General features: G+C 38.1%; 46 protein-coding genes (2 of these 46 only partly in view). 16 read left to right on the top strand and 30 right to left on the bottom strand.

What is annotated here, in order from left to right; genetic code table 11:
* The 14 genes from C3K47_RS06770 to C3K47_RS06835 all read right to left on the bottom strand — a co-directional run.
* Positions 1 to 887, bottom strand: the beginning of a protein-coding gene (locus tag C3K47_RS06770) for a glycoside hydrolase family 31 protein (protein WP_207765247.1). The gene continues 1,450 nt to the left of window position 1, outside the view; 887 of the gene's 2,337 nt are visible here — the first part of the coding sequence; its start codon is at positions 885 to 887; its stop codon lies beyond the left edge, outside the window.
* Between the two features lie 774 nt (positions 888 to 1,661).
* Entirely contained in the window at positions 1,662 to 3,605 is a 1,944-nt protein-coding gene (locus tag C3K47_RS06775) for a sialate O-acetylesterase (protein WP_103788366.1), read from the bottom strand.
* A 32-nt stretch (positions 3,606 to 3,637) separates the two neighbouring features.
* Complete coding sequence (locus C3K47_RS06780) at positions 3,638 to 6,007, bottom strand: glycosyl hydrolase family 95 catalytic domain-containing protein (protein ID WP_165784652.1); 2,370 nt, start codon at positions 6,005 to 6,007, stop codon at positions 3,638 to 3,640.
* A 173-nt stretch (positions 6,008 to 6,180) separates the two neighbouring features.
* On the bottom strand, positions 6,181 to 8,607 hold the full coding sequence (gene galB, locus C3K47_RS06785) for a beta-galactosidase GalB (protein ID WP_103788368.1): 2,427 nt from the start codon (positions 8,605 to 8,607) through the stop codon (positions 6,181 to 6,183).
* A 16-nt stretch (positions 8,608 to 8,623) separates the two neighbouring features.
* On the bottom strand, positions 8,624 to 10,375 hold the full coding sequence (locus tag C3K47_RS06790; protein ID WP_103788369.1) for an alpha-L-arabinofuranosidase: 1,752 nt from the start codon (positions 10,373 to 10,375) through the stop codon (positions 8,624 to 8,626).
* 60 nt (positions 10,376 to 10,435) lie between these two features.
* Positions 10,436 to 11,821 (bottom strand): hypothetical protein, encoded by a 1,386-nt coding sequence (locus C3K47_RS06795; RefSeq protein ID WP_103788370.1) that lies wholly within the window; start codon positions 11,819 to 11,821, stop codon positions 10,436 to 10,438.
* 98 nt (positions 11,822 to 11,919) lie between these two features.
* Positions 11,920 to 13,515, bottom strand: a complete 1,596-nt coding sequence (locus C3K47_RS06800; protein WP_103788371.1) for a RagB/SusD family nutrient uptake outer membrane protein — start codon at positions 13,513 to 13,515, stop codon at positions 11,920 to 11,922.
* Between the two features lie 17 nt (positions 13,516 to 13,532).
* Positions 13,533 to 16,631: a SusC/RagA family TonB-linked outer membrane protein gene (locus C3K47_RS06805; protein WP_103788372.1), complete on the bottom strand. Its 3,099-nt coding sequence runs from the start codon at positions 16,629 to 16,631 to the stop codon at positions 13,533 to 13,535.
* A 42-nt stretch (positions 16,632 to 16,673) separates the two neighbouring features.
* A complete protein-coding gene (locus C3K47_RS06810) occupies positions 16,674 to 19,538 on the bottom strand; it encodes a TIM-barrel domain-containing protein (RefSeq protein ID WP_103788373.1) in 2,865 nt (954 codons plus the stop codon).
* 419 nt (positions 19,539 to 19,957) lie between these two features.
* Positions 19,958 to 20,140, bottom strand: coding sequence for a hypothetical protein (locus C3K47_RS06815; protein WP_103788374.1), 183 nt, complete (start codon positions 20,138 to 20,140; stop codon positions 19,958 to 19,960).
* A 43-nt stretch (positions 20,141 to 20,183) separates the two neighbouring features.
* Positions 20,184 to 24,326, bottom strand: coding sequence for a hybrid sensor histidine kinase/response regulator transcription factor (locus tag C3K47_RS06820; RefSeq protein WP_103788375.1), 4,143 nt, complete (start codon positions 24,324 to 24,326; stop codon positions 20,184 to 20,186).
* A gap of 89 nt (positions 24,327 to 24,415) precedes the next feature.
* On the bottom strand, positions 24,416 to 26,179 hold the full coding sequence (locus C3K47_RS06825; RefSeq protein WP_103788376.1) for a sodium/sugar symporter: 1,764 nt from the start codon (positions 26,177 to 26,179) through the stop codon (positions 24,416 to 24,418).
* A gap of 166 nt (positions 26,180 to 26,345) precedes the next feature.
* Positions 26,346 to 27,677, bottom strand: a complete 1,332-nt coding sequence (xylA, locus tag C3K47_RS06830; protein WP_103788377.1) for a xylose isomerase — start codon at positions 27,675 to 27,677, stop codon at positions 26,346 to 26,348.
* Positions 27,665 to 29,173: a xylulokinase gene (locus C3K47_RS06835; protein ID WP_103788378.1), complete on the bottom strand. Its 1,509-nt coding sequence runs from the start codon at positions 29,171 to 29,173 to the stop codon at positions 27,665 to 27,667. The genes xylA and C3K47_RS06835 overlap by 13 nt, the downstream gene beginning before the upstream one ends.
* 255 nt (positions 29,174 to 29,428) lie before the next feature.
* Here C3K47_RS06835 and C3K47_RS06840 point away from each other — a divergent pair, with 255 nt between their 5' ends.
* Together C3K47_RS06840 and C3K47_RS06845 are read left to right on the top strand one after the other, a co-directional pair.
* On the top strand, positions 29,429 to 30,442 hold the full coding sequence (locus C3K47_RS06840) for a LacI family DNA-binding transcriptional regulator (RefSeq protein WP_103788379.1): 1,014 nt from the start codon (positions 29,429 to 29,431) through the stop codon (positions 30,440 to 30,442).
* A 57-nt stretch (positions 30,443 to 30,499) separates the two neighbouring features.
* On the top strand, positions 30,500 to 31,585 hold the full coding sequence (locus C3K47_RS06845; RefSeq protein ID WP_103788380.1) for a DUF2891 domain-containing protein: 1,086 nt from the start codon (positions 30,500 to 30,502) through the stop codon (positions 31,583 to 31,585).
* Between the two features lie 70 nt (positions 31,586 to 31,655).
* Here the strand turns inward: C3K47_RS06845 and C3K47_RS06850 are convergent, their stop codons facing one another.
* Both C3K47_RS06850 and folB read right to left on the bottom strand, forming a co-directional pair.
* A complete protein-coding gene (locus C3K47_RS06850) occupies positions 31,656 to 33,056 on the bottom strand; it encodes an FAD-binding oxidoreductase (RefSeq protein WP_103788381.1) in 1,401 nt (466 codons plus the stop codon).
* Positions 33,043 to 33,432: a dihydroneopterin aldolase gene (folB, locus tag C3K47_RS06855; RefSeq protein WP_103788382.1), complete on the bottom strand. Its 390-nt coding sequence runs from the start codon at positions 33,430 to 33,432 to the stop codon at positions 33,043 to 33,045. The genes C3K47_RS06850 and folB overlap by 14 nt, the downstream gene beginning before the upstream one ends.
* Positions 33,433 to 33,485: 53 nt before the next feature.
* On the opposite strand from folB, the gene C3K47_RS06860 reads away from it, so the two are divergent.
* Together C3K47_RS06860 and C3K47_RS06865 are read left to right on the top strand one after the other, a co-directional pair.
* Positions 33,486 to 34,703 carry an acyl-CoA dehydrogenase family protein gene (locus C3K47_RS06860; protein ID WP_103788383.1) on the top strand — a complete coding sequence of 406 codons (1,218 nt, stop codon included), beginning with the start codon at positions 33,486 to 33,488 and terminating at the stop codon, positions 34,701 to 34,703.
* Positions 34,704 to 34,748: 45 nt separating this feature from the next.
* On the top strand, positions 34,749 to 35,216 hold the full coding sequence (locus C3K47_RS06865; protein WP_103788384.1) for a GyrI-like domain-containing protein: 468 nt from the start codon (positions 34,749 to 34,751) through the stop codon (positions 35,214 to 35,216).
* Between the two features lie 53 nt (positions 35,217 to 35,269).
* Here C3K47_RS06865 and C3K47_RS06870 read toward each other — a convergent pair whose 3' ends face one another.
* Positions 35,270 to 35,728 (bottom strand): RDD family protein, encoded by a 459-nt coding sequence (locus tag C3K47_RS06870; protein ID WP_103788385.1) that lies wholly within the window; start codon positions 35,726 to 35,728, stop codon positions 35,270 to 35,272.
* Positions 35,729 to 35,821: 93 nt separating this feature from the next.
* The gene (locus C3K47_RS06875) at positions 35,822 to 36,445 is read right to left on the bottom strand and encodes a hypothetical protein (protein WP_103788386.1); all 624 of its coding nucleotides are present in this window, start codon (positions 36,443 to 36,445) and stop codon (positions 35,822 to 35,824) included.
* Between the two features lie 186 nt (positions 36,446 to 36,631).
* On the opposite strand from C3K47_RS06875, the gene C3K47_RS06880 reads away from it, so the two are divergent.
* The 3 genes from C3K47_RS06880 (at position 36,632) to C3K47_RS06890 (ending at position 40,162) form a co-directional block, all read left to right on the top strand.
* Positions 36,632 to 38,254 carry an ABC-F family ATP-binding cassette domain-containing protein gene (locus C3K47_RS06880; RefSeq protein ID WP_103788387.1) on the top strand — a complete coding sequence of 541 codons (1,623 nt, stop codon included), beginning with the start codon at positions 36,632 to 36,634 and terminating at the stop codon, positions 38,252 to 38,254.
* Positions 38,255 to 38,341: 87 nt separating this feature from the next.
* Positions 38,342 to 38,722, top strand: coding sequence for an SRPBCC domain-containing protein (locus C3K47_RS06885; protein ID WP_103788388.1), 381 nt, complete (start codon positions 38,342 to 38,344; stop codon positions 38,720 to 38,722).
* A 357-nt stretch (positions 38,723 to 39,079) separates the two neighbouring features.
* The gene (locus tag C3K47_RS06890; protein WP_103788389.1) at positions 39,080 to 40,162 is read left to right on the top strand and encodes a 3-oxoacyl-ACP synthase III family protein; all 1,083 of its coding nucleotides are present in this window, start codon (positions 39,080 to 39,082) and stop codon (positions 40,160 to 40,162) included.
* A 107-nt stretch (positions 40,163 to 40,269) separates the two neighbouring features.
* Here C3K47_RS06890 and purE read toward each other — a convergent pair whose 3' ends face one another.
* The 3 genes from purE to C3K47_RS06905 form a co-directional block, all read right to left on the bottom strand.
* Positions 40,270 to 40,806 carry a 5-(carboxyamino)imidazole ribonucleotide mutase gene (purE, locus tag C3K47_RS06895; protein WP_103788390.1) on the bottom strand — a complete coding sequence of 179 codons (537 nt, stop codon included), beginning with the start codon at positions 40,804 to 40,806 and terminating at the stop codon, positions 40,270 to 40,272.
* A 56-nt stretch (positions 40,807 to 40,862) separates the two neighbouring features.
* Positions 40,863 to 42,005, bottom strand: coding sequence for a 5-(carboxyamino)imidazole ribonucleotide synthase (locus tag C3K47_RS06900; RefSeq protein WP_103788391.1), 1,143 nt, complete (start codon positions 42,003 to 42,005; stop codon positions 40,863 to 40,865).
* 121 nt (positions 42,006 to 42,126) lie between these two features.
* Positions 42,127 to 42,684, bottom strand: a complete 558-nt coding sequence (locus tag C3K47_RS06905; RefSeq protein ID WP_103788392.1) for a YqgE/AlgH family protein — start codon at positions 42,682 to 42,684, stop codon at positions 42,127 to 42,129.
* A gap of 184 nt (positions 42,685 to 42,868) precedes the next feature.
* Between C3K47_RS06905 and pdxH the strand changes: the two genes are divergently transcribed.
* From pdxH to C3K47_RS06925, 4 genes are all read left to right on the top strand, one after another.
* The gene (gene pdxH / locus C3K47_RS06910; protein ID WP_103788393.1) at positions 42,869 to 43,525 is read left to right on the top strand and encodes a pyridoxamine 5'-phosphate oxidase; all 657 of its coding nucleotides are present in this window, start codon (positions 42,869 to 42,871) and stop codon (positions 43,523 to 43,525) included.
* A gap of 76 nt (positions 43,526 to 43,601) precedes the next feature.
* Positions 43,602 to 44,102, top strand: coding sequence for an NADH-quinone oxidoreductase subunit C (locus tag C3K47_RS06915; protein WP_103788394.1), 501 nt, complete (start codon positions 43,602 to 43,604; stop codon positions 44,100 to 44,102).
* 85 nt (positions 44,103 to 44,187) lie between these two features.
* A complete protein-coding gene (locus C3K47_RS06920) occupies positions 44,188 to 45,312 on the top strand; it encodes an NADH-quinone oxidoreductase subunit D (protein WP_243392508.1) in 1,125 nt (374 codons plus the stop codon).
* Between the two features lie 89 nt (positions 45,313 to 45,401).
* Complete coding sequence (locus C3K47_RS06925; protein ID WP_103788396.1) at positions 45,402 to 46,763, top strand: NAD-dependent succinate-semialdehyde dehydrogenase; 1,362 nt, start codon at positions 45,402 to 45,404, stop codon at positions 46,761 to 46,763.
* Positions 46,764 to 46,859: 96 nt separating this feature from the next.
* Here the strand turns inward: C3K47_RS06925 and C3K47_RS06930 are convergent, their stop codons facing one another.
* Together C3K47_RS06930 and C3K47_RS06935 are read right to left on the bottom strand one after the other, a co-directional pair.
* On the bottom strand, positions 46,860 to 47,954 hold the full coding sequence (locus tag C3K47_RS06930) for a S1C family serine protease (protein WP_103788397.1): 1,095 nt from the start codon (positions 47,952 to 47,954) through the stop codon (positions 46,860 to 46,862).
* Positions 47,938 to 48,531: an RNA polymerase sigma factor gene (locus tag C3K47_RS06935; RefSeq protein WP_103788398.1), complete on the bottom strand. Its 594-nt coding sequence runs from the start codon at positions 48,529 to 48,531 to the stop codon at positions 47,938 to 47,940. Before C3K47_RS06935 ends, C3K47_RS06930 begins: the two co-directional genes overlap by 17 nt.
* A 151-nt stretch (positions 48,532 to 48,682) precedes the next feature.
* On the opposite strand from C3K47_RS06935, the gene C3K47_RS06940 reads away from it, so the two are divergent.
* Together C3K47_RS06940 and C3K47_RS06945 are read left to right on the top strand one after the other, a co-directional pair.
* On the top strand, positions 48,683 to 48,886 hold the full coding sequence (locus tag C3K47_RS06940) for a PG1828 family lipoprotein (protein ID WP_103788399.1): 204 nt from the start codon (positions 48,683 to 48,685) through the stop codon (positions 48,884 to 48,886).
* A 351-nt stretch (positions 48,887 to 49,237) separates the two neighbouring features.
* Complete coding sequence (locus C3K47_RS06945) at positions 49,238 to 50,302, top strand: PA0069 family radical SAM protein (protein ID WP_103788400.1); 1,065 nt, start codon at positions 49,238 to 49,240, stop codon at positions 50,300 to 50,302.
* Between the two features lie 12 nt (positions 50,303 to 50,314).
* Here C3K47_RS06945 and C3K47_RS06950 read toward each other — a convergent pair whose 3' ends face one another.
* From C3K47_RS06950 to C3K47_RS06965, 4 genes are all read right to left on the bottom strand, one after another.
* Positions 50,315 to 50,761, bottom strand: a complete 447-nt coding sequence (locus C3K47_RS06950; protein WP_103788401.1) for a DinB family protein — start codon at positions 50,759 to 50,761, stop codon at positions 50,315 to 50,317.
* A 223-nt stretch (positions 50,762 to 50,984) separates the two neighbouring features.
* Positions 50,985 to 52,007 carry a DUF4240 domain-containing protein gene (locus tag C3K47_RS06955; protein ID WP_103788402.1) on the bottom strand — a complete coding sequence of 341 codons (1,023 nt, stop codon included), beginning with the start codon at positions 52,005 to 52,007 and terminating at the stop codon, positions 50,985 to 50,987.
* Between the two features lie 93 nt (positions 52,008 to 52,100).
* Positions 52,101 to 52,454 carry a hypothetical protein gene (locus C3K47_RS06960; RefSeq protein ID WP_103788403.1) on the bottom strand — a complete coding sequence of 118 codons (354 nt, stop codon included), beginning with the start codon at positions 52,452 to 52,454 and terminating at the stop codon, positions 52,101 to 52,103.
* A gap of 206 nt (positions 52,455 to 52,660) precedes the next feature.
* On the bottom strand, positions 52,661 to 53,401 hold the full coding sequence (locus C3K47_RS06965) for a hypothetical protein (protein WP_103788404.1): 741 nt from the start codon (positions 53,399 to 53,401) through the stop codon (positions 52,661 to 52,663).
* A 112-nt stretch (positions 53,402 to 53,513) separates the two neighbouring features.
* On the opposite strand from C3K47_RS06965, the gene C3K47_RS06970 reads away from it, so the two are divergent.
* Entirely contained in the window at positions 53,514 to 53,774 is a 261-nt protein-coding gene (locus tag C3K47_RS06970; protein ID WP_103788405.1) for a hypothetical protein, read from the top strand.
* Positions 53,775 to 53,783: 9 nt separating this feature from the next.
* On the top strand, positions 53,784 to 53,990 hold the full coding sequence (locus C3K47_RS06975; protein ID WP_103788406.1) for a hypothetical protein: 207 nt from the start codon (positions 53,784 to 53,786) through the stop codon (positions 53,988 to 53,990).
* A gap of 348 nt (positions 53,991 to 54,338) precedes the next feature.
* Here the strand turns inward: C3K47_RS06975 and C3K47_RS06980 are convergent, their stop codons facing one another.
* The 3 genes from C3K47_RS06980 to C3K47_RS06990 form a co-directional block, all read right to left on the bottom strand.
* On the bottom strand, positions 54,339 to 54,812 hold the full coding sequence (locus tag C3K47_RS06980) for a hypothetical protein (protein ID WP_103788407.1): 474 nt from the start codon (positions 54,810 to 54,812) through the stop codon (positions 54,339 to 54,341).
* A 37-nt stretch (positions 54,813 to 54,849) separates the two neighbouring features.
* Positions 54,850 to 55,440: an HD domain-containing protein gene (locus C3K47_RS06985; protein WP_103788408.1), complete on the bottom strand. Its 591-nt coding sequence runs from the start codon at positions 55,438 to 55,440 to the stop codon at positions 54,850 to 54,852.
* 75 nt (positions 55,441 to 55,515) lie between these two features.
* Positions 55,516 to 56,472 carry an ABC transporter substrate-binding protein gene (locus C3K47_RS06990; protein WP_103788409.1) on the bottom strand — a complete coding sequence of 319 codons (957 nt, stop codon included), beginning with the start codon at positions 56,470 to 56,472 and terminating at the stop codon, positions 55,516 to 55,518.
* A 168-nt stretch (positions 56,473 to 56,640) separates the two neighbouring features.
* Here C3K47_RS06990 and C3K47_RS06995 point away from each other — a divergent pair, with 168 nt between their 5' ends.
* On the top strand, positions 56,641 to 57,671 hold the 5' portion of the coding sequence (locus tag C3K47_RS06995; protein ID WP_103788410.1) for a methionine aminotransferase. 115 nt of this gene lie beyond the right edge of the window; only the first 1,031 of its 1,146 coding nucleotides appear in the window; the start codon lies at positions 56,641 to 56,643; the stop codon falls past the right edge of the window.

Raw genomic sequence — 57,671 nt, forward strand, 5'->3', positions numbered from 1 at the left:
GTGTATTCATCAAGAATATCTTTAGGAGCTCCTAAAAAGACAAACAGATCAAGTTCATCATCACCGATCATTAATGAATTAGCGCCATTGAAGTATTTACCAAAATCGCAGGTGATCGGAGAAGAAGTATGCATGAACATACCATAACCCCTATTACTCATAAAAAAAGGAATAGGCTTATACATGGTTTCATTTTGAACACCGTTGGCATCATCGGCCCAAAGCACTACTTTTTGGCCTCGTTTATTAAACTGAGTAAACGACTCTCCACAACCAAAGATCTTCTCATCAGGCCCTAGTGAAAATACCGCCGACATGCTTCTTGAATAATCACTGGCCCTCCGTACATAGGAGAAAGGAAGAACCGGGGTATATGAAGAATCGGCATTATCTACGTGATGCATGGTTTTGGTCAACAGCTTTCCTTTTGCATCCCTTATTTCCACTCGCCAAGGATGCTCCATAATAGTCACCGAACCATAATCGCTGGCATAGCGATGGCCGCCAGAAATTTTGCTGTAATTCCATGATCTGGTATCAACAGGAGCCTTACCATTAACCAACATTAACGACTCGGGATTTGGCTTTACCTGAAAGCCCGAACTTGCACGAACACGTATTGTTTTAGGCGATACAAATTGAATGGAGAACGGCAATGATGGAGAGGCTTCATATTCAGTTTCAGGGAACTCATTTGCTTTAACAGGTTTCAATACACCCAGCATATTATCAAAAGCCTGGCGGGATGAGTACACATAGCGTTTATAAACAACTCTTCCCGTTCCGGTAGCAGCATCAAACTGTGACAAACTATCAGCTAAATAATAGGTATTAGTAAAGCTTTTGAAGTCATCACTTATATCGACAGGAACATTTAAAAGTTTCATGTTCTGTATCTGCGCTTTTAACACCTGGGGAAAAAACCATAACATAGGTAGCATAAAGGCTATTACCCCCTTAGTAAAAAATCTATTCATAAACATAAATTCTTAATAGTATAAATTGGTTACTTCTAGTTATTACTAGCTTCGAATTTAAGCTTAGATTTAGCTAGAAATGGGACTGTGATGTTAACGATTAGGGTGAAAGATGTTAACCTGATCTTTAAAACAGGCTTTAAATAGCAAATAAGACGAGATCGCTAAAAGATATTTAGTTTTTAAGCCGAAAAAAGCGGATCAGACTCAAAAGTTGTAGAATTAAGGATAGCGGAGTAACACAGAGTTGCACAAGGTTCATTACTTCGTGTAACGCTGTACCATTCTGTGGTTTGTTTTTAACAATTCAGTAATTCAAGTTAAGAGCCGTAAAAAGTTGTTTTTTAAGGTTGATGTCAAAAAAAACCTGTTGGCGCATGAGAATCACCAACAGGAATACCGATTTAATTCAACCAACCTAAATGCATGCTCTATAATAAATCACATGGCTTCTACATGTTCATTAAATACCGATTCAAAGAGATAGATGCTAAGTATTTCTATTTTATTTTTTAGGGTCAATATGATAGAAAGACTGAATTAATGATGACCAAAAATAAATAGTTCCAAGGTATCGAAGGGGGCTAATATGTTTACAATTGGTGGTTAATATGTTAACTTTAAAAAACAAAAAAGCCCACCAAAAGCATTGGCGGGCAATTCAATTATATCCAATCAATTTTTTTATTCCTTCCAGTTATCGGTCCGGAAAGGTGAAGCAGGCAAACCTTCTTTATTGTATAAATTACAATCAGGGTTATCGGCCCAGCCATATCGAACGGCTACCGGAGCAATAACCTGCTCACAACTAACTTCAATTATATCACCTTTGATCACTGCTTTTGCCCAGTAAAATTTACGATCATTTCCGGCAATAATAAATCCCTTTAAATCGGCAGCGTTTTTAGCTATCAGGCCACTGCCAATTTCTCTGAATTTAATGCATATGGCATTTCCCTCAATAGTTACCGAATCGGCAACCGGACCTGAATAAACCACCTCCTTTTTGCCATACACTTTATTTTCTGCAGCTAGGGCAAGCCTTAATCCAACTTCCTGTTTATTTTTTGGGTGAATATCATCTGCTTCCCCAATATCAATAATGGTTGCCATTGCTGTATTTGGTGTGCCTAATGTTTTGGCCTGCGCATCTCTTAATTCGGCCCATTCGCTTTTAACCAATGGATTGGTAGTGCGTTTCATGTAATTAGCCAGCTGCACATACAAAAAAGGCAAATGCCCCTGCTTCCATCTGATGCGCCAATCGTTGATCATTAACGGAAACGTAGTTTCATACTGCGCAGCATTGGCAACGTTGGCTTCACCCTGGTACCAGATAAATCCTTTTATTCCGTAAGGAACAATAGGTTTGATCATGGCATTGTATAAATACGAAGGTGTATATTGATAACTTATCGTCTTCGGAATACCGGTTTCGATGCCTTTCATATAGGTCCATTCTCCGGCCAAGCTCACTTTGTCAGCACCATCACTTAAATACAAGCTATCTGCAGGATCATTCAGTCCTCCCCCGCCCCATAAGGCCGCCATGCGCAACACCACCACATTTTTTCCCTTTTTAACCAATTTAGCGGGAATGGTATACGTATGCGTTTTGGCAGCATTCCAAACATTTTTGCAAATTTCCTGTCCATTGAAATACAACGAATAGTTCATTTCAGGTTTGTGCAGATGAAGGTTTAAGCTCTTACCTTTGGCTAATTTGGTAAGGTCAACCGTTTTGCGGAACCATAATATCCCCTCATAAGGACCTTTGCCCCATGAGCGAACAGTAGCCGGCATATTTAACACCGGCCATTTCGAATCGTTAAAGCCGGGCTCGTTAACTTTCTTTTTTAATCCGTTGTAAGAGTTATAAATAATGTCCCAATAAACTTTTACTACCTCTTCATTCTTTTTAAAGATGCTTTCATCAATGTTTTCCTTATTATTCTTGGTTACAATTTTGGCCAATTCCGGAACCGTCATTAACATTTCCTCACTTGTCCAGGCTTCAACCGGAGTTCCTCCCCAGGTCGACTGGATAATACCAATTGTAACGTTTTCTTTTTGCTGAAGCTGACGACTAAACGAATAAGCTACTGCCGAAAAATCCGCTGCTGTACTCGAATCACATTGTTTCCATTTCGCTTCAGGAAGGATATCTGATTTTGGGTGCAAAGACACATCATGCGGAACAATTAAAAACCGAATAGTAGGATGAATGGCATTTTTTATCTCTGCCACAGCATCTTTCGATTCGCTGATCTTCATTTCCATGTTTGATTGCCCTGAAGCCACCCAAACATCACCCAACATAATATTGCTGAATTTTATGGTTTGTTTACTATCGCCAACTACCGACACTTGCATAATGTAAGGCCCACCGGCAGGCATTGATGGCAATGAAACATTCCACTCTCCATTTTCATTCGCTACAGCTTGGGTGTTGTTCCCGGCAAATTCAACCAATACTTTGGCATTGGGATCAGCCTTGCCCCAAATAGGAATATTTATATTTCGTTGCAACACCATGTTATCGCCAAAAACTCTTGGCACCCATAATTGAGCCTTTGCGCTGCAAACAACTAACAGAAAGCAACAGAATAAAAGTATTTTATTTCTCATTGAGTTAAATTGAATTTCGATTCTGAAATAAACTATTTCAACACTATAGCAATAGCCACTTCTTTTCCTGCAGGCAATTGCACTAAGCAGGTATTCGACTGATTATTTTGATTTTTAACCTGACAATTAGTAGAGGTAATGGAACTGAAGTTACCCGGCAGTTTTAAGGTGATCGTTTGATCAATTGCTGATTTTAAGATCACATTCACATTTTTACCGTCCCAACTGAGTTTTTTCACTTCTGTTTGGCCGCGTAGTAACACTCCTTCAATTTCACCTTTTGACCAATCGGGAGGTAAAACCGGCAGTAAAGACACTTTACCCGGTTCTGAATAAACCAGCATTTGCGAGATCAAATAAGGTAAACCACCACTGATATCGGTATTGAATAAAGCTCCGACATTATGGAAAGAACCCATGCCATTCGACCAATATTTACTCGACAGCCATTGAACGATCTCATTGGTTTTTTCAACCTCGCCAATATGAGCAGCTGAAAGTCCTAAAAGCACCAATCCGAAAGCCATCTCTCCCCCATCTTCGGCAATCCTGAACTTCATCTTTTCATCAATCGTTCTGCTAACAGCTTTAACCAATTCGGGGTTGTTCATAATGTCAGGATCTACCTGATCATACAAACTGTATAACTGAGAAGTATGCCGATGCTTATGATTTTCCTCAACACCATCCCAAAGCCATTCCCTGAACGAACCATCAGCGGCAACCTGGTAATCGGGCATTTTGCTTATTAATGATTCCCACAACTGTACTTTCTGGCGATCAGTATTTAATACTTTGGCTGCAGCAATACAGTTACGCAACAATTGCTTAGCGATCATTATGTCCATGGTTGCATTTAAAGTGGCTTGTGATTGATTGTTTCCCGGGTTATTCTCCGGTGAATAGGAAGGATTGAAAACGATCTTCCCGTCTTTACCCGTTGTTAAAAAATCTTCATAAAACAACGCAGCCTCTTTCATAAACGGGTAAGCGCGGTTTTTCAGAAAATTCTTATCACCTGTATACAACCAATATTCGTTAAAGAAATTGGCGGTCCAGCCGGCAGCGCCAGTCCAGAACGTAAGGCACCAGGTTTCACCGAAATCGGTATCCCAACCGGTGTTAGTGGCCTGCGCCGGAATATGGATGCCACGGCAATTATACAAGCAAGCAGCACTTTGCCTGTAATCGTTCATTAATCGCTCGTGGAAATCAAAAAATGAATTCATTAACTCAGGCATGTTACAAGGCAATAAACCCGAAACAGCAGTCGCTAAATTACCATCATTGGTAAAACCGCCTGTCCATGGAGCGGTCCAAGTTCCCGACCATAATCCTTGTAAATTAGGCGGATTGTAGCCTGTTGAGCTGATAATATTATATCTTCCTGCATCAAAGGCCTTTTCGATTATCGCCAGCGGAACTTTATGCTTTGCCTTCAGGATCAACTCCTCGGTATTCAAAAGACGATCACTCGCATCGCCGTTCAAATTAAGCTTCATCCTATTAAATAGTTCGCCATGCACTTTAGCATGCCTAGCCAAAAGATCATCGTAATTAACTGATTTATTGGACAGATACGCTTTTAAATCATTAGCCAGGCTTTTACTGTAATTATAAGAGGGGTTTATTTTGATAAGCAGCAACACTTCTTTAGCATTACTGATCACCAGTTTATTTTTTTCCACCTCGGAAGTTCCGCCATTAAGCACCAATCTGCCCACACCTTCATAACCTTCGAGGCCGCTTTTGTTCTTTACTTTAAAGTTGCTGCGATAGGTAAGCCATTGATCTTCCACTCCACCTTTCATCTCATCAACGCCTTCTTTCACAAACTGCCATTGCTGCCATTCAACAGGCAAATGCTCGAAATTGATCGAACAATTAATAAGCTCAGTTCCTTTAATGGAAATCACCACCACACTATCCACGCGGGAAACAAACAGCTTACGCTGAAAGCTTGCATGTTCACTTTGCCAGTCGACAATGGCTTCACCGGTTTCGAAATTAACCGAACGCTGATATTTTTTAATGTTTAATGGTTGCTGAACAATCCGTACATCAAAGGCCGGAATAAAAGGATCACGCGCATCGGTATAACCCTCTTTGGTACGCTGATCAACCGGAATAAGGCTGGCTTCGCGGTATTTCCCCTGCAGCATTAAACTGCGGATCTCATTTAATCTGCTGGCCTGGTCAATAGGTTGTTTAGATTGCTTTTGAGGCAGGTATAATTCAGAATGACTTAAAATAATGGTTTCGTCATAAGGCTGCCCCATTACCAAAGCGCCCATGGTTCCATTTCCACTCAATAAGGCATGTTCCCAATTGGCGGCAGGCTGCCAGCTGGTAATTCCACGCTTGGGTTTTGAAAACTCTGTAACAGCTTGAGAAAAAGCCATAACGCAGCTCCCAAAGGTCAAACTGCATACTACGGCGGTTTTCAGTATAATATGATGGAATTTATTCAGAGTCATTTTGAAGTTCAAATACAACATCAGTGCTGTTCATGTATCTCCCAAAAGCCCTGTTCATCAAATTGCAAACAAGACTTTTGGTTCTAGATACAGTGTTTTTAGTTTAATTCGATTTGTAAGCTTGTCGTAGGCAGACCGTCAGCAGTTGCAGTAAAGGTCACTTTGCCTGTTTTATTTTTAGCCTGAAGGATAGCCAAAGCCAAACCGTTAAAGACTTTGCGGTGATCAGCCTTGAATGATTCCATACTGGTTGGACTACCATTGTCAACGGCAGCAATAAATGCTTCACCATCAACTTTAAAAGTCAGTTCATTATCAGCATCGGGAACCATATTTCCATTTGCATCCACAATTTTAGCGGTAATGAATGAAAGATCCTCTCCATTGGCTTTGATCTTTGATCTATCAGCAGTAAGTATAATTTTAGCCGCTTTACCTGCAGTTGAAACTTCTTTGGTAAGCACCAATTTGCCATCTTTTCTTGAAATAGCTTTTAGTGTTCCGGCTTCAAAAGGCACGCGCCATACAACATGGAACTGATCGGTATCTTTTTTACGTACGCCCAGTGAGCGGCCATTTAACAGTAATTCAACCTCATCAGCATTATTGTAATAAGCCCAAACGTCAACAGTTTGCCCGGCTTTCCAGTTCCAATGCGGAAAAACATGTAACACAGGCTTATCTGTCCACTGACTCTGATACATGTAATACACGTCTTTAGGGAATCCGGCCAAATCAATAATTCCGAAATAAGAGCTGCGCGCCGGCCAAGGATAAGGAGTTGGTTCACCTAAATAGTCAAAACCAGTCCAAATGAACATTCCCGAAACATGATCATATTTGGTAAACACTTTCATGGTTTCTTCATGCGTTGAGCCCCAAGGGGTACGGCAGTTATCATAAGCCGAACAGCTAAGGTCGGCGTTACCAGTAAGTAAAGGCTTATCCCAGGCAGTTGGCCAAATACGCATGCTATCCGAAGGCATATCATAATGTCCTCGAGTTTGTAAAGCCGAAACCGTTTCTGAGGCAATTAACTTTTTACCGGGATACGTTTCATGGAACTTGTCGAATTTATCGTGGTTGTAGTTATAGCCAATTAAATCGAGGGCCCCCGACAGGATAAGATTATTTGAAGGATTGACCTCGTTATTTGCCGAAGTAATCGGGCGATCATCCAACTGACGAACAATGGAAGCCAGTTCCCGGGCTATTGCTCGTCCGCTTGTATCAGCGGCATCCTTGCTCCATTGCTCTGAAATTTCATTTCCAATGCTCCAAACAAATACACTAGGATGGTTACGGTCTCGTTTCACCTGATCTTTCAGATCCTGAACGTGCCATTTATCCCAGTCCAAACTGTAATCAAACTTGTTCTTTCCCTTTTTCCACATATCAAAAGCTTCATCCATAACAATGAAACCCATCTGATCACACAGATCAAGCAATTGAGGAGCCGGAGGATTATGCGAAGTACGAATACCATTGCAACCCATTTCTTTCAGCAGTTCGAGCTGGCGTTGAGTCGCTCTTACATTAAATGCCGATCCAAGTGCTCCTAAATCATGGTGATTACAAACACCTTTTATCTTTAATGGCTTTCCGTTTAATGTAAAGCCTTTGTCTTTGTCGAAATTAAAATAACGGATACCAAAATTGGAGGTATAAGCATCAAGCTCCGTTTTACCATCCACAATTTTGATCACGGCCTTGTACAGATTCGGATTTTTATCCGACCATAAGGCAGGCTTATCCACCTTAAAATTTTGCGTAAACTCAGTAGCCTGTGCCGAAAGGATAACCACCGATGATTGCTGAGCAACCACCTTTCCCTGTGCATTTACAAGGCTGGTTTTAAGGGTTACTTTTTTTCCCATGGCAAGTTTGTTGTTAATGGTGGTTTTCACCACTACTGAGGCATTGGCTTCAGTAACCTGGGGCGTAGTGATCTGTGAACCGTACTGATCTACAAATACATTACCCGTAGTGGTTAACCAAACGCTGCGGTAAATTCCCGAACCTGAGTACCAACGTGAGTTTGGCTGTTCGGAATTATCAACTTTTACACTTAATACATTGTCTTTGCCATAATTAAGGTAATCACTGATATCGTATCTGAAAGAGATATAACCATTTGGACGTTTGCCTAAATAATGGCCATTTATCCAAACCTCGCTGTTGCGATAAACACCATCAAAATCAATAAAAACAGTTTTTCCTTTGCTAGCAGCAGGAACCGTAAAGCTTTTGCGATACCATCCGGTACCACCGGGCAGAGCTCCTCCGCCCGGTGTTGCTGGATGGTCTTTGCTAAAACTGCCTTCAATGCTCCAATCGTGTGGCAGGTTAAGTTTTCGCCATGAACCATCATCAAAAGCCGTTTCATTGGCGTTTTTAACATGGCCTAAATGAAAGGTCCAATTTTGATTAATGGCTTCTGTTTTTCTTGAAATATGCTGTCCAACAGCAAACTGAACGCTGGCTGCGGTTAAAACAATACAACTTAAATATTTTAGCTTATGCATTATTGGGATTTTATGGCTATTTAGCCTTTTCCATAATCAGGTAAACGACTGAACGAGCAGGCAACTCAAGTTTAACCGATGAACTGGTTAATTTTGCCGACCGGGCTTTTAGTGTTGAATAGTTTAACGGTCCACCTCCTGGAGCCGATGGCCCTTGTCCGTTTACTAATACTTTTCGAGAAAAATCGCCTCCTTCTCCGCCTTGTAAAACATAGTAGTAATAACGTGCTCCCGGCTTAAAGTTTTTCAGCTCAACGGAAGCCATTTCGCTGCTGGTGCCTTTGTTTACCAATACAAGTCCGGCATCGCCACCATTGCTAAAGCTTGAGGCATACGTTAAAATATTCGAATTTGAACCACTCACTGATGAGCTGAACATGCGGTCGCCAAAGTATTTTTGGAAATAATACATGTAATAGAACGATGGACGAGGACTCCACTTGGTAACTCCGTCACCATCATCGCCCATACTGAATGAGCCCATATCGTTTCCATTATTATAACCATTGGCAATATCCCAGCGAGAGGCCATACCATAATTGTTTTTCACAAGCTCTCCTAAAACAATAGCTGCATGAAGACCATTAAGGTTAGAGATCATTTGCTTATTTCCTTCGGCACCAATGTTCCACTCGGTTAAGGCAATAGGCTTTTGAGGAACGCCGCCTTGTTGCATTGAAGCTTTCACCCTATCCATATTATCTTTAGAGATCTTTACGGCAGAATTTAAAATTTCATCAGCACCTGTATTTGCACCTAAAGGAGTATAATAATCGTGCACTATGTAATAGTCAGCATAGTCTCCAGCTGCCGCGAAGTATTCGGCATTCCAGGTTCTGTCAACAACATTCCATGAATTAGTGGCATCATATTGTACCAGCTGTGCACCAATTTTAATATTAGCACCTACTTCAGTTGCGGCTTTGCGCATAGAATCAGCAAAAACTTTAAAGTGCTTACCGTAAATGGTACCGTTGATAATTTCAGGTTGTCCATCTTTGTTTTTAGAAACATCGATCTTAAAACCAGCTTGCCAAGGACCACTACTTTCATTACCTATCTCCCAGAATTTGGTTTTGCCTTTATCGGCACGAACCCAGTCAGCAGCTAAATGAGCTGCAGCGCGATCGGGATGGTCACTTAAACCATAACGGGCATAAGAATAATTTACTGTTATAATAGCAGTACTACCTACCTGCGCTAACATATTGTAAAAGTTATTGACAGATAAGGTCCAACCATCATTATTATTACCATACCAATAACCAGCATCAACTGAATTATTCTCGTAAAGCAATTTATCCGGCGCATCGGCAGGTTTTGCACCTTGATTACGATTCCAGAAATAAATACTTGAAATATTACCTCCCGGGAAACGGATGATATTTGGCGATAGTTCTCTTAAATGACCTAAAAGTGTCGGCTCTGTCACCATTTGCCCTATATAAGGATTGGTATTATTTCCGAAGATATATTTAGACACCTTATTGGTCGACTGGCTGTAATCGGCAGTAATTGTTACTGATGATTTGGTTAATGGAGCCGTAATAAAATCATATTGAGGAGCCGTAAATTTACGAGGAGCCCAATCGTCCATAAAAAAACCGGAAGTTGCCGAGGCAGGCACCTCTGTAGGAGGTGTAATATTGTCATCGCCACCACCCGGAGTTGGATTATCGTTATCCGGAGAACCCTTACTGCACGAAGAAATCGCAGCTGCAACGAAAACTGTAACTAAGCATTGCTGAAGTATAGTTTTATAGCCCATAGTAGAATAAATAAAGAGGTTATCTCTTTAATGCTGAGATAACCTCTGTTATATTAAAAATTATTGCGTGATGTAATGGAATACAAGCCATTCATCTTTAGTTGAATCATAAGCTGTACCCAACCAGATACCTTTAGTAGCTTCTTCACCTTTAAAGGCTTTAATTACTTTAATGGTAGTTTGAGTTGGATTCATCCAATGGCCAGCATTCTGAATAAGCGTATTGCTTCCCAAATTAATCTCGTTCGTGCTTGCGTCTACAGAGAACGTACCAGAAGTAAGTGTACCGTTTTGGCTACGAGTATACTTTAACCCAGTTTTTTCAAATTTAATCCATGAATTGGTAGCAGCTGCAACCCAGCTATCGTTCCAACCCCAATCTCTTGAATCACCTTGACCAGCAGTCCATCCTTTACCTTTAGCAACCCAGTCAACAGGGTTACCGTTAACATCAAGACCCCAAGTGCGTGTTGAAGTTCCGGTTAACATATCCACTAGTTCATTACTGCTTAGTGCAGGATTAAAGCCTTCATCAAAGTCATCGCCAGCTGGTGGTGCAGGTGGAACCCAGTTGTCAGAGTATTCTTTACTAATGAAGTTATAAATCAATAAACAAGGGCCTTCGCATGAAGTACGTAATACCGCTAACTGCATGGTATTTTCTGTTAACGACATTACTCTTATTTTACCCCATTCACCTACACATCCATCGCGGAAAGTATCGTGTAGTGGAGTAGCACCTGTCATTGTTAATGTTTTCTTGTCTTTATCTAAATAATAAGTTCCCGACTCTTGTCCGCGACCAGAAAGCATTAAATGGTTAGTTTTCACAAAAGGACCGCCCTTTAAGCTAAAGGTCATTGTACCGTAATCGCCTGATGGAACTAACCAGCTTGGATCATTTTGAGGATTCCAGTTCCAGCAATCACTTCCTCCACAACCAAATGACTCTGTTTCTTTAGTGTAAGGCCATTCATTGTTTGTGCCGGCAAAGAAGAGCGGGCCAGCAAAATATTTCGCTGTAACATCAAGAACCCAACTTTTTTCATTACCAGGTCCACCTGAAAGGGCAATCCACAAAGGATCACTTACATAATTCAAATTATCGGCAGTTACTTTTACTGTAACGGGATCAGCTTCAACTATTCCTCCATCTGTAGCGAAGGATAAATTAACAGTATAATCTCCTTTGAAAGCATATCGAATAGTATCTCTATCCTTCATTGATTTACCAGTACCATAATCCCATTTTGCAATGGTACCAGGAGTTTTGTTAATTAAAATAACAGTATTACCTCCCGGATCGGCTACCAAATCCTGAACTACTTCAAATTTTATCTCTGATTTATCGAGCAATCTGCCCAATTCATATGTTTCCTTCTGGCAGGATGTAATGAATGATATCCCGATAAGGACAACCCAGATGAATTTTTTTAAATGTTTCATATCGAAAATTGTTAAGTATTGGCAATTACAATTTGTGTTATTACTCGTATTGCAATTGCCTTTAACGTTCGTTATTTATTTAATTATCGATTAACTGATTACCAACCAGCATTTTGTTTTAACACGCCATTTGAAAGTGTGATTTGCGTATTTGGAATTTGCTGCAAACCTTTTGTCGTGTTGAAATTAGCCGCAGAAATGGTTTTAGCAGTTGATACACCACCGTTCAACACAGTTGTAGTTTCGGCAATAGTTCCAGCTGCAACACTTACACCCTGACGAAGAAGATCCCAGTAACGTAAACCTTCACCTACGAATTCAAAGCGTCTTTCTTTCATAATATTATCCTGAGTTACACCCAATGAAGTGAAATTCGTTTTATACGCGCGTTTTCTTACATCATCGAAATATTTCTGGGCATTACCACTTCCTAACTCAGCAGCCATTAACAATACATCAGCATATCGAATTGAAACATAATCGGCAAACTGGCTGATCATAAAGCTTTTTTGACCAAACGGATCAGTTACAGAAACATTATTTTCATCTACCAATGGAATATATTTTTTCATGAAGTAACCTGTATACTCACGTTGATCAGCTTTTTTAGTCGCGTTGAAAGGAACTCCTTCACCTTCTATTGATAAAATTGAAGCGTTTCTGCGGGTATCCTTATCACTAAATGCCGACCACAGTTTAGGATTCACGGTTTCAGCACCCCAACCAGCACCATATGGAAAACTATTCACCCCACGTAATCCGGTCATTACTAACCAATGGTTACCATCAGTGTTTCCGTTATAATCACTTGTGTAGGTATACTTAATTGCAAATACTGTCTCACTATTGTCTTCACCTGCATAATTAGTACCTGCAACAGGCCATAAATTTTTAAAATCAGGAATTAGTGAGAAACCACCATTAGTAATCACATCTTCCACTGCTGCTAATGCATCTGCCTTAGATACAACTCCAGCTAAATCAGCTTTGCCATAATAACCTGTGTAATACAAAAATACACGACCCAATAAGGCTTCTGCAGCCCATTTAGTTGCACGACCACGTTCAGTTGCCGGTTGAGCAGCATAGTTTGTAGAAATTAAATTTTCCTTTGCAAACTTTAAATCTTCAGCGATTACTTTATAAACATCATCAGGGTTAGCCTGAGGAAGGTTCTCTGTAGTAGAACTAGTTAATAATGGAATGTTTCCCCATAATCTAACCATATCAAAGTACAGGTAAGCACGTAAAAAACGAGCTTCGGCTATATAAGTATTAATTAACTCCTGGTTAGTTCCCCACTCTTTTTCCTGGGTTCTGTTAATAAGGGTATTGCAACGATTGATTGCCGTATAATAAGCTGACCAGTTTGCTCCAAACAAGTCAACGTCTGATGGAGACCTTAGTTTATCCATCTCATCCATCATTTGATGGTTAAATCCATCAGCGTTACCGGTACCACCAAAGGCGTTGTCAGACATTACTTCTGAAGCAACAGGTAAACTTACCCCACCGGCCCATACAGTTTGTAAGCCATCATAACATCCTACCAATGCCGAATAAACGTTTTTAGTAGTAGAATAATAGTTTTCATCAGAAACCAAGGTAACTGATTCTGTATCTAAAAAATCATTTGTACACGCCCCAGCCGAAAGGAGTGAAAATGTGAGTATATATAATTTTATCTTTTTCATAACTTAAAAAACAATGTTTAGAATTTGATATTCGCACCAAACATAATGGTACGTGGGCGTGGATAGTAGCCTAAATCAATACCTGAAGCGAAGCTATCAGAGTACCCAATTTCAGGATCCATACCGTTATAAGAAGTAAAGGTGTACAGATTAAGTACTGAGAAGTAGAACCTTAATTTACTTAAATAACTGTTTTTAGTCAGGTGACTGAAATCGTAACCCAACGTTACATTGTTAATTTTTAAATAATCGCCTTTATGAACATAAAGATCAGAGAAGGTTGTCCAATTTCTATTGTCTTCTGTTAAGCGAGGCAATGAATTTGAAGAACCTTCACCATGCCAACGATCTAACATAGCAGCAGAGTAGTTTCCTTTAGAACTTGACTGATCTCTCCATGATTGTACTAAATCATTACCGGCAACACCTGATGCTTGTAATGAGAAATCAAATCCTTTGAAATCTGCACCAAGGGTAATACCAAAAGTAAAATCTGGATTTGGATTACCGATCATGGTTTTATCCTGGTCATTAATCTGTCCATCATTATTTCTGTCAACGTATTTAACATCACCCGCAACGGCATCAGGCTGAATTCTTTTACCATTATGCTGATAAGCAGTAGCTTCTTCGGCGGTTTGGAAAACACCATCAGTTTTCAAGCCCCAGAAATAACCCATTGCGTAACCATTTTGGGCGCGATAAAACTCACCTGAGTTGGCATATAATGAATTGGTACTACCGTGAACAATACCATCGGCAGTAGGAATTTGGCCCACCTCATTTTTATTGTAAGCACCATTAACACCAATTGAGTAACCAAATTGACCAGCGCGATCTTTGTAGGTTAAAGCCAATTCAACCCCTGAGTTTTTCACGTCACCACCGTTGATCATCATGGTGCTAAAACCAGTAGATGCGATCACTGGAGCAGCAATCAACCAATCTTTGGTTTTCTTAATATAGAAATCGGCGTTAATGGTTAACTTATTGTTTAAAACATTTGCATCGAAACCAATATTGGTTTGTTCAGAAGTTTCCCATTTTAAATTAGGATTACCTAATTGACTTGGAAACGAACCAGGTACAAGTTGACCCTCTTCAGAACCGAAAATATAGTTAGTATTTGCGAAGCTGATTGGAGATAAGTATAGATAAGGTGCAATGTTTTGGTTACCTACCTGACCCCAACTAGCTCTTAATTTAAAGAAGTTTAACCAAGAAGAGTTTTTCATGAAATCTTCATTAGAAGCTACCCAACCTGCAGAAACAGAAGGGAAAAAGCCCCAACGATGACCTTCGGCAAAACGAGAAGATCCGTCACCACGTAAAGTGGTATTAATCATATACTTTTCTTTATAGTTATAGGTTAAACGACCAAAATACGACATGCGTTTTTCAGGTGAATAGGCTGAACCACCAAAACCAATTGCAGAAGCATTGCTTCTATTAGTTGCATTTGTTAACCATGCATGGTTTAAATCATCGAAAATTAAGTCGCTATTACCAGCATTTAAACCAGAACCTGAAGATTGGAACGAAGAAGTTCCGGCCATTACTTCAAATGCATGATTATTATTTAATTTGAAATTATAGCTTAACTGGTTATCCCAGGTTAATGATTGACCTTTATTCATACTCTGAAACACCCTTGAGGCATTGTTGAATGAATAAATGGAAAGTTTATAAATAGGATTGAAAGAACGACCTTCAAAGCTTGCATAATCTAAGCCCACGCTTGTTCTGAAACGTAATCCTTTAATAGGCTCAGCTCCCAAATAGATATTACCTAACAAACGTTGGTTGTTATTTCTATTCTGATTATTGTAATACATCTGAGCGTAAGGATTCGCCTCTCCATTATTCCAGGTAGACAAACTATTGTCATAAAATTCACCATTCTCATCATACATTGGTACAAATGGACTGGTTGCAAAAGCTCCACGAAGCGTATTATTATATTGGCCACCTGTTCCAATACCATTATTGTTAACGTATGAAAAAGTTACGTTCTCTCCTAGGGTAATAATGTTTTTATAAAGTTTATGATCCGAATTAAGTCTGATACTATAGCGCTCATAGTTAGAAAGATCCTTTCCACCTACAATACCTTGTTGATTGGTATAAGCTAACGACGCAGAATAGCTTGAAAACTCACTACCACCATTCGCTCCAAATGAATAATTCGAAGTTGGTGCCTGATCTACAAACATCTCTCCTAACCAGTCTGTTCCGGCTCCCATTTGAGAAATATCGCCATTAGAAAAATAAGGAGCTTTGCCAGAATTGAATGCAGCTTCATTCATTAAAGTTGCATACTCAGAAGCATTTAACAATTGAGCTTTTTTTGCTAAACTTTGCTGACCGAAATAAGCATCAAAAGTAATTTGAGCTTTTTGTCCAACTTTACCGCTCTTAGTAGTAACCAAAACAACACCATTGGCTGATTGCGAACCATAAATAGCTGCAGAAGCGGCATCTTTCAATATATCAACCGATTCAATATCTGCTGGGTTTAAGTAAGAAATATCACCGGTTTGAACTCCATCCACCACATATAGAGGAGAAACGCTCCCAACTGTACCTTTACCACGAATAATTACACTTAATGGATCACCAGGTTGACCAGATACCGAAGTAATTTGAACACCGGCAGCCTGACCTTGTAAAGCCTGTAATGCATTGGTAGTACTTTGTTTATGTAAGTCATCACCTTTAACCTGCATATTAGCACCAGTTACTAACTTTTTCTTTTGTACACCGTAACCGATAACTACAACCTCTTCAAGAGATTTAGATTCATTGCTTAATTTAATATTATAGCTATTACTTGCGCCAATGGTTACACTGCGCTCATTATAACCTAAAAAGCTGATTAACAACACATCACCGTTTTTAGCTTCAATTGAGAAGTTACCCTCATTGTCAGTGGCTGTACCAGTAGTAGTGCCCTTAATTTTAACAATGGCACCCGGGATTGGCTGTAAGTCTTTTTCATCGATTACCTGCCCTTTAATTGTCCGGGCTGTTTGAGCAAACGACAGACTAGCGGAGAGTGCAAAAATCATAGTCCATATAAAGACTATCATTCCTTTTCTTGTAGTTGTTCTATTCATATTAATAATTGGTTTAAAAACTTAAAAATTGATTTTTTGCATTTATTGAGTAATTAAAATTGGTTTTCCCTCGTACGTAACTGTTTTATCTGCTTTTTGATTCAAATCGAACGCTTTAGCCTTGTTCTTGTTCATCCAAACAATTTTGAATGTTCTCTTAGCCAGCATACCATTAAAGCTGCCTTTACGCTCACCAATACTTAGCGTTCGGTTTTGTTCATTATACTTAAAGCTGATAGTTGAAAATGCTCCTTTTTCGTAGTTGTAATTAGAGCCCTCATCTTCATATAAATTAAACTTACCGTTGCTTCCTGTGTAAACGTACAGGGTTAGCTGCTCGGCAGGTTTTTCAGAAGTGTATTGTAATTCAGGGCCGAAAGGAATGATCGAACCTTCTTTAACATAAACCGGAATACGCTCATATGGCGCATCGGCTGTTAGCGTTTGTCCACCATTTGAATAAGCACCTGTGTAGAAATTATACCATCCAGACCCTTTAGGTAAATACACCGAACGATTGATTGCGTGATAATTATAAACAGGGTTAATTAAAAGTGAAGGGCCAAACATGTACTCATCTGCAATGTTGTTTACCGCCGGATCAGCAGCAAAATCCATTACCAAACCACGCATAATTGTATAATCATTGTGGTAAGCCTGACCAGCTAATGAATAGATATAAGGCATTAGGCGGTAGCGTAGTTTATTATAATACATCATGCTTTTGTAAGCTGCATGATTTTCTGGAGCAATGTTATAGATCTCGCGGAATGGGAATTGACCATGCACACGGAAAACAGGAACGAATGCCGCAAACTGATACCAACGGGTGTTTAATTCTCTCCATTCATCTAAATCGGCACCCTGAGCGTGCTCGTAACGGCGCTCAACTGAAAAACCTCCTGCGTCCATGCTCCAGTAAGGAATACCAGAAAGAGAGAAGTTGATACCTGCAGGGATCTGCGTTTTAAAATCTTCCCAACGCGAAGCAATATCTCCACTCCAAACAATGGTAGAGAAACGTTGCTGACCGGCATGCGCCGAGCGGGTTAGAATAATTACGCGATCATTCGGATTAACTTCACGCTGACCTTCATAAATACCCATTGCATTACCGAAAGGAAAAGCATTGAAATATTTCACACCTGAACCAATAGCTGTTGGGGTCATTACACTCTGACGAGCAGGAATATCTAAGTTCGAATGCACATCCGGTTCAGCTGCATCCATCCACCAACCATCAACACCTTTGCTATATAAATTCTTGTTCAATAAGTTCCAGAAGCCTTTTCTGGCATCAGGATTTAAGGCATCGTAAAAAGTAGAAGTGTATCCTTTTCCGATCCAGTCTCTGCGTTGATCGGCAATATTGCGTTTGTACAACCATCCATTTTCATTCATGTAGTTGTAATTGGCAACTCCCTCGTAAAACTTAGGCCATACCGAAATCATAAAGCGTGTATGGTATTTGTCGTGCAAGGTGCTGATCATTTCAGCTGGATTGCTGAAACGTGAAGCATCAAACTCATGGCTACCCCAGTCATCTTGTTTCCAGTATGACCAGTCGAGAACGATACCATCAATAGGAATTTTTCTGCTTCTGAATTCTTTAACTGTATTTAAGATCTCGTCCTGAGTTTTATAACGTTCGCGGCTTTGCCAAAAACCCATTGCCCATTTAGGCAAAATATTGGCTTTACCAGTAATAGTGCGGTAGCCGCTAATAACTTCATCAGCATTTTTACCGGAGATAAAGTAATAATCAATAGCATCACCTGCTTCAGATGCAAAGGCAAACGTATTTTTTTCGGCCTCAGGAACCGGACTTAACCAGTTAACTGCCAAATATGATTCAGTTCCATCAGGCAACCATTCAATTTTAATTGAATATTTTTTGCCTTTAACCATTTGTACATCAGCAAGGGACGATCCCGGATTCCAGGCCTGGCGCCATTTATCAGCTAATAATTTACCATCAACCCAGATCTTCATGTATCCGGCATACTTCACCTGGAACTGATGTAATCCGGTATAAGATGATTCGATCGAACCGGTCCATTGTACCAATCCATCGGCAAGATTATAACCTTGAGGAAACTTATGCTGATCTTTTAAGAAGGAATAATCGATCTCTGATTCGGCACGAACAATTGATTTAGTGCTGCCTGCATTGCTTTTAGAACCATAAGTAGCAGTAAGCCATCCAACGTTACCTTTATCATCATAAAGTTTTAAAGCTGATAGAGGCTGGAAATTGCGGGTATCTCCTACTGCAGTTAAAGAGTAGTTATCCCATAAAATACCGTAGTTTTTATTTGAGACTACAAAAGGTATAGCCACTTTGGTATTGTACTGATACAAGTCAACATGGCGGTTTTTGTAGTTCATTAAATCTTCCTGGTGCTGGCCTAAACCATAGTAAGCCTCATCTGCCCCAGATTCAAAAGCTTGTCTTAGCTGATAAGTGGCCTCACCGGTATAAGTAGCAGGTGTAAAGGTTTTACCACCTTCAGCAACCTCATTTAAAATTTGCTTGCCATTTTTATCGGTAAAAGAAACTACACCGGTAGTTGCCGATACTAAAGCATTCAGCTCAGCCGTTTTAACGGTAATTACATCCCCCGACTGAACAACACTCCAATTTGCAGTGGCTGCCGGTTGGGTAATGGCCATTAAACTTTTTTGTGTAGGTAATTCATTTTGAGGAGAGGCTATAACGTGAATGATCTTATCATTGATAACTTCCAGCTTAACCACTTTAGGTTTTAATACCGAAGTTTTTTGTACTGAAACCAATACTCCGTTTGATAGCTTTTGATAATTGCTGTTTTGAGCCCTTGCTTCTGTTAAACTACATACTGAAATAACAGACCCCACCAAAAAACAAGCAAGTAAACGTTGCGACATAATACATTAAATTGTAATTGACTTTACCTTGGGGGTGCAGCCAATTGATGATTAAATAAATTGGTTCAGAGGCTGAAAATAGATACTGATTAGTATTATGATGGGGGTAAAATGTTTCCTTTTAGGGGTAAAAATGTTAACCATTTAAAACATTCTTTACAACATAATTAATTGACCTATAAGTAGTTAATTAATTATAACCGTTTCTACATCGATATGGATTGAATATTTAAATGCCTAACTGAAAATATGTGAGCAAATTGAAGTAATTATTCCCTCAAACGGTAAAATTCAGTTGTAATGAAACCTATAAGAAATATGGATTAGTATTGATTAAATAATAGGATTTTGAAAATGGTTTATTAAGCTTTCAGTAATAAAAACGACACTCTAATCAATACAATTTCAAAAAAAAATTCTTAATAAGAAAACTGATGAACTCCAAGTTTTAAGGTAGAAAAGGAAAATTCCACAGAAAAGAAGCCCAAAAGCACCCAGGTATTAAGTAATAAATCATGAAATAAGCGAGGAATTAATTTGACAGGGTGATGATATTCAAGGAGGGCCGATCGTTCAAAAATAAAACCTTCGAAAAGCGTCATTTTTCGAAGGTTTAACTAAAATTATACGAGAACTAAAAAACTGTTATAAATGCGATTCTTCTTCAAATTTCTGTTTTTCGCTGGCATACGCAGATGGTATTATCCCAAACTCCGCTTTAAATATTTTGGTAAAGTACTTAGGATTGTTAAATCCAACTTCATAAGCAATTTCCGAAACCGTAAGCTGGCTTTTCTCTAACAATTGTGTGGCTCGGTTTAGTCGAATAGATTTGATAAACTCGATTGGGGTTTTTCCCGTAATGGTCAATATTTTTTTGTAAAGGGCTACCCTACTCATATTTACGCCGGCACTCAGCTCTTCCACCGAAAACTCGGAATTGCTGATATTATCCTCAACAACCTTTAATACATGCTGAATAAACTTTTCATCTAAAGAGCTTATCTGAATTTCAGAAGGCTTAACCTCAATTTGCTTTTGAAATGCTTTTTTCAGTGATTCTTGCTGCTGCAACAGGTTTTTAATTTTCGATAACAGCACCTCAAAATTGAAAGGTTTTGTCATATAATCGTTCGCACCGCTTTCCAAACCCTTAAGCAACTGATCTTCACCAATTAATGCAGTCAGTAAAATAATCGGGATGTGAGAGGTCCGTTTATCATGTTTAAGCTTGTTACATAACTCTATACCATTCATTTCGGGCATAGTTATATCACTAACAATTAAATGAGGGTGTTGTGATAGCGCCTTTTGCCAACCTTCCCTCCCGTTTGACGCTTCAATTATGTTAAAATGCTGTTTTAAGTTATCTTTTAAGTAGAACCTAAAATCTTCATTGTCTTCCACTAAAAGCAAGGTTGTTTTCTTGGTTCCTTTTTCAAATTTAATTTCAGCTTCTTCAGCCAGCTCCTCATCATCCTCTTCAGTTATTGACTTAACGGTTTGCAAATCAACTAATTTCAATGGCAAGTGGACTATAAAACAGCTGCCTTCGCCAGGTTCACTTTCAACTGAAATTGTTCCTTTATGAAGTTTTACAAATTCTTTGGTAATGGCAAGGCCAATTCCACTTCCTTGATTTACAATAGAACCAGGGACCTCATTTTGGAAAAACTGTTCGAAAATTTGCTCTTGCTTGTCGTGCTCAATACCAATTCCACTGTCCCTAACCAATATTTCCAAGGTTTTAATTGCCGAATTTTCATCCAATTCAATCAAATTTACCCGAACACTTATTTCACCACTTTCAGGCGTAAACTTAAAAGCGTTTGAAAGCAAGTTGAAGAGTATCCGTTCGAGTTTTTCATGATCACAATCGGTTACAAGTGACTGAATATCAGAACTAAACTTGAAATCAATATTCTTCTTTTCAGCCATATCTGTAAATGAGTACGATATTTCTTTGATCAGCTGAATAATGTTTCCGCGCTTTGGATAAAGTTTATGCTCCCTCACCTCCATCTTCCTAAAGTCGAGCAACTGATTAACCATGTTCAGCAAGCGCTTGGCGTTACGGTTTATAAGTTGAAGCTGTACGATCTGATCCTTATCATCAGTTTGCTTAAGCATTTTATCCAAAGGAGCTAAGATCAATGATAATGGAGTACGGAATTCATGACTTACGTTGGTGAAGAATTTAATTTTCATCATATCCAGCTCATGCATGCGCTGAGCCTGTTGACGTTCTTGCTCCAGGGTAAATTTTGACCGTAATTTTTCAATACTGCGTTTTCGGCTATAAAATAAAATACCCACAAAAACCAGGGAATATAAAATGTAGGCAAGTGGACTTTTCCAAAAAGGTGGTAATACCTTAACGTTTAGCGTGAGTTCCTTGCCGTTAACCACATTATCGTTTGAAATAACCCTTACTTTGAAAACATAATCACCGGCATCAAGGTTGGTATAAGTGGCTTTGCGGGTGTCTCCATCAACAATCAACCAATCTTTGTCAAATCCTTCAAGCTTATACTCATACCTGATCTTATCCGGATGTGTATAGTTCAATGCTGCAAATTCAAGCGAGAAAACGTTTTGATTATGATTGATAACGATCTCATCGGTTTCGTTAATGGCTTTTTTAAGTAAAACGCTACCGTTGTTTTTCTGACCAATTAAAACACTTTGATTAAAAACCTGTAAGTCAGTAAGTATTATAGGAGCCGTATTTTGAGTTGACTTGATGCTTGCCGGGTTGAAAAGATTAAACCCGTTTCCTCCTCCAAAGATCAATTCTCCTTTTGAAGTTTTTAATGCCGAACGTTCATTAAACGCTCTGCCCTGCAAACCATCCTGTTCGTCATACGATTTAATTTGAAACGACAGTTCCTTTTGTGGGTTAGTAGAAACAGTAATTTCAGCAATTCCATTTGGTGTGCTTACCCATACATGTTGGTTGTTATCTTCTAAAATGGCAACAATGGTATTTCCGGGTAAACCGTTTTTAATATCAAGGGTTGCCAGTTTATTTCTTTTATAGTCATAAACATTCAGTCCTTCACGCGTTGCTACCCACACCCTACCCGATGAATCCTTTAAAAAAGTAATTACATTATTGTTACTAAGGCTGTTCTGATTACGTTCTTCATAGCCATAATGAAAATATTTGCCGGTTTGTTTATCAAGCACATCAAAACCTTCGGAGGTTCCTATCCAAATATTTCCTTGCTTATCTTCAAGTAATGACGAAATATAATTGGAACGAACTGTATTAGGCACTTTCGGATTGAAATGTTTAAAGGTTTTTGTTTTACGATCTAATTGATCCAAACCTCCAGAAAGCGTACCTACCCATAAACGACCTTGTGAATCTTCCAATATATCCCAAACACGATCGTCGCTAAGGCTTGTCGGATCATTCGGATTGTGACGATAATGCGTAAACTTATTACCGTCATAACAATCTAAACCTCCGTAATAAGTTCCGATCCAAAGCTTTTGCTCATTATCAATGTGCATCCCAACAATTACGTCGTTACTTAGGCTGTTTGGATTATTTGCATTGTGCAAATACTGGGTAAAAGTTCCGGCTTTGCGATTGAAATAAAGAAGTCCTCCTCCGTTTGTCCCAATCCAGATATTACCTTTCGAGTCTTCCACAAAGCGATTTACATCTTCGTAAGGCAATGATCTATTATCAGCCTGATGCCGTTTGTACAACGGAAATTGAATGATGTTTTCGTGATAATAACTAATTCCTTTTTTAAAAGTTCCGGCCCAAATAATACCGGTGTTATCTTTAAAAATAGTAATAATGCTATTTTGGCTTATCGACTTGCTATCATCTTCATTATTAAGAAGGTAACGGATCTTAAAAGTTTTCTTATCAATTAAGTTAACGCCACCATGGTCGGTTGCAATCCAAATAATTCCAGAACCATCCTGAACTAATCCTAATACAATATTTGAGTTCAGCTTTATGTTTCCGGAATCTTTATTTATAGGTAGAAATTTTTTCGAAGCAAGATCGTAGTAAATCACTCCTGCTGGTGAAGTATTGTTAAATACCCAAAAATCATCCTGTTCATCAACGTATATTCTAAACTCAAATGCCTGGGCTAATGGTTTACTGTAAGGATAAACTCTTGAAACAACCTTATCAGTTTGCGGATTGAGGAGTTCTACTACGCCATTGGCATGAATGATCCATAGATCTCCACGTTTGTTCTCGGCAAAACCAGTGATTAAGCTTGCATCCGGAGAACTTAAGTTACTTCTGTTATTGAGATAATGAATCAGTTTTTTAGTCTGTTCATTGTATTTGTAAAGGCCCGATTGCTGGCTCAAGAACCAATAATTGCCCTTTTTATCTTTTTTAATTTCCTTAATCGCAATATCGTTAATGCCAATTGCGGCTAAAACAGGCTGAACATTGCGGTTAAATGTTTCGGTAAGCGGATCGTAGATATTGAAACCGGTACGGGTTTGAACCCAAAGCTTATTTCCCGGTCCTTCAAAAATATTAGAGATGTAATCGTCATTTAATGAAGTAGTGTCATTGAGATTATGCTTAAAAACTTTGAATTTATACCCATCGTAGCGGTTAAGGCCCGACATGGTTCCAAACCACATGAATCCTTTCGCATCTTTAAAAATGCAATTCACCTCATTATGAGACAGACCTTTATGAATATCTAAATGCAGGAACTGATATTGACCATCTTGTGCTAAAGCAACTGTTTTAGCCAGCAAGGTCAGTAAAACGAAAAGTATAAATCGGGGTCTCATATCACAAAATTCTAAATCCACAAAATGATTGCGGGGTTAAGCAATTATCAAAACAGTTAATCCGCTTAACCCCGTTATCATTTAATCGATTACCAATATATGGTATATAAAGCTACGAGAAGACCTACAATAATTAAGGCTCCTACTGCAAAACCAGGAGTGGTTTTAAACATACTTGTATCCACTTCAAGGCCTTTAGATTTTTTCACTTTAACAGTTGTATTTGCATCAGTGGTAACAACCTCTGCATCTTCTTCAAAATGATGAGTATCATCAACTAACTCAACTTCATCAGAAATAGCTTTTTTACCTTCAAGCAAACTGATAATAACCATAATTGCCACACAAATTGCAAATACAAAACCCATACGGTCAAGGAATGGAATTTCATAAACGCCCGAGCCATTATCTTTTGAGAAACCGCTTGAAGCAAGGAAAGATAAATCAGCGAAAGTTGGAAGGAATTTAAAGAATACTGATAGGATAAAACCTCCAATAGTTGCAAATAAAGCCGCATTAGAGGTAGTACGTTTCCAGAAGAAACCAAGGATAAACATGGCAAAAATTCCAGGTGACACAAATCCGGTATATTCCTGAATGTACTCGAATCCACCTTTTTTATCAATTCCTAAATGCGGAGCAATGATAATAGCTAAAAGCATTGCCGCCACTACCGTTATTTTACCAATATTAACCAGCTTCTTTTCATTAGCATTGGTATTGAATACTTTTTTATAGATATCCAACGTAAAAATAGTAGCGATACTGTTGGCCTTACCGGCTAATGAAGCAACAACTGCAGCTACCAAAGCAGCAAACGACAGACCTTTTAAACCAGCAGGTAATAAGTTTAATAATACAGGATAGGCCTTATCAGGATTTACCTCTCCACCTTGAAGCATCTCTGTTTGGAAAGCGCCTTCTTTATATAATAAGTAAGCAGCAATACCAGGTATCACCACTATAAGCGGCATTAACATCTTTAAGAAGGCGGCGAATAAGATACCCCCTCTGGCAGTTTTCAGATCGGCACCTAGTGCACGCTGGGTAATGTATTGATTACAACCCCAATAGTTTAGGTTCACAATCCACATACCACCAATTAACACAGTTAAGCCAGGCAAGCTCATATAATTAGGGTTACTCTTATCGAAAATCATATGGAAATGATCACCTGCTTTATTTGTTAGGTGACTGAAACCACTTAATACGCCTGAAGATCCGTAATGTTCAGATACCATATTCAAGGCTAAATAAGTAGTGGCCAATCCTCCCAAGATCAGGAAGAATACCTGAATAACATCGGTATAACCAATTACCTTCATTCCACCTAACGTAATTATAACAGCAAATGCAGCAAGGGCAAACATACAGATGTTTAAATCGATACCCGAAATGCTCGTGATTGCCAAAGCCCCCAAATACAAGATGGAAGTAAGGTTAACCACTACATACAGTAATAACCAAAACACGGCCATGATCATGCTCACCGTTGAATTATACCGCTTATTTAAAAACTGCGGCATGGTGTAGATCTTATTTTTAAGATATACCGGGATAAAGAAAACAGCCACAATTATTAATGTAGCTGCTGCCATCCACTCATAAGTAGCAATGGCTAGTCCCAGCTTAAAGCCTGAACCGCTCATACCGATAAATTGCTCGGCAGAAATGTTTGAAGCGATCAATGACGCACCGATTGCCCACCATGTTAATGAGCCTTCGGCTAAAAAGTAATCTTTTGAGGTTGCATTGGCTGATTTCTTCCTACGATATACCCAAAAGCCATAAACGGCGATAATCAGAAAGTAAACCAGGAAAACGATGTAATCCTTAGTCTCAAGTGTTTTCATAAAAAAATTACGTTTCGAGTTGAAAAATTTTAATTGGTCGTTTTAAATTCAATTGGCTATTTAACGGCAACCCTGCGGGCCTATATTCATAATACCGTTTTTTCAAACTATAATGAGAGCCGCAAAGTATTAAAGTTTTCGTTAATACCTTGCAGCCACAGAAAAATTAGATATAACGATTGATCAAGTTCTCGATATACTCTTGTTTACCGCTTCTTACTTCAGGCTCGCCATTGGCAACGGCAAAGTCTCTCAGGTCCTGAAGCGTTAATTTTCCTTGCTCAAACTCTTTACCTTTTCCACTGTCAAACGAAACGTAACGCTCTTTTCTTAATTTTAAGAAATCTGATTTTTGAAGAATATTATCTGCAATTACCAAAGCACGGGCAAAATTGTCGGCGCCACCAATGTGGGCATGAAACAGATCGGCTTGATCAGTTGAGTTTCTGCGGATCTTAGCATCAAAGTTGATACCGCCACCTTGTAAACCACCCGATTGTAAAATAACCAGCATTGCCTCAGCCAGTTCGTTTAAGTTATTTGGGAACTGATCGGTATCCCATCCGTTTTGATAGTCTCCACGGTTGGCATCAATTGAACCCAATAAACCTGCATCAGCAGAAACCTGAAGCTCGTGTTGGAAGGTATGACCAGCCAATGTAGCGTGGTTAACTTCAATATTTAATTTAAAATCATTTAACAGATCATATTGGCGCAAGAAACCGATAACAGTGGCTGCATCATAATCGTACTGGTGTTTTGAAGGCTCACATGGTTTAGGCTCAATAAAGAAAGTACCTTTAAATCCTTGCGAACGCGCATAATCACGGGCTGTTCTTAAAAAATTAGCCAAATGCTCCTGCTCACGTTTCATGTCAGTATTTAACAAACTCATATATCCTTCGCGGCCACCCCAGAATACATAGTTTTCGCCACCTAAAGCAATTGTTGAATCTAACGCTGCTTTAACCTGGGCTGCACCGTGCGTTAATACATGAAAATCAGGGTTGGTTGAAGCACCATTCATATAGCGACGGTGAGAGAACAAATTAGCGGTTCCCCACAACAGTTTTACGCCACTTGCTTTTTGCTTTTCTTTAGCATATTCGGTAATGGCATTTAGTCGTTTTTCGTTTTCAAGGATATTATTACCGAAGTCTACAAGGTCAACATCATGGAAACAGTAGTAAGGAAGATTTAATTTGGTGATCAGCTCAAAAGCTGCATCCATTTTATCTTTAGCACGATCAACAGCTTCAGCTTTCTCATTCCATGGAAAAATATGTGTTGCTTCGCCAAACGGATCTGCACCGCTACCGCAGAACGAATGCCAGTAAGCTACTGCAAATCGTAAATGCTCTTTCATGGTTTTACCTGCTACAACTTTATTTCCGTCGTACCAGCGATAGGCAAATGGATTGTCAGTTTGTGGACCTTCAAATTTGATCTGCCCTATTCCTTTAAAATATTCCTTGTTCCCTAAAACTACTTGTGACATAAAATTTCTTCTTGTAAAGTATTGTTAATCTGTTTATTCAAAAATCCTTTCCAGTCTTGGTAAGCTTCTTCATAAGTTGCTGACTGACTTGGCTCAACCGTTTTTACTGCTTTCATGCTGGCAAACGCATCAGCTGCCGAAGCAAAAACTTTAACACCTATACCGGCTCCTAATGCAGCGCCTACGCTTCCATCGTTTTTATATAATTCAACCGGAACATTCGTGGCGTTCACAAATGCCTCCGTAAATAATTCGCTTTGAAACATATTTGCCAAACCGGCCTTAATTACACTCGGATGCATGCCGTTTGAGCGCATAATGTCTAAACCGTACCTAAAGGCAAAGGCGATTCCTTCTTGTGCAGCCCTGAAAACATGAGCACGGGAATGCCTGTTCAAATCCATATTTTGCAAGTGAGCACCAATTAACCTGTTATTGAGTATACGTTCAGCACCGTTGCCAAATGGAAGGATGCGTAAACCATCACTACCCACAGCAACAGTCCTTGCTTCCTCATTCATTTCGTTATAATTGCTTACATTAAAAGTGTCTTTAACCCATCTGTTTAAAATTCCCGTTCCGTTAATACATAGCAATACACCTAAGCGAACTTTGTCTATGGAATAATTAACATGTGCAAATGGATTAACACGCGATTGAGGGTCGTAAGTAAGTTCATCACTCACTCCGTAAATAACGCCTGAAGTTCCGGCGGTAGCGGCAACTTCACCTGGGTTTAATACATTTAAGGATAAAGCATTGTTAGGCTGATCGCCTGCTTTGTACGTAACAGGAATACCTGCTGTTAAGGACAATTTTTGGGCAACATCAGTCTTTACAGTTCCGTAATTAGAAAAAACTGGTTGAATAGAAGGAATAAGATCTCTATTGAAGCCGAAATAGTTCATCACATCGCTTGAAACATCATTGGTCTCAAAATCCCAGAAAATACCTTCAGAAAGTGCAGAGAAGTTAGTATTGATTTCACCGGTAAACTTCATGGCAACAAAATCGCCAGGCAACATTACCTTATCAATTTGCTCGAAAACGGCTGGTTCGTTTTCTTTTACCCAAGCCAATTTAGCAGCTGTAAAATTTCCCGGAGAATTTAACAACCTTGCCAGGCAGCGATCCTGACCAATTGCATTAAAAGCCTTTTCCCCGATCTCTACGGCACGGCTATCACACCAGATAATAGAATTACGTAAAACGTTCTGCTGCTTATCAACAGCTACCAGGCCATGCATTTGATAAGCTATGCCTATGGCGCCAATATTTACCGGATTATATTTATTTGTTGCGTTTGCCCTTAATATGGCCTGCTGAATATGTTCCCACCATGTTTCGGGCGATTGTTCCGCCCAGCCCGGTTTTAAAGAGATCACCTGATTTTCTACATCAGGATATTGAGCAGAAGCCACACATTGCTGTGTTGCAGCATCAACAACCGATACCTTTATGGATGATGTTCCTAAATCAATTCCTAATAACAACATATTCTTTTAATAACAAGACGTTACAAGATTTTCTATTTTAAAATTGGTCGTTTTAAAAAACGTTTTAACTTTGTTCCAACGTTGGAATAAAAGTAAAAGTAAAGTTTTTAAAACCAAATTTTATTTGATTTTTTTCCAAACTAAAACTGCAAACAATTGAAATTAAGTTTGATATAAAACAAATAAAATTAAGATGGAAACGAAATCTGTTTTTGTCCCATCTTTACAAGGTGAAACCCACAAAAATTATTACCGTTGAAAAAAACCACCATTCATGATATAGCGCGCGAACTTAACATCACGTTTTCTACTGTTGCCAAAGCATTAAATGATCATCCGCGCATTGCCGCCTCCACCAAGGAAGCGGTTAAAGAAATGGCCATAAAGCTTAATTATCAGCAAAACAAACTGGCCTCTTCCCTTCGTTCGGGAAAAACCCGCATTGTAGGTGTTTTGGTACCCACACTCGACGTAAGCTTCTTTAGTTCTGTTGTGCATGGCATTGAAACGGTGATGAATTCCAATGGTTATAATATCCTATTGTATCAATCGAAGGAGCTATACGCGGATGAAATAAGGGGTATCGATACCTTTTTACAAACCCGCGTTGAAGGCATTATCTCTTCAATTGCATTACAAACCTCTGATTACAATCACTTTATCGATCTGAAAAAACGTAAAATTCCCTTACTACTTTTTGACCGTATTGTAGATGAGATCGGAGTACCTTATGTTAGAATTGATGACTACGGAGGTGGTTTTATGGCTACCGAACACTTAATAAAACAAGGCTGTAAACGTATTGTACACATTTCAACTGATCAGAATGTGACGATCTTTAAGGAGCGTTTGCAGGGTTACAAAGAAGCTTTAATAAAACATGGATTGCCGGTTGATGACAGCTTGATCTTTACCGGACATCTTTCTATTGAGTTAGGCAGAAATTGCATACAGCAATTAGTGAACGAGAATATTGAATTCGATGGTGTTTTTGCTTTTGAGGATTATACAGGTTTAGGTGTTTTAAAACAGTTAAAAGAGTTAAAGATCAATGTTCCGGAGCAAGTAAAAGTAATTGGGTTTGCAAATGAAGCCTTTGGGGCACATATTACGCCTTCATTAAGCACTGTTGACCAGCAAACGGTAAAAATGGGTGAGGAAGCAGCTCGTTTATTCCTGAAACTGATCAAAGAAAACAAGTATTATGAAAAAGAGCCGGAAAAGATCGTTTTAGACCCATTACTAATTCCAAGAACTTCATCTGAATAATGATGGTTTGAAATATTGATTTACCTTTGCCGGATTACTAATCAATATTTTTAGCTAATGCAAAGAATTCTAAACCTTATCATTTGCACATTCCTCTTGGTGCAATCACTTTTTGCTCAAAGTAATTCATCTCCATTACTTACTGCAGAAATGGCTAGTAAACTGGCTGCAATGCCATTGCATTGTATTCCAAATGAATGGCCCAATAAAACCAGCCATGTTTCTGATACTTCAAGCGATCATGTATTATTACCTCATGAACTTCACCCGGCATTTTATGGCTGCCTCGATTGGCATTCGAGTGTACATGGGCATTGGATGCTGGTAAAGCTGCTTAAAACCTATCCTGATCTGCCTAACAGAGCCAAAATCATTGAGGTATTGAATAACAGTTTTCAACCCGAAAAAATTAAAGGCGAAACTGAATACTTTTCCAAATATAAAACTTCGGCTTTTTACGAACGTACTTATGGCTGGGCATGGCTGTTAAAGTTGGATATGGAACTTTATACATGGAATGACCCTTTGGGAAAACAATGGTATGCAAGTTTGCAACCTTTAACGCAAAAGATAAAGAACCTGTGGACAACCTTTTTGCCCAAACAAACTTATCCAAACAGAACAGGAGTTCACCCAAATACAGCTTTTGGCTTAGTGTTCGCACTTGATTGGGCCAATACAATGCATCAAACCGAATTCACTGAGCTGATAAAAAAACGTAGCAAAGAATATTATTTCAACAACAAAAACACACCGGCATACCTGGAACCTGATGGAACGGATTTCCTTTCTCCTAGTCTCGAAATTGCAGATTTAATGAGAAGGGTATTGCCTAAAGCCGAATTTGTAAAATGGATAAACACCTTTTATTCCAAAGAAGGCATAAGCAATATTACCAAACAACCAGTGGTTAGTGACCGCACAGATTACCAGATCGTGCATTTAGACGGATTAAGTCTGAGCCGTGCCTGGTGCATGAAAGGAATTGCCAGTTCATTGCCTGCCGGTCATCCTTATAAAAAACTCTTTACCTCAACAGCTCAAAACTTTTTAAAAACAACTTTACCCCATGTTACTTCGGGTAATTATGGTGGCGACCATTGGTTAGCTTCCTTTGCGCTGTATGCACTTACTGAAGAATAAGAAATAAAAAGTCCTACCTGATAGCTGAGCATCCGGTAGGACTTTTTATCAATATGAATTAATTCAATACTTAATTAAAGATCTTCCCTGGATTTAAAATCCCTTTTGGATCAAAAACCTGTTTAATACTGCGCATCAGTTGCAAATGAACCTCGCTGAATTTGATGCTCATGTATGGCTTTTGTATTAAGCCGATACCGTGCTCTCCTGAAAGTGTACCACCCAGTTTCACCGTCAGCTGCATAATTTCTTTAATTCCCAATGGAAGTTGGTTTTCCCAAGCCTCTTCAGTCATTGATTCTTTAATAATATTCACATGCAGATTTCCATCGCCGGCATGGCCATAACAAACAGATTTAAAACCATATTTATTTCCTATTTCCTTAATTCCTTTTAAGAGTTTAGGGAGCTCAGCTCGTGGAACTACCGTATCCTCTTCTTTATACACCGAATTGGCTTTAACCGACAAAGGCATTTTCCTTCTGATTTTCCAAAGTTCCTCCTTCTCACTTGCCGATTCACCTAAAAGAATATCACTGCATCCATGCTTATACAACACCTCTCCTATTTTCTCGCAATCAGCCCTTAATGTCTCAAGATTATTGCCATCCACCTCCACCAGTAAATAGGCTTCAACATTATCTTTTAATTCGAATTTAATCTCCTCATACTTAAGCACCCATTCCATACCGGTACGCTCCATAAATTCTAATGCCGACGGAGTCATGCCTGCTCTAAAAACCGCCGATACCGCTTCACAGGCACTATCAGCTGATGGAAACGAAGCCAGCATTACTAAATTATGCGAAGGTTTAGGCACCAGTTTCAGCACCGCTTTAGTAATTACACCTAAGGTACCTTCACTGCCTATCATCAATTGTGTAAGATTATAGCCCGATGCATATTTTAAGGTATTGGCTCCTGTCCAGATCACTTCACCATTTGGTAAAACCACTTCAAGGTTTAAAATATAATCTCTTAACGTACCGTATTTAACCACTCTTGGGCCTCCCGAACCATGGGCAATATTTCCACCAATAAAGCATGAACCTTTGCTCGAAGGGTCAACCGGATACAATAAATTTCGTTTAGCAACTTCATCAATCAAAACCTCGGTAATAACGCCAGCCTCAACGTGTGCCTGCAAATTCCGCGCATCAATTTCGATGATCTTATTCATCTTCTCCATTGACAACGAAATACCCCCAAAAACAGGTAATGCACCGCCACTAAGGCCGGTTCCAGCTCCGCGTGGTGTGACTGCAATTGTATTATCGTAACAGAATTTCAATAGCGCTGATACCTCTTCAGTGGTTTCAGGTTTTACCACTACTTCAGGCAAAAAAGAAAGATCTTCGGTTTCATCATGCGAATAACGCTTTAACGTTTCTTCATCAGTAAATACATTTTGAGGCTTTACAATTGTTTTAAGTTGATGTATAGTTTCAATTGTAATTTTACTGAATTGCATGGTTAGGCTTTAAGTAAGTAATGGTAATGGAGGAGCTTTTAATTTTAGCTGCAAATGGAGGATTTAGCTTTTCAATTTTAACTTCAATACGTTGAATTTTAACAGAAATTAATGCAATGCGGTTAATTATCCGCTGCCCTACGTGCTCTAATAGCTTTGAAGCAGTTTTCATTTCTTCCTGAACAATTTCAAACAGCGTTTCGTAATTAAGTGTTGCACCTAAATCATCATTCACGGCAGCACTTGAAAAGTCGGTTTCAACTTTTACATCTACTAAAAATCTACCTCCTATAAGTTGTTCTTCGGGATAATAACCATGATGCGCAAAAACTTCTAAACCGTTAAGTGCAATACAATGAATCTTTTGAAAGGACATACTACAAAAATAGCTTCATTTTTCTATTTTTGATAGAACAATCAATATCTATTATGACGTTTATAACCGCAGATGATCAACAGAAACGTTCGTCAAAACAAGACTTGTACGAATCGCCAGATTACTATCTACTTGATGAATTATTAACTGAAGAACACAAGCTTGTTCGTAGTACTGTAAGAGATTACGTAAAAAAAGAGATCTCCCCAATAATAGAAGAATACGCTCAAAAAGCACAATTCCCCCGCCAGGTTGTAAAAAGCCTGGGAGATATTGGCGCTTTTGGCCCTACCATTCCGGTTGAATATGGTGGAGGCGGAATGGATTATATTTCCTACGGAATAATTATGCAGGAACTTGAACGCGGTGATTCAGGCATTCGCTCAACCGCTTCTGTTCAGGGTTCATTGGTTATGTTTCCAATTTATGCATATGGTTCGGAAGAACAACGACGTAAGTATTTACCTAAGCTCGGCTCGGGCGAATGGCTTGGTTGCTTTGGATTAACTGAACCCGATTTTGGGTCTAATCCATCAGGAATGATCACTAATATTAAAGATGCAGGCGATCATTATGTTTTAAACGGAGCAAAAATGTGGATATCCAATGCTCCATTTGCAGATTTGGCAGTTGTTTGGGCGAAAGACGAACAAGACATTATTAGAGGAATGGTTGTTGAGCGTGGAATGGAAGGTTTCAGCACGCCAGAAACACATAATAAATGGTCGTTGCGCGCTTCGGCTACCGGCGAACTCGTATTTGACAATGTTAAGGTCCCAAAAGAAAATGTTTTCCCAAATGTGCAAGGATTAAAAGGCCCTTTAGGTTGTTTAAATCAGGCTCGTTATGGCATTGCCTGGGGAGCTTTAGGTGCAGCTATGGATTGCTATGATACGGCTTTGCGCTATTCAAAAGAACGGGTTCAATTCGACAGGCCGATTGGAGGTTTTCAACTACAGCAAAAGAAACTGGCCGAGATGATCACCGAAATTACCAAAGGACAATTACTGGTTTGGCGTTTAGGTGTTCTCAAAAGTGAAAATCGTGCTACAGCGGCACAGATCTCAATGGCTAAACGTAACAGTGTTGAAACAGCGTTGAATATTGCACGTGAAGCCCGCCAAATGCTTGGAGGCATGGGTATTACCGGTGAATATCCAATTATGCGCCATATGATGAACCTTGAATCGGTAGTAACGTATGAAGGAACTCATGATATTCACCTGCTTATAACTGGTATGGATGTTACAGGCTTTAATGCCTTTAAATAGTTATTCTGAATAAATACTATTATTAATAAATCTTTAAAAACACGAATGAGCAGTCAGGCCGATTATATTTTAACCCATTTCTCAGAGTTTAATTTTGTGGGAAAATCAATCAAAACCTCTAATGAAACTGCCGAAGTTGATATAGGGAATTTGTGGGCTCAGTTTCAGCAGAAAAATTGGTTGGATGGAGTAAAAAATAAAGCAGATGATAAAATTATAGGCATATATTATGACTATGAGGGTGATTTTACAAAACCATATTCATTTGCCATTGGATGTAAAGTAAGCAGTAGAGATGATTCTCCGGAAGGATTAGTAGCATTGACGATTCCTTCCTCTAACTATGCGGAATTCCTTTCAAGGGGTAAAATGCCCGATTGCATAATTGACACTTGGGTTGATATTTGGAATTCGGACATTGAACGAAATTACACCTATGATTTTGAAGTTTATGACCTTCAATCATTTGATCCTGAGAATGCGCATGTAGAAATATTTATAGCGGTGAAGTAAAAACATTAAATAAAAAAGGAACCACTTGAGGTTCCTTTTTTTGTATCGTAATATTAAATATTCGGATTTTTCTTAACCACGTAGGTTTTAGAAATAGAATCATGCCAACCCATTGGTGTAAATAAAAATGAAATTGCTTCAAAAGGGATCAATCGACACAAGGTTCTAACTAAAACTTTAAGCACTTTTGGCTTATTTCCAAAGTCATCTACAACCTTGGTACCTGTTATTAATTTACCTATCGTTTGCCCTAAAACCGTTTCTAAAACGAAGTAATAACCAATTATAACAGCATAAATAACCAAATTTAGATTTGATTTTTTAAGTAGTTCAGCCAATTCCTCAGGTGTTGTTTTATCATTTATAGGAATGATTTTTCCTATAATAGCTACTAAGACAAAAACACATACTAGTAGATCTATTAAGTAATTGGCAAATCGTAATGATGTCGGTGCAATATGCAAATCACTTGCTGATCCCTGTTTTTTGTTTTCTTCTAAAATCTCAGACATTTCGTTGAATAGAATTGAATTTCACTGCAAGTTTAAGCAGCAGAATTCAAAGAACATATAATCCATGGCCATTTAGAAGTAATATTTTCACGATCAGCTAAATTTCCTGATTATCTTTTCCACTCGTTTACGTTTCGATTCTATATCAAAATCATTAATACGATGAGAAAGAACTTCAATAAACAGTTTCTTATTTGTTGAATTGATAACAGGAATTGCTCGTTCGGCATACATGGGCAATTGATTAGCGTGACTTTTTAGAAGTTGTTCCATTAGCAACGAAAATGCATCGTCCTCATTTTCTCTAATCGAGCAAAGCTTAATTAAAATATTTACCAGGTGATCTTTGGTAATAACAGAACCCGCATCGGCAACTTCAATTAACCGGGGTAATGAAACATAGATTAACTCCGCATTTGTAGGAACAATGGCTGCAAGCGCGGTCATAGCTCCCCATTGCATGCGATTGCTTTTACTATCTAACAATTGTATAAACTCGGCAGCGTATGCAGAAATAAGTTCAGCTTTATGCTCTCCAATTTCATAAAGCACTTTAATACAATCACTTTGAACATCCTTATTCTTATTTGAGAGTTTTGTTACCAGTTCTTCAATTGCCTGATGATCATTATTTTCAATTATCCGTAGAGCTAATTCCTGGTTGGGGAGTTCATCTCTCCTTTTTAATGCAGAAGCAAGTTGATTGAGTACTGTCATCGTTCAATTAAAAATTCATTCAAGTTAGTTCTTCTCCTCTTAATATGTACCTTCATTGAGCTATAAGTAACAATTACTTAAGTATTTCATTTTCAATAACTAACAATCAATCGCTATATTGTCAAATCTCAAAATAATTAAAAAATAATACTGGCTTTTCTCATTGAAAATTAAGACCTTTGCGCCATGATTGAAGTATCGAATTTATCGCTGAAATACGGAAAACGTGTTCTGTTTGAGGAAGTAAATGTTAAATTCTCGCATGGAAACTGCTATGGCGTAATTGGAGCCAACGGTGCGGGCAAATCAACTTTCATGAAAATCCTTTCGGGAGAGATTGACCCTACTACCGGAAAAGTGTTCATTACCCCTGGCGAACGTATGTCGGTTTTAAAGCAAAATCACTTTGAGTTTGATGAGTGCCAGGTGCTGCATACTGTAATGATGGGTAACAAAAAGCTGTGGGATATTATGCATGAGAAAGATGCTATTTATGCCAAAGCTGATTTTACTGAAGATGATGGAATGCGTGCCTCTGAATTGGAAGCTGAATTTGCCGAAATGGAAGGCTGGAATGCTGAAAGTGATGCAGGCTCGTTATTAGGTTCATTAGGTATTAAAGAAGAACTTCATTCTAAACTGATGAATGAGCTGAACGGTAACGAAAAAGTTCGTGTATTGTTAGCACAGGCATTATTTGGCAATCCGGATATTTTATTACTGGATGAGCCTACCAACGACCTGGATGTTGAAACCATTAGCTGGTTAGAAAACTTCCTGGCCGATTTCCAAAATACCGTTATTGTAATTTCCCACGACCGTCACTTCCTTGACGCTGTTTGTACACACGTTGCCGATATCGACTTTAGCAAGATTCAACTTTATACCGGTAACTACTCGTTCTGGTACGAGTCGAGCCAATTAGCGCTACGTCAGCGTTCTGATCAGAATAAGAAAGTTGAAGATAAACGTAAAGAATTGCAAGAGTTCATCGAGCGATTCAGCGCCAATGCTTCAAAATCTAAGCAAGCCACCAGCCGTAAGAAATTATTGGAGAAACTTACTATTGATGAGATCAAACCTTCAACCCGTAAGTATCCAGGTATTATTTTCAGACCCGAGCGTGAAGTTGGTGACCAAATTTTAAGCGTTGAACATCTTTCAGGCTCTCATGAAGGTCAGACCTTATTCTCTGATATTAGTTTCATGGTGAATAAAGGTGATAAAATTGCCATTTTATCTAAAGACAGTTTGGCTATTACCAATTTCTTTGAAGTGCTAATGGGTAATAAAAAAGCTGATTCAGGCGAATTTAAATGGGGTATTACAACCACTCAGGCTTACCTACCCCTGGATAACGCTGATGAATTCAAAAGCGACTACAATCTGATTGACTGGTTACGTCAATATTCAAAAGAAAAAGACGAAACCTATATCCGTGGATTTTTAGGTAAGATGTTATTCTCAGGTGAAGAAACCTTAAAAGGATGTAAGGTATTATCAGGTGGTGAGAAAGTGCGTTGTATGGTTTCTAAAATGATGTTGCAAAGCGCTAATGTTTTGGTCTTAGATGAACCCACCAACCACCTTGACCTTGAATCTATCACGGCCTTTAACAACTCTTTGAAAGATTTTAAAGGTAATGTATTGTTCCATTCGCATGACCACGAGTTTATGCAAACTGTGGCAAATCGCATTATCGAAATTACGCCAAACGGTGTAATTGATAAATTAATGACTTATGATGAATACCTTGAAAGTGCTGATGTAAAAGCATTACGAGAGGAATTATACGGCATAACAGCATAATAAAAATGATTGAATGAGAGAGGGATAGAATGAATTCAAATTCTGTCATTCTCTCATTCATTAATTCTATCATTCACTCATTAACAAATGAAGGATATAAAAAAATACTACCTCATTCACGCCAGCCCCGAGGACGTTTATTTAGCATTAACCAATCCGTTAACAATTGAATTATGGAGTGGACATCCGGCAGAAATGACCACGGAACCAGGTTCAGAGTTTTCGTTATGGGGAGGAGATATAGTTGGGAAAAATATTGAATTTGAAGAAAACAAAAAAGTAGTTCAACAATGGTATTTTGGCGACCAGCCGGAAGAATCGATTGTTACTATGAAACTACATCCGGATAAGCACGGAACGTCAGTAGAATTACGACATACTAATATTCCGGATACCGAAGTTGAGGATATGCTCTATGGCTGGAACAATTATTACTTTGGAGCTATTGAGGATTATTTCGACGAATAAAACAAACGAGATTCTATAAAACTAAAACAGGAAACCTGATACAGGTTTCCTGTTTTAGTTTTATGCATTTTTTTCTTGGGCATCGTTTTATTTAAGGTTTGAAGTTTTCCTGTATTCTTTTTTAAAAACCTCTTAAAATCTCTTATAACAACGAATTAAATATTTTATATCCATTTCTTATATAATTTAAAAAAAACTTTTAACCTTTGGGCATCATGATTTAATTGCGTTAACGTGTACTTCATGGGGCTTCAATAGCTACATTGCAAAAATGTATAATACTTGAATTAGAAAAGGTTTTTGAACCAAAAACTATTTTAGTATAAAATTTTAACCTGCCAATTTAAAAACTTAAAAATGCAAGTACCACAAACCGTTATAACAGGAACGGGCTCATATGTTCCGTCGATCATAAAAACCAATAGGGATTTTGCAGTTCACGACTTTTATGATGAAAAGCATCATATTATAAATCAGGCACCTGAGGTTATTGCTGACAAGTTTCAACAAATTACAGGTATCTCAGAACGTCGATATGCTGACTGTGAGCTTAACTCCTCAGACCTGGCTATTATTGCGGCAAAGGAAGCAATTGAAGACGCAGGTATAGATATTGAAACCATTGATCAAATTATTGTTGCCCATAATGTGGGTAATGTGGTTAAACATACTATACAAACTGATCTTATCCCTTCAATAGCTAGCAGGGTAAAACATGGTTTAGGTATAAAAAATCCATTCTGCGTTCCTTACGACCTGTTATTTGGTTGTCCAGGTTGGCTACAGGGAGTTATTCAGGCCGATGCATTTATAAAAGCTGGTGTTGCAAAAAAATGCCTGGTTATTGGCACTGAAACCCTTAGCAGGGTTATTGATCTTTATGACCGCGACAGCATGATTTTTTCCGATGGAGCCGGAGCTTGTATTGTTGAAGCCACTGAAAACAATGAAACAAAAAAAGGCATATTGGCTAGCAGTGTAATAAGTCATTGTGAGGAGGAAATTGACTTTCTTTTTATGGGAAAAAGTAACTTCCCAGGTAGCGACCCCCGTGTTCGGTATATTAAAATGAAAGGCCGAAAGGTTTTTGAATATGCCATGAAACATGTTCCATCAGCAATGAAAAACTGTTTGGATAAAAGTGGTGTAGATATAAAAGATGTGAAAAAGATCTTCCTGCATCAGGCTAACGAAAAAATGGATGAAGGATTTACCAAGGAACTGTTTAAATTATATGGTATTAAAGAAATCCCTGAGCATATTATGCCGATGAGCATCCATAAACTTGGAAATAGTTCCGTAGCCACAATCCCAACCCTTTATGACCTTGTTCGGAAAGGCAAATTAGGTGAAGAGCACGAAGTAAATGAAGGTGATGTGATTTTATTCGCGTCGGTTGGTGCCGGAATGAATATAAATGCGGTATGTTATAAAGCTTAGGTTAGTAAGCTCACCTGATATTAAAGTATAAAAAAGCGTCTGTCCCAAAATGTTTGGCAGACGCTTTTTTTCTACTTACAATTAGAAATTCGTAACCCGAAATAATCTTATGGATGCACGCTTAATTTATGCTCCAACACTTTTTTATATCCTAATCGATCAATCTTATCAACGTTGGTTAACACTTTGTCACGTAATTCCTCTTTATAAGCCTTCAACTTAACTGCTACAGCCTGATCAAAAGCGCCAACAATATTAGCTGCCAATATACCGGCATTTGCTGCGCCATTTAAGGCTACAGTTGCAACTGGAATTCCTGCTGGCATCTGCAAAATTGACAATACTGAGTCCCAGCCATCAATTGAATTACTTGATTTCACCGGAACACCAATTACTGGTAAAGTTGTTATTGAAGCAACCATTCCCGGTAGGTGAGCTGCGCCCCCTGCTCCGGCTATTATCACTTTTAAACCTCTTTCGGCAGCTTGCTCTGCGTATTCGATCATACGATGTGGTGTACGGTGCGCCGAAACAATGGTTAGTTCAAAAGGAATTTCAAATTTTTCTAATAGTTCAGCGGCAGCTGACATTACTTTTAAATCAGAGTCGCTGCCCATTATTATTCCAACAAGTGGATTGCTCATAGCTTTGTTTTAATAGAAGTTTGAATAAATAACGCAGAAAACTGCCTACCTATTCTTTATGCTTGAATTTTAAATGTGTCTTTTACAATCTTGGCTTTCTCAAAAGCGGTATCCAAATTATGGTCGATAATGGTTACATGACCCATTTTACGAAAAGGTTTGGTGAATTTCTTTCCGTACAAATGCAGGTAAACTCCATCGAGTTTGGAGATCTCATTAATACCAATGTATTTAGCTTCTCCAACAAAATCATCTTCACCTAACAGGTTAACCATTACTGCCGGCTGACGCAATTCTGTAGAACCTAAAGGAAGGTTAAGTATTGCTCTTAAATGTTGTTCATATTGCGAAGTAATACAAGCCTCAATGGTGTGGTGACCACTGTTATGCGGACGCGGTGCCAATTCATTTACCAACACTTCCCCTGTTTTAGTAACAAACATTTCAACTGCCAGTAAACCTACTATCTTCAGCTTTTCAACAACATCAGTTGCAATTTCTTTAGCCTTGGCCTCAATCTGTTCGTCTATTTTAGCTGGAGTAAATAACAGTTCAACAAGGTTTGCTTTCGGGTCAAACTCCATTTCAACAACATCAAAGGTTCTAATTTCTCCGGTTGCATTGCGGGCAACCAAAACGGCAATCTCTTTGTCAAAATCGATTAGATCTTCTAAGATGCTTGGCTCATTGAATGATTTAGGAAGATCTTCAATTGAATTTATTTTGAAAACCCCTCTTCCATCATAACCTGCTTTACGAAGTTTTTGAACCGCAGGGAATTTCTCCTGATAATATTTAAGTTCTTCCCTATTTTGAATCTTTAAATAAGGAGAGGTAGGAATGTTATGTTGTTTGTAAAAGTCTTTTTGTAGCCCTTTATCCTGAATAAGCTCAATGATATGTGGCTGCGGGTACACTGTTACCCCTTCCGCCTCCAAACGCTTCAGCGCTTCAACATTAACATTTTCAATTTCTATTGTTATTAAATCGAGATGTCGACCGAAGTTATAAACGGTATTATAATCATTAAAACTGCCTAAGTGGAAATTCTTACAGAAAAAACTACAAGGTGAAGCCGGATCCGGATCTAAAATCGAAACATCAACACCGTAGTTCATAGCCGGTTGAAGTAACATTTTTCCTAATTGGCCTCCGCCTAATATTCCTAGCTTAAAATTTGATGAATTAAATGTCTTCACTCATTTTGGTTTAATTCTGCAAAAATAGGAATACAATTTTAGAAGTACGATTTTAGATGGAGTATTTTAACCCTTTGGTTAAAAAAACAATAGAATGTAAACTGGAGTAGTAAAATTTTTATCAATTAAAACGAGGATTTTCAGGAAAATTAACAATCATGGCAAATTTATCACCTAAGCTTTTCACAGCATGAGCCCACAAAACACGGTCATTATCGCCAAAAATAAATTCTTTGGATGACTCAGCCACCAGCCATGCGTTTTCACTCAACTCATCCTGTAACTGGGTTTCTCCCCAGCCCGAGTAACCGATAAAGAAACGTATTTCATTTTGTTCAACTTTCCCGGCCTGGATCATAATTTTCAGCAGCTCAAAATTGCCTCCCCAAAAAACACCGTTCCCAACAGCAACACTTCCATCCAATTCCTCAATAGTATGAATATAGTGTAAACTGTCGTTTCCCACAGGCCCGCCAATATAAACCGGAAAACCCGAGTCATCCACCTCATCAATTAAATTATCCAACGTAAGTTCGGTCTTTTGATTCAATACAAACCCAACGCTTCCCCTTTCGTTATGTTCAGTAAGAAAGACTACAGATCTTTTAAAATTCGGATCGGCCATAAAAGGTTCGGAAATCAATAACCTTCCGGCATCAGGTTTTATATCGTTTAACATAAGCGTTCAATTTTTAATTTAAAAGATTGCTTAGATTCAATGCATCACCTCCCTGTTCATTACATTTCGATACAGAAGCTACATTTAAAATACAAAAAATCCTGAAAATTTCTGAATATAAAACGCAGGTATATTTCATGATTATCGTCATTGTTATCAACCAACGAATACCTAATTTTGTTGTATGAACCTCGAAAAAACTACCTTAGAGAATTTGCGTCAGGAATATAGTGCAAAAACTCTTTCAGAAGAACAGGTTAACCAAAACCCATTTGCCCAATTTGATAGTTGGTTTAATGAAGCCATGAATTCCGGCATCCTGGAACCTAATGCATTAACCTTATCAACTGCAACTCCGGATGGAAAGCCCTCAGCAAGAGTGGTTTTATTAAAAGATTTTTCTGAAAATGGATTTACCTTTTACACCAATTACGAAAGTCGTAAAGGTCAGGAAATGGCAGAAAACCCTAATGCCTGTCTCTCATTTTTTTGGCTGGAACTTCAACGACAGGTAATTATTGAAGGGAAAATAGAAAAGGTATCTGAAGAAGAGTCAACCCGTTATTTCCAATCGCGACCAAAGGGTAGTCAATTAGGCGCTTGGACATCTGATCAAAGCCAAGTTATAGCTAACCGTGGCGTTTTGGAAAACAAGCTTACCGAACTGGAAAAGCAATATGAGAATCAAAATGTAATACCTAAACCCGAACATTGGGGCGGTTATTTGTTAAAACCTACCAGCATTGAGTTTTGGCAAGGCAGAGCCAGTCGTTTACATGATCGGATTCAGTACATTTTGCAAAGCGATAATACCTGGAAAATACAGCGATTGGCACCTTAATCAATTCATGATCTTCAAATTGAGTAAAACCCATTAACCCTATGGTTAAAGAGTAAATTATTCTATTTTTGAGGATATGGATTTTAACGACCTTAAAAGGCTTCTTATTGAAAAATTCGGAGAAGAGATTATCGTTTCTGAACAGCAAGAAGGTTTGCAACCCTCACTCACAATACAATCCGAGCGTATTGCTGAGGTGTGCCTCGAATTAAGAGATAATGAAAAAACCTATTTTGATTTTTTGTCCTGTCTTTCGGGCGTTGATTATGGTATTGAGCAGCAAAAGATAGGCGTAGTTTATCATCTTGCGTCAATTCCTTACAAAAAACAGCTTACGCTAAAAGTGGAACGGGAATTCGATAGAAATTCACCAACCTTACCCTCCTTCCCTACGGTTTCTAATGTATGGCGAACGGCCGACTGGCATGAACGCGAAGCCTATGACCTTTTAGGAATCGACTTTGAAGGCCATCCTGATTTACGAAGAATCTTATTACCTGACGATTGGGAAGGATATCCTTTGAGAAAAGATTATAAAACTGCTACCGAATACAAGGGAATAAAGATCGATTATTAGATCAATCTTAACTTTTAATTTCTTTAAGTTGACAACTGCACTTCAAAAATACTACGATAAAATAAACAATCTGAAATCAGAAGAAATGATTCTGAACATGGGGCCTCAGCATCCGTCAACGCATGGGGTTCTGCGATTGGAATTAATTACAGATGGAGAGATTATTGTTGAAGTAATACCACATTTGGGATACCTGCATCGCTGTTTCGAAAAACACTGCGAATCATTAACCTACCCACAGATAATTCCTTACACCGACCGTATGGATTATATGGCATCGATGAATAATAATCATGCTTTTGTAATGGGTGTTGAACGAATGTTAGGTATCGATAAAGACATTCCAAGGCGCGTAGAGTACATCAGGGTTTTGGTTTGCGAACTGAATAGAATTGCATCGCATTTAATTGCCATTGGCACCTATGGAATCGATATTGGCGCATTCACCCCTTTCATGTGGTGTTTCCGTGATCGCGAACATATTATGAACATGCTGGAATGGGCTTCCGGGGCGCGGATGCTATACAATTATCTATGGGTTGGTGGTTTATTTTATGATTTACCCGTAGGCTTTGAAGAGCGTTGTAAAGAGTTTATCGACTACTTTAAACCGAAAATGGTTGAGCTGAACGAGCTGCTAACTCACAATAAAATATTTATAGACAGAACCGCAAATGTTGGCATTTTACCCCTTGATGTAGCCATCAGTTATGGCGTTTCAGGTCCAATGTTACGTGCATCCGGTTTGAAATATGACTTGCGAAGAGTGGACGAATATTCAGTTTATCCTGAGATAGAATTTGATATTCCAGTCGGCAAAGGTGAAATGGGTAGTATTGGCGATTGCTGGGACCGTTATAAAGTTAGAGTCGATGAAGTGGAACAATCGGTTAAGATCATTGAACAATGCTTAGAAAGGCTTACCAAAGAGCTTAAACGTGATAAAGAGTTTGATCCAAGAGCTAAGCTGCCTCGTAAATGCACACCAAAAGCACAAGATTTTTATGTAAGAGCCGAAAATCCTAAAGGTGAACTAGGCTTTTATTTTATGGCTGATGGAAAAAGAGAAATTCCATTTAGGGTAAAATCACGTGGGCCGAGCTTTAATAACCTTTCAGTACTACCGGAGATCTCTAAAGGCTGTATGATTGCTGACTTAATTGCCATTTTAGGCTCTATAGATATCGTATTAGGCGAAGTTGACCGATAAATTTAGATTTTAGAATGATGATTTTGATCCCACAAATTGGTCTAAATTTAATATCATAAGGCGCAAATCAAACCTCAAACTAAATTTCTATGCAGTCGATAAATCCATTGAACGGTGAGGTAATTCAAAACTATACCAACCATACTTTTGAGGAGGTTAGCTATAAGATTAATGCTGCTGATACTGCATTTCAACACTGGAAAACCACGAACTTTGAAAGCAGATCGAATTTATTAATAAAACTCGCAGAAGTCCTTAGAAAAAGAAAACAAGAATTAGCCTATTTAATGGCTAATGAAATGGGTAAACCTTTACAACAAGGAACGGCAGAAATTGAAAAATGTGCCTCATGTTGCCAGTATTATGCCAAAAACGGACCCGATTTCTTAAAAGATCAATTGATCCAAACAGAAGCTCAAAAAACCTATGTAAGCTTTCAGCCTATTGGAGTTGTACTGGCTATAATGCCCTGGAACTTCCCATTTTGGCAAGTCTTTCGCTTTTTATGCCCGGCATTACTGGCCGGGAACACGGCTGTACTAAAACATGCTTCCAATGTTCCAGGCTGCGCTTTGGCAATTGAAGAAATTGTTAGGGAAGCCGGCTATCCAAAAGATGTTTTTTATACACTGTTGATAGATGCGAAAGAAGTTGAAAAAGTAATTGAATTGCCTCAAATAAGTGCTGTCACCTTAACCGGAAGTACCGAAGCAGGCAAGAAAGTAGCTGCAAAAGCCGGAGGTTTGATTAAAAAGACCGTTTTAGAATTAGGAGGCAGTGACGCTTACTTAATTTTAAAGGATGCCGATTTAAAGCAAGCTGCCGAAATTTGTGTTACAAGCCGATTAATCAACAGCGGGCAAAGTTGTATTGCCGCTAAACGCTTCATTGTGGTAAAAGAAGTGGCTGATGAGTTCATCCGTCATTTTAAATCATTCATGGAAAGTAAAAAAGTCGGAGATCCCTTAAATGAAGGAATTAATATCGGGCCTCTCGCAAGACTCGATCTTCGGGACCAATTACATCAGCAAGTGGAGAAAGCAATTAGTAATGGAGCTAAATGTATTTTAGGTGGACAAATTCCTGCACTTGAAGGGGCTTTTTACCCTCCTACTATTTTAACAGAAATAAGTGCTGATAATCCAGCTTATTACGAAGAGTTCTTCGGACCAGTTGCTCAAATTTATGTAGCAAACGATGAAAGCGAAGCCATTAAAATTGCCAACAGCACTTCATTTGGATTAGGCGGAGCTGTCTTTTCAAACGATTTGAAACGGGCTGAATCTATTGCGGCAAATGATTTACAAGCTGGCTCTTGCTTTGTTAATGCCTTCGTAAAATCAGACCCACGTTTGCCTTTTGGTGGAATCAAAGAATCGGGGTATGGTAGAGAACTGGGATTATTTGGTATTCATGAATTCGTAAATATTAAAACAGTTTACATTGCTTAAAAGAGATTATTCAAAAGCTATAAAATGAAAAACGACCAAATCAATTATGATTTGGTCGTTTTTATATCTTCTAAAATCGTAATTCTAAGATCTTAATTAATTATACACTTTAACCATGAACACGTAATCCTGTAACTTTTTAATTTGCTGGGTACGTGGTAACCCTGAAAGTGTATTTTTCTTATTAACCGTAATCTTATCCTTAAGTGAATCCTGAGGGATCGAATTGATAAATTTCAGGATACTTTGCGATCGTACAGCAAAAGTTGCTCCCTCAGTAAGTGTTTGTTTGCCACTAATAACTCCAACCACATTACCTTTGCTATCTACAACCGGACCGCCGCTATTACCCGGATTAGCCGGTATAGAAACCTGATAAGCAATGGTATCTCCACCGAAACCGGTAGCCGAACTCAAGTAACCTTTACCATACACCATTTCATCACGCGGGAACCCAAGTGTAAACACTTCTTCCCCTAAATCAGATTTAGATTTTTTAAAGGTATAAGGTAATGACCCGAAAGATTTAAAGGTTGGATCATCAATTTTAAGAACCGCTAAATCGAAAACAGGATCGCTATAAACAGTTTTCACTTTAAATGCATCACCTTTTTCGTTTTGGATATAAATTGAATCAGCCCCGTTAATAACGTGATAATTAGTAATTAAAAAACCATCGCTGCTTAACACAAAACTCGTTCCTCCAAATGTACCTGGAGCAGAAGGCATTTTAGAATGAGATTTAGTGCTATTGATATTACGAATCAATGCATTTTGAGAACGCTTGATCGATTCCATATCACGACGTAAAGCGCTGTAAGTCGAATTTTGCTTACCCGGATTGGTAACGAATAATGTTCCAAATATCGTTAAAATAGCAACAGAAGCTGCCACAGCAATATTCGATGTATATTTTCTGAACAGCTGAATTACTTTAGCTTCTTTAGGCTTAACTTCTGAAGAGATTTGCTCAATATTTAGTTCAGCATGGAATTCATTCAATTGGGCTTTTAATGTTCTGCGATTTGCCACAGCCCTAAGCTTACCCATAAATTGTTCCTGCTCCACCACTTTATGGTCTAAGTCAGCATCCGCTTCACGTAACGAATCGAAATGCTTGCGCTCAGCCTCCGTCATCTCCCCTTTCAGGTAGCGTTCAATTTCGTTCGATAAGTTAAGATCTCCGTACATAAACTTCCTCTGTTTTACTATTAGATTGAAAAAAAATCTTTTTCAATCGCATTAAACACTTATACTTTTGGTTTTTGGCGTTTTCGGCATTCGTGTAACCAAATTTTTCAGCTATGTCCTGCATTGATTGATTATGGAGATAATAATCTTCAATAATCGTTTTACAAGGTTCGCCAAGCTTAGAAAGTGCACCCTCCATTAAATTAAGTTGGGCATCTTTCTCTTCGTGGCGTTCGAGATCTTCCTCAATTGGGAGAAACTCTTGAAAATCGGTCACACTACCTGCGCTGCGGCTCATCAGTTTTAAACGTTTAAGCCATAAACGCCTGCACACTGAGTAAATAAATGTTTTGAGTTTACTATTAAGCTCAAAAGAACCAGCTTTAATTTTATCATATAAAACGATGATCGCTTCCTGATAAATATCTTTTGCATCATCTTCATCGCCATTATTATTTAATACAAACTGTAAAATTGAAGGAAAATGCTGTTTGTAAAGTTGCCGCAATGCGTCTTCTGAATCATTCAGTATCCCTGCAATTAGTTCACTATCCGATGAATATGAATCCTTTATCACTCTGTGCTATGGTTAATACGTTTAATTGGAAATGGTAACCCAATATTAGGAAAAAAAATATTTTAAAAAATTATTCATTTCGATGGGTTACCTTTTAAATATAGGGGTATTAAGAGCAAATTGAATCTTAAAAATTTTAAACTAAAACAAAATGAAAAAAGTATTTGCTTTAATGTTAGCTGCTGGTGTATTTGCAGTTGTTGCTTGTGGTGAAGGTAAAAAAGCTGAAGGTTCTGCTGATTCTTCAGTTGTTGATTCAGCTGCTGCTGTAGTTGATTCAGCTGCTGCTAAAGTTGATTCAGCTGCTGCTGTAGTTGATTCAGCTGCTGCTAAAGTTGATTCATTGAAAAAGTAATTAATTCTTACTTAATTAGATTGGCCGTCTCGTTTTTAACAGGACGGCCTTTTTATTTGCTATCCACCCTGCCTAATACTTCCTGTTTTATTGGGACAATCTAAAATCTCTTGTGAAAACCATTCAATATTGCTATTCACATCGTTAGCCCCGCTTTCCATTCCAAGTCCTTTCCCGATAAATCGGGATGCGGGCTTTCCATTTCAATCGGGTTTAGTGCGGCCAGGCCTGCTGCACGCCAAGTAAGAAATTTCAAAAACACTCTTGTATTTGCAGGGAAATATGTAGCCCTGAATTTGCCATCTTTCGATGGATATTCTTTTTTACTAATTTTTTTAGTATTTTTATTGAATGGAATCAGAATATTTTAAAGGAAGAGGTGCTCAGCTAAACACTAAAAACCCTTACTTAAAGCTCGAATACGTTACTGAACACATTGAAGGACTTGACGAACCTTTGTTGGAGAATTCGGCTACGCAGTTATTCAAAGAATCTGCTAAAAAAATTGTCAACAAAGTGGAAAGCCCGGATTTGCCTTTAATGTATTCACTTAATCCTTATCAGGGTTGTGAGCATGGCTGTATTTATTGCTATGCCCGCAATGCCCATCAATATTGGGGATTTAGTGCGGGACTGGATTTTGAGCGAAAAATAATTGTAAAGCACAATGCAGCAGCATTGCTCGAAAAGAATTTTCAGCATAAAAACTGGGAGGCCAACCCTATTCTGCTTTCAGGAAATACGGATTGTTATCAACCGATTGAACGAAAACTAAAAATCACCCAATCGCTTTTAAAGGTCTTTTTAAAATACCGAAACCCGGTTAGCATTATTACCAAAAACAATTTGATCTTACGTGATTTAGATTTGCTCGAAGAACTCAATGCATTAGACCTTGTTCATGTAAATATTTCGATCACTTCATTAAATGAATCATTACGCCAAACATTAGAACCTCGAACAGTCACAGCCAAAGGAAGATTACAGGTAATTGAAAAACTGGCGGAGAAAAATATTCCTGTTAGAGTTATGGCTGCCCCAATCATTCCGGGCTTAAACAGTGAAGAACTGCCGGAAATTATTAAAGCAGCAGCTGACGCAGGTGCAAGTGATGCGGGCTTTACCATTGTCAGGCTAAATGGCGCTATTGGCGACTTGTTTACCGATTGGATCACTAAAAACTACCCTGACCGAGCCGACAAAGTGTTAAATCAAATAAAAGAATGTCATGGAGGAAGTTTGAATGATAGCCGATTTGGAGTTAGGATGGCCGGTGAGGGAAAAATTGCCGAATCAATAAAAAAACTCTTCAGCCTGTCAGTAAAGAAATATATGGGTGGCCGAACGATGCGTCCGTATAATACCACCCATTTTATCAATAACTATAATCGGGATGAACAACTGTCTTTATTTTAAAAGAACTATTTCCTAATCATAATCCACCAGTTGATGTAAGTGATGTTCTAAATGAGTTACATAGTCGGTGCAAAAGAATTCCAATGAAAATACCTGTTCATTAGCTGTTTGACATTCTCGTTTTAGATCATCTTCAGAAAGAAAGTTCATTAAAAACGCCAGATGCTTATTATAGTTGACCCAAAACTGAATTAATTGCTTTGGATCCATTTCATTGTAATGACTCAGTTCATTCCATTTGTTTTGATCGTAAAAGATCGTTGGAACATCTTCATATCTCGCCCTGATAAAACGATGATGATTATTGGCCGCACTATCTATTAAATGCCCTAAAAGTTCTTTCTTACTCCATTTTGCCGGGTTAGATTTAATTGCAAAATCTTCAGCAGAAATTTTCTGCAGTAAGCCGGGAATAATATCACATAAATAAAGTAAACGGCCTATAGATTGTGTAATCATTTTCTGTTTAAATTTATTCTATTAATAATCGGCTATCATTGGCAATATCAGTTCTCTTATCGAAATGAAACTCCACATATTTGGTATCATCCTTCTCCCCTTTTACAGCTACTTTAATTTATTTCAATGTTTAAATAATGTACTTAGTTGGTATTAGCTCCTTCCTACAAGCGTGTTTCAATATGGAAAGTCTAATACTTAATACACCAGTAATTAAAATCTCTTATTTTTTATAAGCTTTCCATAGTTTAGGATATCTTTTGGGTAATTGCTCCTCACTCCAATCTTCTCCCGAAACTGCATAATTTCCAAAATTATAATCAATGATTTCGGTGGCAAAATCTCGGGGAGAAACTTTATCGCTATTGCTACCGAACTTCTTATCGAAAGCCTTATCCGCTACTGAAAGAAGAAGCTCTCCGTTTTCATTTGGATTTATACGTTCATAAAGAAAATTAGGATTATGAACAGCATTTTCAAATGTGGCTCTTCCATATAAAATCAGTTTACATCGGAAATACAAAAATGAATCATCTGAAACATTTCCCTCAACAATTTTTTGAACGGCCATTACATTGAAATTATAAGCTTTTATTAACAACTCGCGTAAGGTGCATTCAAAACCAATGATCTCCTTTTCGTCCCTTTCAATTAATTTTTGAATTAAAATATCAATTTGTGTTGATAGGTCCTTTTGACTCTCAATCCGTGATTTTTCAATTAACCCCCAAAACACTGAATTATCCATTCGTTCTTCTTGTGAGAAGTTTTTTGGTTCTTCACTTTTATTCATTAGATGACTAAAGTTCAATTCAGGAACTTCATATTTAGTTTCCCATTCTTTATCACTTAATAATAAATGAATATCTTCATAAAACCTTTCTAACTCAAAGTTGGGTATGTTTAACCCCTTTATTTCTGGGAATGTTTTTTGAAATGCAAAGTCAAAAAGGCCAATTATTTCCTCTTCCCTTAAATCAGCAACATCATTATAATTAAGCTTTATTGTAAATTCGAAATACTTCTTTGATCTATTGAATTTCGAATAAATAATTCTTCCGGTCTCTATCAATTGCTCCGGATCAAATTCTGGCCCCATACAGTTTACACCTACAATAAAAGACTCTAATCCTTTCCCATAATCCTTATTTTTAAGATTATGTTCCAAATAATCTGACACTGAGGTAATAACATCTAATCGTTTCATTACATCAAATGAAACTTCCCTTACAATTCCAAAATTCATATTGCTTTTATTTATAACCTTTATTACCAAATGGTATTCTCGTTAAGCTAAGACTTTCAAGAACAAACGTCGAACACCAAAGACAATTAGAATTTATTTTTTTAATGTATCAATAGTTACTAAACTTTCTTGGGGATTACAATCCCAAGTATAGGTATAACGTAAACTATCAGTTGTTAACACAAATCTTAAATCATTACTATCCTTTGAAATAAAATCACCAATATTTGCATGATTAATAAAAAAAAAGATACCATAGTATTGAAATTTCTGAACCTTCCCTGTACTGTCTATACCCTCTAACCAACTACTATGATTGTAATTATATTTTTTTGTTATTCGAAAATGGACATTAACCGGTTTGTAAAATTCTTCTTGTTCTTTACAATCGGCTTGGAAACACCCTGTTAAAAACAGCAATAGCGGAGAAAAAAGTAAATATTTCATAATTAATGGGTTTGGGTTGATGGTCCGTTATGAACGGCAACAGCGTTATTTTTTTAATGTGTCAATATATAATGAACCAAGGCCACATTCCTAATAATAAGTATAACTCAAGCTATCCGTAGTTAATACAAATTTCAAATCATTACTATCCTTGGCAAAATAATCACCAACTCGTGCATAATTATCAATCCAAAAGATTTAATCTTCTACCAAGGTAAGTCAATATAAGTACGAACCATGACAGGCTTATTCTTTATTATTGCAGGTTTCCAATCATTTTTAACTTTATTAATTATTAAAAGAGACAAGGAGTCCCTAATAGGATCCAATTTTTGGTACAACCTGATATTAGAAAGGGAGCCCTTTTTATTATAATCCACCACCAGTATTATATGCCTATATTGATGAATTAGCCTTAGTTTTCGTTGATAATCTTTTATCGATGTATCAATGTAATTATCAAACGCATCCTTTCCTTTCCAATATTCAGGCATATCGTCAGCAAACCAGTACAGGTCTTTCTCAATCTGTCCTGGTTTCAAGCGTTCAACCCGATATTTTGTTATCGAATCCAATTCATGATAAAAGTCTTTTCCAAAACGTTTAAAAATTACTGAATCACTCAAATGCTTAGAATAACCATTCCATTTTTCAACATATGGAGCGCTAATTAAACGATAATTTTCAAACAAGATATTCATGGAAATAAAACTAGCATCAGCGGTTGTAGTATCAAGATGATTATAGCAGAACAAATTTCCCGATTTATAATCCCTATTAAAGTATTCATTTTGATAGTATAAGCTCGAATCTGGAAACGGTGGTAAACTGTCTCCTAGAATATATTGTGGAATACGATCAGCACTAGGTTCTTTCTTAGATCCAGTTCTTGTACAAGAAAGAATCAAACAAATACAAAGACTTAAAAATAACAACCAACTTTTCATAGCTTAACATTTAGCTCAAAACGAAGATATAATTTAACTATTAATATATTTTCATATCTTACTATAACATTTAGAAAAACATACTTTAAAACATCTAATTAATCTTTTACCCATGACAGAAAACAAAATTTCTATCTCCATTCCTATGGATGATTTTAACACTGCTTTGAGCAAATTGCAGGAAGTTCAAACCATTTTAGCGCCTTATTTGGTGGCCCTATCGTCTGACCAGCGTATGTCCTTACCTAAAATGGGCGACAAAACTTTTTCGTTTGTTGAAAAATCAATGCAGTTTGCCCAATCGAAGCCTGAACTGATGCCCGGGTTTATTGATTTAACAGAATGGCAAAAGGATGTTGACGGCCGCAATTAACTAGATCAGTTGTTTAGGTTAGTTGAGCAGTTAGCCAGCAATATTGATGATATGTCCTTGCTTTGTGGAAGTGATGCTTATGTATCTTCATTAGGTTTTTATAATTCGATAAAACAGGCAGCCAAGATGAATGTGCCCAACGCTAAACCTATTTATGACGAATTACAAAAAAGGTTTCCCGGAAGGCCGACAGCCAAACAAGCTGAACCTGTTTAACATTAGCAAAGCCTAGGTCCAAACCCGGGCTTTGTTCCTTTTAACTACCTTTTACTACCTACCTCATACTAATTTCTCCTACGGTGGTATTAAAAAGTACCTCATAAGTACTAAGCCCTCCAATTGAGGTACTAAGTTGTAGCTTGCTAGTAGTAAGTTCTCCCTTTTAGGTAGTTAATAGTACCTGCCTAAGACTAATTAGTACCTCTGAGGTACTAATTACTACCTCTGAAGTACTAATTATTACCTCCGAGGTAGTAATTTCTCCTTCCAACGATATTAGTTGTTGTTTCAAGATACTATGCAGAAAACAACGATCCTATGTAATCATTTGCGTTTGAAGAGACGCTACGCTAACTCTTCAAACAACGCCGGAGGCAAATGAGTAAAAAACTCAGGTATTAAAGTATAACTGCTCTTATCAAAATGATTGATAACTAATATACAAGCTCTCTCAGTATTGCCAATCTTAAAAAAATCATCTTTAATTTGTGGCGTTGAAAGAATCAGTGTTCCTCCCTCAATAAGAGTTAAACGTAGTTCAGTTGCGTTTTTAAACTCAAAGCTTTCTATTATATTACTATACCTCCTGATTGCTTTCCTCGGTAATAATATGCAATAAATGGTCGAAAGTACTGTTATCGGTATATACAAAGTCCAAAATTTAATCTCAGTACCTCTTTGAAGCGCAAAGCAGAATATAACATTGAGTAATATAAATATAGGACGACCGAAGTAAATAGTTCTGTAGAACGATCTTAAATCACTTCTCAATTTTTTCGACCATAGCTCCGTCAATACAAATTCTTCATTTTTATTCATTATCGTTTGGGTAAACTTTGAACATATTTTTTTAATCCTATTTCTTCAAAATTCCTTTATCAACGCATTCATTCAGCAAGTTTTCAGAGTAATTCCAAATAGAAGTTGATCCTTCATTGATAACCTTTTTCTTATCATATACCCGTTGATAGTCGACATTTAACTCGGCCCAGGTTCCACCTTTATTAGAGGTATTCTGAAGCAAAGGTTCAAACCTATCCATACTTCTGGCAAACTTAGCTTCGTTGGTTTTCCCCTCCTCAAATTCCTCCCAAATGGCAATAAACTCTTCGGCTTGCTCCTTGGGTAACATTCCAAAAATTCGTTTAGCGGCAATTAGCTCTTCGTCAGTATTGCTATGATCTTTTGCTGTATCATAAATAAACGTATCACCGGCATCAATTTCAACAATATCATGGATCAACACCATTTTCAACACTTTAAGAACATCTACAGGCTCATTAGCATGTTCGGCCAATACGATTGCCATCATTGCTAAATGCCAGCTGTGTTCAGCATCATTTTCGTTCCGATCACTATTGAAAAGCTTCGTTCTCCGCTGAATATATTTGATCTTATCAATCTCCTTAATGAAACTGATCTGCTTTAATAAATTTTCATTTTCCATCTTCTCAAATAGATTTAGAACTCCGCTAACTAATAGAAACAAATGATATGTTGGTTAAAAGAAGTAAAAAAGCAATTACTTCACTTCCTCAAACCCCTCACCTACCTGAATACCAAACTTAGCAGCTGCCTGAGCATTGAAAACGCGTTTACGCACTTTCACCAGTTCAGGTTTTAGGGTTTTAATATTCGGATCTTTCAAATAAGCAGCGGCCTGCTCTCCTGCCTGAAAACCCCATTTATATAAATCGGCACCATAAGCAGCTACTGCTCCACGCTTAACCAATCCAGCTTCGCTGGTAAACACCGGCACCCCGGCTTTATTGCAACTTTGCAAAATAGTTTCAAACGAAGCAAAAACCGTATTATCGGGCAAAGCAAAAAAGGCATCTACTTTTTTGGCTAACAATGATTCAACAATCAGCTGGGTTTCGGCCGAATTATTAGCCGGCAAAACCTCCAGTTCAATTCCTAATGCTTTTGACTGTGCTACAATCCGGTTGTAAGCGTCTACTGACTGTGGTTCCGATTGGTTATAAATAGCAGCCAGCTTTTTAACCGAAGGCTTTAAAGTTTTGATAATAGCAATGGAGGTATCGATATAATTCAGGTCTTCATACACGCCAAATAAATTACCTGGAGGATTGCCCGAGTGATCTGTTAAACCAGCCATTTTCGGGCTCGAAGAAACCATCATAAAAATTGGAATTGTTTTTTCGCGCTGGGCAGTTGTTATTGTAGGCAGGGTGGCATTAGTAGCAATTAACTCCACTTTTTGGCTAATCGCATAGTTGATTCCCTGGATTAAGGTTGGAATGCTGTTTTGCGCATTGCTGTATACGATGTCTATATTTTTCTTGTCTTCAAAACCGTTTTGTTTCAAGGCATCATAAAAACCTTGTTTAGCCTGGGCCAGTGTGGCATCTTCAAAAGCATCAACGAAAGCTATTTTTCGCAAACCCGATTTGCTTGAATTGGAAGTACATCCGAATAAAAAAATAATAGAACTGAGTAAAAGAATTCCTTTTTTCATACTTAAATAATATGTTTTTTATAGTTTTAGGCTGATTATATTTTAGGCTTAATTGATGGATATCATTTTAAATCGATATAATTCTGACTTGCTTTGCTCAATCAACTGCCTATAATCGTTGCAGTAAAGATAGTTTTTGCACATTTAAATTTTCAACCGCTTTCAAGTATGATTGCAATCAATTCGAAATTGCCTAATGTAGGCGCGTCCATATTTCCGGTGATGACCGGCCTTGCTAATGAATATAAAGCGGTTAACCTGGCGCAAGGTTTTCCCGACTTCCCTACTTCGCCAAAACTTATCAGTCTGGTAAATGATTACATGAAAAAGGGAATGAACCAATACGCGCCGCCTCCAGGTATTTTGCCATTGCGTGAGCGAATTGCCGAAATGACCTTTAACCTTACGGGAAAATCTTATAGTCCTGATAAAGAAGTAACGATCACAGCCGGCGGAACCCAAGCCATTTACTCTGTAATTGAGGCTTTGGTTCGCGAAGGAGATGAAGTGATCATTTTCGAACCTGCTTACGATTGTTATGCTCCAAATATTAGAGTTCACGGCGGTATTCCTCGTCCTGTTGAGTTAACCCCTCCCGACTATAAGATTGATTGGGAGAATGTTAAAAAACTGATCTCGCATAAAACCCGGATGATTATGCTGAATACTCCGCATAACCCAACGGGCACAATTTTGAGTAAGAAAGATATTGACGAACTGATCAAAATAACGAAGAACACCGATATTTTGATTTTGAGTGATGAGGTATATGAGCACATTATTTTCGATGGACAAACCCATCACAGCATGGCTAAATATCCTGTGTTGGCTGAACGGAGTTTAATTGTTTCATCCTTCGGAAAAACATTTCATACCACGGGCTGGCGCATGGGTTATTTATTAGGTCCTGATTATTTAATGGCCGAAATACGAAAACTGCAGCAATATGCTGTTTACACCTGCATTACCCCTATCCAGTATGCCATTGCCGATTTCATGGCTTCTCCGGAACATTACATGGAAGTAAAATCAATGTATCAGGAAAAGCGTGATTACTTTGCTGGTTTAATGAGAAACACTCGTTTTGATCTGTTGCCTGTTGCCGGCTCTTATTTCCAAACAGCCCATTACAATAAAATCTCTGAAGAGGGTGATTATGATTTTGCAATTCGAATTACTAAGGAGTTCGGCGTTGCCAC

It is taken from the genome of Solitalea longa, from assembly GCF_002920915.1.
Classification (GTDB): domain Bacteria; phylum Bacteroidota; class Bacteroidia; order Sphingobacteriales; family Sphingobacteriaceae; genus Solitalea; species Solitalea longa.

What these genes read in the sequence shown, in the direction of transcription:
- C3K47_RS06775 (WP_103788366.1), bottom strand. Translation starts at nt 3,605, where the DNA reads ATGAGAAATAAAATACTTTTATTCTGTTGCTTTCTGTTAGTTGTTTGC.
- C3K47_RS06875 (WP_103788386.1), bottom strand. Translation starts at nt 36,445, where the DNA reads ATGACAGTACTCAATCAACTTGCTTCTGCATTAAAAAGGAGAGATGAA.
- C3K47_RS06790 (WP_103788369.1), bottom strand. Translation starts at nt 10,375, where the DNA reads ATGGGCTATAAAACTATACTTCAGCAATGCTTAGTTACAGTTTTCGTT.
- C3K47_RS06860 (WP_103788383.1), top strand. Translation starts at nt 33,486, where the DNA reads ATGACGTTTATAACCGCAGATGATCAACAGAAACGTTCGTCAAAACAA.
- C3K47_RS06965 (WP_103788404.1), bottom strand. Translation starts at nt 53,401, where the DNA reads ATGAAAAGTTGGTTGTTATTTTTAAGTCTTTGTATTTGTTTGATTCTT.
- C3K47_RS06960 (WP_103788403.1), bottom strand. Translation starts at nt 52,454, where the DNA reads ATGAAATATTTACTTTTTTCTCCGCTATTGCTGTTTTTAACAGGGTGT.
- C3K47_RS06970 (WP_103788405.1), top strand. Translation starts at nt 53,514, where the DNA reads ATGACAGAAAACAAAATTTCTATCTCCATTCCTATGGATGATTTTAAC.
- galB (WP_103788368.1), bottom strand. Translation starts at nt 8,607, where the DNA reads ATGCATAAGCTAAAATATTTAAGTTGTATTGTTTTAACCGCAGCCAGC.
- C3K47_RS06820 (WP_103788375.1), bottom strand. Translation starts at nt 24,326, where the DNA reads ATGAGACCCCGATTTATACTTTTCGTTTTACTGACCTTGCTGGCTAAA.
- C3K47_RS06865 (WP_103788384.1), top strand. Translation starts at nt 34,749, where the DNA reads ATGAGCAGTCAGGCCGATTATATTTTAACCCATTTCTCAGAGTTTAAT.
- folB (WP_103788382.1), bottom strand. Translation starts at nt 33,432, where the DNA reads ATGTCCTTTCAAAAGATTCATTGTATTGCACTTAACGGTTTAGAAGTT.
- C3K47_RS06940 (WP_103788399.1), top strand. Translation starts at nt 48,683, where the DNA reads ATGAAAAAAGTATTTGCTTTAATGTTAGCTGCTGGTGTATTTGCAGTT.
- C3K47_RS06905 (WP_103788392.1), bottom strand. Translation starts at nt 42,684, where the DNA reads ATGTTAAACGATATAAAACCTGATGCCGGAAGGTTATTGATTTCCGAA.
- C3K47_RS06955 (WP_103788402.1), bottom strand. Translation starts at nt 52,007, where the DNA reads ATGAATTTTGGAATTGTAAGGGAAGTTTCATTTGATGTAATGAAACGA.
- C3K47_RS06885 (WP_103788388.1), top strand. Translation starts at nt 38,342, where the DNA reads ATGAAGGATATAAAAAAATACTACCTCATTCACGCCAGCCCCGAGGAC.
- C3K47_RS06915 (WP_103788394.1), top strand. Translation starts at nt 43,602, where the DNA reads ATGGATTTTAACGACCTTAAAAGGCTTCTTATTGAAAAATTCGGAGAA.
- C3K47_RS06795 (WP_103788370.1), bottom strand. Translation starts at nt 11,821, where the DNA reads ATGAAACATTTAAAAAAATTCATCTGGGTTGTCCTTATCGGGATATCA.
- C3K47_RS06920 (WP_243392508.1), top strand. Translation starts at nt 44,188, where the DNA reads ATGATTCTGAACATGGGGCCTCAGCATCCGTCAACGCATGGGGTTCTG.
- C3K47_RS06810 (WP_103788373.1), bottom strand. Translation starts at nt 19,538, where the DNA reads ATGTCGCAACGTTTACTTGCTTGTTTTTTGGTGGGGTCTGTTATTTCA.
- C3K47_RS06950 (WP_103788401.1), bottom strand. Translation starts at nt 50,761, where the DNA reads ATGATTACACAATCTATAGGCCGTTTACTTTATTTATGTGATATTATT.
- C3K47_RS06930 (WP_103788397.1), bottom strand. Translation starts at nt 47,954, where the DNA reads ATGTACGGAGATCTTAACTTATCGAACGAAATTGAACGCTACCTGAAA.
- C3K47_RS06870 (WP_103788385.1), bottom strand. Translation starts at nt 35,728, where the DNA reads ATGTCTGAGATTTTAGAAGAAAACAAAAAACAGGGATCAGCAAGTGAT.
- pdxH (WP_103788393.1), top strand. Translation starts at nt 42,869, where the DNA reads ATGAACCTCGAAAAAACTACCTTAGAGAATTTGCGTCAGGAATATAGT.
- C3K47_RS06825 (WP_103788376.1), bottom strand. Translation starts at nt 26,179, where the DNA reads ATGAAAACACTTGAGACTAAGGATTACATCGTTTTCCTGGTTTACTTT.
- xylA (WP_103788377.1), bottom strand. Translation starts at nt 27,677, where the DNA reads ATGTCACAAGTAGTTTTAGGGAACAAGGAATATTTTAAAGGAATAGGG.
- C3K47_RS06945 (WP_103788400.1), top strand. Translation starts at nt 49,238, where the DNA reads ATGGAATCAGAATATTTTAAAGGAAGAGGTGCTCAGCTAAACACTAAA.
- C3K47_RS06845 (WP_103788380.1), top strand. Translation starts at nt 30,500, where the DNA reads ATGCAAAGAATTCTAAACCTTATCATTTGCACATTCCTCTTGGTGCAA.
- C3K47_RS06835 (WP_103788378.1), bottom strand. Translation starts at nt 29,173, where the DNA reads ATGTTGTTATTAGGAATTGATTTAGGAACATCATCCATAAAGGTATCG.
- C3K47_RS06990 (WP_103788409.1), bottom strand. Translation starts at nt 56,472, where the DNA reads ATGAAAAAAGGAATTCTTTTACTCAGTTCTATTATTTTTTTATTCGGA.
- C3K47_RS06880 (WP_103788387.1), top strand. Translation starts at nt 36,632, where the DNA reads ATGATTGAAGTATCGAATTTATCGCTGAAATACGGAAAACGTGTTCTG.
- C3K47_RS06925 (WP_103788396.1), top strand. Translation starts at nt 45,402, where the DNA reads ATGCAGTCGATAAATCCATTGAACGGTGAGGTAATTCAAAACTATACC.
- C3K47_RS06980 (WP_103788407.1), bottom strand. Translation starts at nt 54,812, where the DNA reads ATGAATAAAAATGAAGAATTTGTATTGACGGAGCTATGGTCGAAAAAA.
- C3K47_RS06890 (WP_103788389.1), top strand. Translation starts at nt 39,080, where the DNA reads ATGCAAGTACCACAAACCGTTATAACAGGAACGGGCTCATATGTTCCG.
- C3K47_RS06780 (WP_165784652.1), bottom strand. Translation starts at nt 6,007, where the DNA reads ATGGCTTTTTCTCAAGCTGTTACAGAGTTTTCAAAACCCAAGCGTGGA.
- C3K47_RS06800 (WP_103788371.1), bottom strand. Translation starts at nt 13,515, where the DNA reads ATGAAAAAGATAAAATTATATATACTCACATTTTCACTCCTTTCGGCT.
- C3K47_RS06985 (WP_103788408.1), bottom strand. Translation starts at nt 55,440, where the DNA reads ATGGAAAATGAAAATTTATTAAAGCAGATCAGTTTCATTAAGGAGATT.
- purE (WP_103788390.1), bottom strand. Translation starts at nt 40,806, where the DNA reads ATGAGCAATCCACTTGTTGGAATAATAATGGGCAGCGACTCTGATTTA.
- C3K47_RS06850 (WP_103788381.1), bottom strand. Translation starts at nt 33,056, where the DNA reads ATGCAATTCAGTAAAATTACAATTGAAACTATACATCAACTTAAAACA.
- C3K47_RS06815 (WP_103788374.1), bottom strand. Translation starts at nt 20,140, where the DNA reads ATGACGCTTTTCGAAGGTTTTATTTTTGAACGATCGGCCCTCCTTGAA.
- C3K47_RS06805 (WP_103788372.1), bottom strand. Translation starts at nt 16,631, where the DNA reads ATGAATAGAACAACTACAAGAAAAGGAATGATAGTCTTTATATGGACT.